The following is a 56,890-nucleotide window of genomic DNA, read 5'->3' on the forward strand; positions in this document are numbered from 1 at the left end:
CTGGAACCGGATCAAAACTCCGGCGTTAAGCCGGATCGATGAAGTTTTGAACACATCGGCACGCGCTTAATCAGGAAATGCTGCTTCGTAGGTTCATAATTGCGACATTGCCCTTATTTTGTGCAATTTGCGTAAACTATGTGCATTATGCTATTGTCGCGACCGTGAATGTTGATAGGCCGAGCAGAAGAAAGGCTATCTCATGGCAATCGGTTTCCATCGTGAATCCGCAACGATCTACAAGTTCCCCATCAAAGCTGCGCAAGGTCCGAACCGTTTCGAGCGCCTGCGCCTCATGGAGCGAGAGGCCGCCGATATGTGTGATGCTGCCTTCGACAGCTGCTGGTACCATGACGAAGCCGTACGCACAGAAGACAAGAAAACCAATTCCTGATCTCGCGATCTGACTTGAATGCCGCTGAGGCGGGGGCGGGCCTGCGCGTGTCCGCTCGACAAGCGACATGCGCAGGCTTCAACAAAAATGTCAGAGGCCGAGCTTTTCCTTCGGCACCAGTGCGCCATGCTCGCTGACCACGCGCGCGGCGATTTTAGCCCCGAAGCGGGCGGCTGCAGGAGCATCCCGATTTTCAAGATAATGAGCCAGGAAGGCGCCGTTGAAACTGTCGCCGGCGCTGGTGGTGTCAACGACGTTTTTGACCTTTTCCGCCGGCACATGCATTTGCTCGTTAGCAAAGCTCAGCGTTGCGCCTTCTGCGCCGTTCTTGACGACGACATGCGACGCCCCGAGCCCGCGATAGCGCGCGATGGTGGCTTCGATGGAAGCATCTCCGAAATGGGCGACCTCATCATCGAAGCTCGGCATGACGAGCGAAGAGGCACGCCCGCCTTCGCTGATCGTCGTGTGCATGATGTCGTAGCTCGACCAGAGGCGAGGACGGATATTCGGGTCGAAAACAACGAACTTGCCGACCGCCTTGGCACGGCGGATCTCTGCCAGCAGCGCATCCGCGTCATCATGGGAGAGGATGGCGAGCGTGATGCCGGAGAAATAGACGACGTCGGCACTTTCCACCGCCTCGCGCAGGCAGTCCGGGTCGGCAGCGAGGCTGCGGGCCGCCGAACTGTCGCGCCAGTAGCTGAAGGAGCGTTCGCCGTTTCGCAGATTGATCATATAGAGGCCAGGCGTCTTGCCCTTGATGCGCTGGATGAGGTCGGTGCCGATACCGGCATTGCCCATGAAGGCAACCATTTCGTCGGACATCGGATCATCCCCGAGCGCGGTGAAATAGTCGACCGACCAGGCGGGCGGCAGGCAGGCGCGGGCATACCATGCGGTGTTGAAAGTATCGCCGGCAAAGCCTTTGCGCAGCAGGCCTTCACCTGCCTGCGAGAGCTCCACCATGCATTCGCCGATCGACAGAAACCGTCCGCTCAAGCTTTCCTCCCGGAATTTTTCTGCTCTTGCGGATACGCGAAGAGGCGAGAGGAGACAAGTCAAGGAGAGTTGAAAGTCCATCGCCCCAGTTCCGGGGCGATGGGGAAATTCGGCTCAGGGCCTGTCCATATGATAGCAGGCGGCCGTCTGGCCGGGACGGACCAGTTCCGTCGGCGGCATTTCGGTGCGGCAGATATCCGTCGCCTTCCAGCAGCGCGGCGAGAAGACGCAGCCTTTCGGCGGATTCAGCGGCGAGGGCGGGTCGCCCTGCAGGCGAATTCGGGTGCGCAGGCGGGCGAGCTTCGGGTCCGGGATCGGAGCGGCCGAAAAGAGCGCCTGGGTGTACGGATGGGCCGGATGTTCGAAGACCGTGGCGCAATCGCCGGCCTCGACGACCTTGCCGAGATAAAGCACGAGCACGTCATCCGAGATCAGGCGCACGACGGAGAGGTCGTGGCTGATGAAGATCAGCGTCAGGCCGAACTCCTTGCGCAGCTTGCGAAGCAGCGTAATGACCTGGCCCTGGATCGACACGTCGAGCGCCGAGACCGGTTCGTCGCAGATAATAAGCTTCGGTCTCGTGACAACGGCGCGGGCAATACCGATACGCTGCGCCTGACCGCCCGAGAATTCGTGCGGATAGCGATTGATCATCTCCGGCACCAGGCCGACAGCGGCCATGATCTCACGTACGCGGTCGAGACGTTGGGCCTTAGTCAGCTTCGGTTCGAAGACGGTAAGCGGCTCGGCTATGATGTCGCCGACCGTCATGCGTGGATCGAGCGAGGCGATCGGATCCTGGAAGATGATCTGCATGTCGCGGCGTGCGGCACGCATTTCTTCATCCGACAGGTCGAGCAGATTGCGGCCCTGCCAGAGGATGCGCCCCTTTTGCGACTTCAGGAGGCGCAGGATGGAGCGGCCGAGCGTGGACTTGCCGCAGCCGGATTCGCCGACGATGCCGAGCGTGCGGCCTTCGGCAAGATCGAAGCTGACATTGTTGACGGCCGTCAGCATCACCGGCGGCTTGAAGAGAGATTTCGAAGGGATCTCGAACTGGGTTGTCAGGTTCTCGACCCTCAGAAGCGAGCGTTCAGCCATGGCTCAGCAACTCCTCGCGGCGGGGGAAGGGATGGAAGCAGGCGGCACAGTGGTTTGCCCCCTGCTGTTCGAGCTGCGGCGGGTGGTCGATGCAATCGTCCCGAACCTGCGAACAGCGCGGCGAGAAATTGCAGCCCTTCGGCAGGTGCTGCAGGTTCGGCGGGCGGCCGGGAATGACGACGAGATCATCGACGTCCTGATCCGGGCGCGGGATCGAAGCATGCAGCGCTGCCGTATAGGGGTGTGCCGGGTTTTCGAAGAGTTCGTCGACAGGGGCTTCTTCGACGATGCGGCCAGCATACATGACGGCCACTTTGTCAGCCAGGCCCGCCACAACCCCGAGGTCGTGGGTGATCATGATGAGCGCGGTGTTCATTTCCGCCGTCAGATCGTTGAAGAGATCAAGGATCTGCGCCTGGATCGTCACGTCGAGTGCGGTGGTCGGCTCGTCGGCGATCAGCAGCTTCGGCTTGGTGAGCAGCGCCATGGCGATCACGATGCGCTGGCGCATGCCGCCCGAAAGCTCATGCGGATAGAGGTTGAAACGGCGGGTCGGGTCAGGAATGCCGACACGTTTCAGCATGTCGAGTGCTTCGGCCGATGCCGCCTTGGCGGTAAAGCCACGGTGGATCTCGAGCTGTTCCGTCAGTTGCCGGGAAATCCGGAGCGACGGGTTGAGCGCCGTCATCGGATCTTGGAAGACCATGGCCATGTCCTTGCCGCGGACGTTGTCGAGCTCGCGCGGTTTCAGCGCCAGCACGTCCTTTCCTTCGAGCAAGGCCTGGCCGTTCGTTTTGCCGTTCTTGGCGAGCAGCCCCATGATACCGAGAAAGGTTTGGCTCTTACCGGAGCCGGATTCGCCGACGATGGCGATACGTTCGCCGCGGCGAACCGTCAGGTTCATGTTCGAGACGGCCTTCACCTGACCTTCGGGGGTCTCGAATGTGATCGAGTAGTCCTTCAGTTCGAGAAGGGTATCTTTTTGTTTTTCTTGGGACATCTATCGATCCTTCGGGTCGAACGCATCGCGCAGCCCGTCGCCGATGAACAGCAGGCTGAGGAGCAGGGCCACAAGGAAGCTTGCCGGGAAAATCAGCAGCCAGGGCATGCTTTCCATCGCGTCGGTGCCTTCAGCAATCAGAGTGCCGAGCGAGGTCAACGGCTCCTGCACGCCGAAGCCGAGGTAGGACAGGAAGCTCTCGGTGGCGATGATTTCCGGCACCGTCAGCGCTGCGAAAATGACGACGGGGCCGACGAGATTTGGGATAATGTGCTTGGTGATGATCTTGAAAGGCTTCTGACCCGAGGCGCGGGCGGCTTCCACGAATTCGCGGTGCTTCAGCGATAGGGTCTGGCCGCGGACGATGCGGGCCATGGTCAACCATTCAAGCGCGCCGATCGCTGCAAACAGAAGGTAGACGTTCCGGCCGAAGATCACCATCAGCAGGATGACGAAGAGGATGTAGGGAAGCGCATACATGATGTCGACGAAGCGCATCATGATCGCATCCAGCCGGCCACCGATATAGCCCGAGATCGCGCCGTAGAGCACACCGATGACGACGGACACGACCGTAGCCGTCAACGCCACGGCAAGCGAGACGCGCGTGCCGTAGAGAACACGGGCGAGAAGGTCACGACCGTTCGGATCGGTGCCGAAAAAATGTCCGGTGGCGAAAGAGGGCGGATCCTTGAAGGCGGCCCAGTCCGGATCTTCGTAGTTGAAGGGAATGAAGTTCGGGCCGAGGAAGGCGGCGAGGATCAGCAGCACCAGCACGCCGATCGATATGACCGCGGCCTTGTTGCGCGAGAGCCGGCGCAGTGCGTCTCTGGTCAACGAGCGGCCTTCCGGCGCAAGGCCCTCCGCTTCCAGCAGCTCGGCTGCGAGCAGCTCTCTTTTCGCGGGATTGAGGATCATCGGTTTCTCACTTTCGGGTCCAGCCAGGCATAGGCGATGTCGACCAGAAGGTTCAGGAACACGATCAGCACCATGTAGAAGATGACCGTGCCGAGAACCATGCCGTAATCGCGGTTCAGCGCCGCATTGACGAAATAGCGGCCGATGCCGGGCAATCCGAAGATGCTCTCGACAACCAGCGAGCCGGTGAGAAGGTAACTTGCCGCCGGTCCCAGATAAGAGACGACGGGCATCATCGCGGGCTTCAGCGCGTGGCGCATGACCGTCAGGCGCGGGCCGATGCCCTTGGCCTTGGCTGTGCGGATGAAGTTCTGGTTCATCACTTCGATCATCGAGCCGCGGGTGATGCGCGAAATGCGCCCGGCATGCGGCAGGGCCAGAACGACGATCGGCAGAACGAGATATTTGATTGAACCGTCACCCCAGCCGCCGACGGGGAACCACGCGAGGTGGATGCCGAAGATCAGTTGCATGATGGGTGCGATCAGGAAGTTCGGGAGAACGACGCCCACCAGAATGAGAGCGCCCAGAATATAGTCCGGCGCCTTGTTCTGATAGAGCGCCCCGAGACAGCCGACGGCGACGCCGACGATGATGGCGATCAGGAAGGCAGCCGTACCGATGGTGAAGGTGTAGGGCAGACCGATCGCGATCTGCTGAGCGACGGTGAAGTCCTCACTCGCGAAGGAGGGGCCGAGGTCGCCTCTCAGCAGGTCGCCGACATAGATCAGGTACTGCTGAATGAGCGGTTTATCCAGATTGTAGTGGATCGCGAGGTTTTTCAGGATCACCGGCGGCAATGGCCTTTCGCCATCGAAGGGGCCGCCGGGAGCAAGGCGCAAAACGAAAAAGCAAGCTGTGACGGCGATCCACAGGACGGGGATCGTCGACAGCAATCGACGGAGGGCGTATTTGATCATGGTCGTGGAGCGGCTCTTCCCGGACCGGCCGGGAAGAGCCTTTCATCCTTATTCCTTGATGGACAGCCAGCGCGTGCGATGGATGTCCTGAATATTGTCGACGAAGCCTTCGACCTTCGGCGAGACGACATTCTTTGAGACGTAGTAGTAAAGCGGAATGGCAGCGCTATCGTCGAGAGCCAACTGTTCGGCTTTCTTCAAAATTTCAGCGCGCTTGCCGATGTCTCTTTCGGCGTTTCCTTCTTTGACCAGCTTGTCGTAATCGGCATTGCTCCAGCGACCGTAATTCATCGATACGCCAGTTGTAAGCAGATTCAGGAAGTTATCCGGATCGTTGTAATCGGCGATCCAGCCGGCTCGACCGATTTCTACCTGACCGCGCTGCATTTCGTCGTAATGCACTTTAGTTTCGGCGTTATAGAGTTCAACTTCAACGCCGAGTGGCTTCCACATAGAGGCGATCGCAACCGCAACACGCTTGTGGTTATCGTTGGTGTTATAACGGAGCTGCGCCTTTAGCGGGTGGTCCGGGCCGAAACCGGCTTCCTTCAGCAGTTTCTTGGCTTCTTCGACTTTGTCCTTGTAAGAAAGATCCTTCCAGGAAACGTACGCTGGTTCGCCATAGTTTGCCGTGCCCGGCGGAACCCAAGAATAAGCTGGTGGTTCTTGCGTGCCGAGGATTTTCGGCCCGATTACTTCACGGTTGACCGCCATCGAAAGAGCCTGGCGCACGCGCTTGTCGTTGAAGGGCGGCTTCTGGGCGTTTACGACATAGTAATAGCTGGCAAGAAACGGAGACACGTGCGCCTGGCCCGGCAGGTTTTTCTTCATCCATTCATACTGGTCGGTTGGGAAGTCGGTCATGATGTCGAATTCGCCAGCGCGGTAGCGCTTGAGCGCGGCTTCCTGGTCTTCAAGCACGAAAAACTTCGCGCCGTCGATCTTCAGATCCTTGACGCCGTAATACTGATCGTTCTTGACGGTGGTGACGTGCGAGCCGGGAACCCACTCGACCGGCTTGTACGGACCGTTGGTGACGATGTTGCCAATCTTGACCCAGTCCTGACCCTTGGCCTCGACGACATGCTTCGGCAGCGGATATGCCGTGTAGTGCATCAGGGCGTTGATGAAATAGGGGGTCGGATTCTCGAGGGTGATCTCCAGCGTCTTGTCGTCGATCGCCTTGACGCCGAGCTCGTTCAGGTCGGTGATTTCGCCCTTGTTGATCTTCTCAGCGTTCTTGATGGTGAATTGCAGATAGGCGTAGTCGGCCGCATTCTTGGGGTCCACGAGGCGCTGGAAGGCGAAAACGAAGTCGCCTGCGGTTACCGGCTGGCCATCAGACCACTTGATGCCGTCGCGCAGCTTGAAAGTGTAGACCTTGCCGTCGGGGGAAATGGTCCAGCTTTCGGCCTGACCCGGAACCGGGTTGTCCTTTGCGTCTTCGGTGACGAGGCCTTCGAAGATGTCGCCGGCAATACGGTTTTCCCAGTCGCCGGAGAGTTTTTGCGGATCCAGCGAGGTGGGGTCGCCACCATTATGGATGTTTAGCGTGGCCGCTTGGGCCGAAAATGCGAGCAATGAGCCAACCATTGCGGACGCGAGAAATTTTTTCGTGAAAAAGGACATGGTGGGTCCACCTTTCTAGGCTTTTCGCCTTTTCTTAGTCATTTGTTCCCGGTTTGACCTGTTACGTGCAGGTCAACGGCACCTTAACGCAAAGGTTTGGCGTTGCAACCCCTAAACCAGTGGGTAGCATTCGGATGTGGACAAGCTTATAAACGGCTCCCTTTTGTCCGATCGCGACTGCGCGATCTTTGCTTGAGAATAGAGATTGCGCTGTTGTCTTTTGCTTCGTCGCCATTAGTCTGGCGTTCGAAATGAAGCGGGAGATGGCGGCAATGGCATTGCAGAGAGGTGGGAACGCGGATTGGTGGCGCGGTGCGGTGATCTATCAGGTTTATCCGCGCTCGTTTCAGGATACGAACGGCGATGGGCTCGGCGATCTCAGAGGTATAACCCGGCGTCTTTCCCATATTGCGAGCCTCGGCGTCGATGCGATCTGGCTTTCTCCCTTCTTCAAGTCGCCCATGGCCGACATGGGCTATGACGTCTCCGATTATTGCGACGTCGAGCCGATTTTCGGCACGCTCGACGATTTCGACGCGATGATGGCAGAGGCCCACAGGCTCGGCATCAAGGTCATCATCGATCAGGTGATTTCCCATACATCCGACCGGCATCCGTGGTTCGTGGAGAGCCGTTCCAGCCGTACGAACGAGAAGGCCGATTGGTATGTCTGGGCCGATCCGAAGCCGGACGGGACGGCGCCGAACAACTGGCTGTCGATCTTCGGCGGCCCCGGCTGGGAATGGGACGGCGTGCGCCGGCAATATTACCAGCACAACTTCCTGACCTCGCAGCCTGACCTGAACTTTCACAGCAAGGAGGTTCAGGACGCAGTTCTGCAGACCGTAAAATTCTGGCTCGACCGCGGCGTGGATGGATTCCGCCTGGACACGGTGAATTACTACTTTTGCGACAAGCTGCTTCGGGATAATCCGCCGCACGAGCCCGACCCGGATCAGGTCGGTCTCGATGCGCCCGACACCAATCCCTATGGCATGCAGAACCATCTTTATGACAAGACGCAGCCGGAGAACCTCGAATTCCTCAAGCGTTTCCGGGCTCTGCTCGATCAATACGAGGGGCGCACGACCGTCGGTGAAGTCGGTGATGGAGCGCGCTCACTGAAGACCGTTGCCGCCTATACGACCGGCGGCGACAAGCTGCATATGTGCTATACGTTCGATCTGCTCGGACCGGATTTCACCGCCGATCATATTCGCGGCTGTGTCGAGACCTTTCAGCGCATGGTGAAGGACGGCTGGGTCTGCTGGGCCTTCTCCAATCATGACGTCAATCGTCATGTCAGCCGCTTCGCCCTGACGGAAGAGGAACGTCCCGTGATCGCCAAGCTGGCGATTTCAGTGCTTGCGGCCTTGCGAGGATCGATCTGCCTCTATCAGGGCGAGGAATTGGGACTACCGGAGGCGGAACTCGCCTTCGAAGACCTGCGCGACCCCTATGGCATCCGCTTCTGGCCGGCCTTCAAGGGTCGTGACGGATGCCGCACGCCGATGCCGTGGGAGGCCGGCAAGGCGCATGCGGGGTTTACCAGCGCGGAGAAGAGCTGGCTGCCGGTGCCCTATGAACAGGCAGCGCTTGCCGTCGACACGCAGGAAAATAATGAGGGCTCGGTTCTGCACCATTATCGGCGCACACTTGAATTCCGGAAGAGCCAGCCCGTGCTGCTTGATGGCAGCATGGAGTTCGTCGGTGCGGACAAGAATCTCCTGTCTTTCGTCCGCGAAAAGGGTGACGAGAAGTTGCTTTTTGTCTTCAACCTGACCCGTGAGCCTGCGGAATTTGAGCTTCCTGCAGGCATGAAGTTGGGCGCTACGCTGGCGATGCCGGGGTTCCATGCTGTTGCCGGCGCTCATGCGGTGAAGCTCGGTGCGCTCGACGCTTTCTGTGCCCGCATCAGCTAAGCGGTCAGCCGATCAGCATAAAACGATCGACATCCACCATTCCCTTGTCCGAGATCTTCAAATGCGGGATCACGGGCAGGGGCAGGAAGGCGACCTGAAGGAAAGGTTCTTCCAATGTCGTGCCGAGGGCGTAGGCGGCCTTGCGCAGATGGTGCAGCGTGTCGCGTACCGTCTCGTAAGGTTCCAGGCTCATCAGGCCTGCGACGGGCAGGGCGATCTCGCCGGTGACCTTGCCGTCTTCGACCACCACGAAGCCTCCCTTGATCTCGCCGAGACGGTTGGCGGCGAGCGCCATGTCATCCTCGCTGACACCGACGACGCAGATATTGTGGCTGTCATGGCCGACTGTCGAGGCGATGGCGCCTTTCTTCAATCCAAAACCCTGAACGAAACCGTTGGCGTGATTGCCATTCTTGCCATGGCGCTCGATGACGGCGACCTTGATGATATCGTTGCCGAGGTCGACGGTCGTCTGGTTGCCGTTGGCTGGCAGGCGGTAGCGACGGTGCTCGGTGATGATCTTGCCGGGCATGACGCCGATGACCGAGGTTTCGCCCTCCGAGACGGGCACGCCGAAATGGGCCGCATTGACCGGCCGCGCTTTGACGCTGTCGAGGCCGACGGGCGACACGGGCTTTCGGGTGGCAAAAAGCGCATCGGTCACTTGGCGGCCGGCCGAGAAGACCATCTCTGCCCGGCAATTCTCCAGGCTGTCGATAATGACAAGATCGGCGCGCCAGCCGGGGGCAACGAGGCCGCGGTCACGCAGGCCGAAAGCGCGCGCGGCGGAGATCGAGGCAGCACGGTAGATCGCCACCGGTTCGACGCCTTTGGCGATTGCCGTGCGGATCATGTAGTCAAGATGGCCCTGCTCGGCGATATCAAGCGGATTGCGATCATCGGTGCACAGCGCGAGGTAGGGAGACAGACGCTCCGTGATGATGGGCATCAGGGCATGCAGGTCCTTCGAAACCGAGCCCTCGCGAACCAAGATATGCACGCCTTTGCGGATTTTCTCCAGTGCCTCAGCGGCGCTCGTGCATTCATGCTCAGTGCGGATGCCGGCAGAAAGATAGCCGTTGAGATCCTTGCCAGAGAGAAGCGGCGCGTGCCCGTCTATATGTCCGCCCTGGAAGGCGTCGAGTTTGGCCATGCAGACGGGATCCTTATGAATCACGCCGGGAAAATTCATGAATTCGGCAAGGCCGATAACTTTGGGGTGGTCGCGATAGGGCAGGAGGCTTTCGACCGGCAGGTCGGCGCCTGACGTTTCCAGATGCGTGGCCGGCACGCAGGAGGAAAGCTGGACGCGGATATCCATGACGGTTTCCAGCGCCGAAGCGAGGAAGAATTCGATGCCTTCCTTGCCGAGCACGTTGGCGATCTCATGGGGGTCGCAGATCGCGGTCGTCACGCCGTAAGGCAGGACACAGCGGTCGAATTCATGGGGCGTGACCAGCGAGGATTCGATGTGCAGGTGGGTATCGATGAAGCCTGGAACGACGATCTTCCCAGAAATATCGATCTCAGTCTCACCGTTGTAGGTGCCGTAGGTACCGACAACGCGGTCGCCGCCGATGGCGATGTCCGACTGAACGAGTTCGCCTGTCACCAGATCGAAGAACTGTCCGCCTTTCAACACGATATCGGCCGGAAGGCGACCCACGCCCTGATCGATGAGATGTTCGAGCTTGGCGGTCATAACTATCCTCGTGATGCAATCGATTCCGCGAGTTATAGCGCATCTGTTTCCGGATTCGATGCCCACAAACGAAACCGGGCGCCATGGCGCCCGATCCAGTGTTTCATTCGTTCCGCTTATTCGGCAGCGACGATCTTGCCGCCTTCCCACTTGTAGAGCGAGAAGCTCTGAGATGAGAGGTCGCCGGTTTCGCCGTAGGTGAGCTTGCCGATTGCGGTCGGGATCTCTTCGCCGCTCTTCAGGGCAGCCGCGACAGCTTCCGCGTCGTCGGCGCTGCCAGCCTTCTCGATTCCGGCCTTCAGCACTTCGACTGCGGCATAGGCGTTGAGCGTGAAAGCTTCGGCCGGGATCTTTTTGGCGGCGAGTGCGTCGGCAGCAACCTTGGAGTCCGGGCTCTTGGTAGCGTCGGAAGCGTTGGTGAACAGCGTGCCGGCTGCCGCATCCGTGCCGATCGTCCAGAATTCGGTGTTGGAGAGGCCGTCGCCGCCGATGATCTGAGCGTTGACCGAGAGGTCATGCAGCTGGCGGGCCAGCAGTCCACCTTCCGGGTGATAGCCGCCGAAATAGATGAGATCGACATTCTCGGCCTTGATGCGAGTCGTCAATGCGGAGAAATCCTTGTCGCCGGGCGTGATAGAGTCGTTGATGACTTCGGTGACGCCGCCGGCGTTCAGCGTTGCCTTGAAGGCATCGGCGAGGCCCTTACCATAAGCGCCCTTGTCGTTGATGATAGCGACGCGCTTATCCTTGAAATGTGCGAGAACGTATTTGGCGGCGACTTCAGCCTGCTGGTCGTCACGGCCGCAGGTGCGCAGAACGTTCGTCAGGCCGCGCTTGGTGAGGTCAGGCGCGGTGGCGGTCGGGGTGACCATCAGCACGCCGTTTTCCGCCAGAACGTCGGAAACCGGGATAGCAACGCCAGAGGTGACCGGACCGACGACGAAGTGAATACCTTCGCCGACAACCTTGTTTGCAGCGGAAACGCCCTGCTTCGGTTCGCCGGCGTCGTCGGCAAGTTCGAGGACGACCTTCTGACCGAGAATGCCGCCCTTCTTGTTGATTTCATCGACAGCGGTCTGCGCGCCGTTCTTTACCTGATGGCCATAGGCAGCCACCGGACCGGTCAGCGGAGCGATGAGGCCGATGGTTATATCCGCATGCGCAAGTGGCGCAAACACCAGAGAGGCGACAAGCGTCGCCGTCAGAGTCTTCAGGGTCATGTTCTGTCTCCTTGGGTGGGGTCGCCTTCGACCACCGGTTGCTTGCCACGCAGGCCGTTTCTTTGTCAGTGCTTCCTGCGGAAGCGTGCCAAGGACGAGGAAAAGCTGCGCGATCAATGAGCTTCGCGGCCATGTTTGGCTCGCGCAGCACATGGCAAGATTTCTAGAAATTTCGGTAAGGTTCCGCAAGATGATAACAAGATCGGTCATCTCTTTGCCAATTTTGAAAAGATTACGCCCGATTTTTTGATTTTTCAGTCCATTTGCCGCAATTTTCGGTCTGCGTGTGCGGCCACTCGCAGGCTTGCCATGGCCATATCAGGTAACCTCAGTCAACAGGTGACGTTTTTCCGATTGCGCGCTTTGAATCACGCTTCACTTGCAACCTTTGCAGAAAGCTGAAGCGAAACCTGCTTCGCCAAATCTATCGGCGGTGCATTTCGATCGCCGGCCTGGCCGATCGCAAGCCCGAATGCTCCCTCATCCCCAGTGGCCGAGGCGCCGAGATGAGGGAGATGCGCTATTGCTGAGAGAGGGCCTTTCGCAGGAAGTCAGTAATCAGGCCGGTAGCTTGGGCTGATTTGCCCCGTCTGCAGGAAATTTCTCACGACGGAGGCCGATAACGCCATCGAGGTCGCCGACATCAAAAGAAAGGGCGAGGCCGAAGCCTCGCCCTTGAATTCAGTCGGGATGATCGAGTTAGATATTGTTCTGCAGGATCGTGCGCAGCTTGCCGAAGAGCTCGTCGATGTGTTTCTTCTCGATGATCAGCGGTGGCGATAGCGCGATAATGTCGCCTGTTGTGCGGATCAGCAGGCCGCTTTCGTAAGCCTTAAGGAAGGCCGTAAAGGCGCGTTTGGTGGGTTCGCCGGCGATCGGGTCAAGCTCGATGGCGCCGATGAGACCTGTATTTCTGATGTCGATGACGTTGGGGCAATCCTTCAGCGAGTGCAGCGCATCGGCCCAGTAGTCGGAAAGCTCGCCTGCGCGGGTCAACAGGCCTTCTTCCTTGTAGGTGTCGAGCGTCGCAATCGCGGCAGCCGAAGCGATCGGGTTCCCGGAATAGGTATAGCCGTGGAAGAACTCGATCATATGCTCGGGGCCGTTCATGAAGGCATCATGGATTTCCGAGGTCACGAAGACGGCACCCATCGGGATGACGCCGTTGGTCAGGCCTTTGGCGGTGGTGATGATATCAGGCTTCACGTCGTAATATTGAGCAGCGAAAGGAGCGCCGAGGCGGCCGAAGCCGGTGATGACCTCGTCGAAGATCAGCAGGATGCCATGCTTGGTGCAGATCTCGCGCAGCTTCTGCAGATAGCCCTTCGGCGGAATGAGAACGCCGGTGGAGCCGGCGACTGGCTCGACGATGACGGCGGCGACCGTTGAGGCGTCATGCAGGGTGACGATGCGCTCGAGTTCGGTCGCGAGATCGCCGCCGTGCTCGGGTTCGCCGCGGGTGAAATTGTTCTTGCCGGGCAGGTGGGTGTGCGGCATGTGGTCGACGCCGGTCAGCAGCGTGCCGAACATCTTGCGGTTGGTGACGATGCCGCCGACGGAGATGCCGCCGAAATTGACGCCGTGATAGCCGCGCTCGCGGCCGATCAAGCGGAAGCGCGAGCCATTGCCTTTGACGCGGTGATAGGCAAGAGCGACCTTGAGAGCCGTCTCGACCGATTCAGAACCGGAATTGGTGTAGAGGACGTGGTTCATGCCCTCGGGTGCGATATCAACCAACCGGTTGGCAAGCTCGAAGGCCTTGGGGTGGCCGAGCTGGAAGGCTGGGGCGTAGTCGAGTTCGCCCGCCTGCTCACGGATCGCTTCGGTGATCTTCGGGCGGCAGTGTCCGGCATTGACGCACCAGAGGCCAGCCGTACCGTCCAGAACCTGACGCCCGTCATGGGTCTGGTAGTACATATCCTTCGCGCTCACGAAGAGGCGCGGTTCCTTCTTGAACTGGCGGTTCGCGGTAAAGGGCATCCAAAAGGCGCGAAGGTCGTTTGGCGTTGCATTCAGGCGGTTGGACATGCTGTTCTCCTGGCCGTTGGGGAGGCCGTTCCCGTTTTAGGCTTGGCGCCGATTATTTTTTACTGCCCGGTCAAATTATCAGCGCCCGGAAAAGCGTCAAGCCGCAGAAGCGTCGCCATCTGACGTTCCCGAATGCTTGATGCGTCATCAATCCTTCGCCCGACATGGCTACAAAGACCGATGGCCGCAATGGCCGAGGGGCATTTTTTCATTTCATTGAAATTCAACCGTTTTTACCGGAGGTAGTCATGACGGACCGCCAGAAGACCAGACCGCGTCCCAATCCGCGGCGTGCATTTGCGCCGAGCTACGGCACCATTCTCGAAGAAGGCGTTCGTCGCCGCACCGTTCTCAAGGGCTTCATCGCAGCCGTGGGGGCGGCTGCTTTTGCGCCAGCGCTCAAAGCAACGAAAGCAGAGGCTGCCGAGTCGACGCTCACTTTCCCCGAGCTAAAGCGCGTGCGCGACACCACCGATCACTGGCCCGAAGGTTACGAGCGCCAGATCCTTGTTCGCTGGGGTGACGCTCTCTTTGCCGACAGCCCGGAATTCGACGTCACCAAGCTCAACGGCAAGGCGGCCGAGCGCCAGTTCGGCTACAATAACGACTTCACGCAGTTCCTGCCGTTGCCCTGGGGCGAGAAGAGCTCTGATCACGGGCTGATGGTCGTCAGCCATGAATATGCGACGCCCTTCCTGATGTTCCCGGGTCTGACAGCGGAGGATTACCGCGAGAAGATGACGGAGGACCAGATCCGCGCGGTCATGGCCGCTGTCGGCGTGTCCGTCTTCGAGGTGCGCAAGGATGGCAACCAGTGGCAGGTGGTCAAGGACGGCAAATATAACCGCCGCATTCATATGAGCACGGAAATCGGCATTTCCGGCCCGGCTGCCGGTGACGATCGTCTCAAGACCAAGGCCGATCCGACCGGCACGGTCGTGTTCGGCACGATCTCGAACTGCAATGGCGGCATTACGCCCTGGGGCACGATGCTCTCGGGCGAAGAAGGCGCGATGGACGTTTTTGCCGGCGACTATACCAAACCGAACCAGGAACTGGTCGAACGCCAGGGCTGGGATGAAGATGAAAACGATATCTATTCCGTCAGCCGCGTCGAGCCGCGTTTCAAGTTCGAGGAGGAGCCGAATGAGTGGATGCGTTTCGACTGGGTGGTCGAAATCGATCCGTTCGATCCGACGGCAAAGCCGGTCAAGCGTACGTCGCTCGGCCGCATGACCCATGAAGGCGCGCAATGTTGCGTCGCTCCCGACGGGCGCGTCGTGGTCTTCATGGGCGATGATGACGATTTCGAATATATCTACCGCTTCGTCACCCGCGATCCGTGGAAACCCAATGATCGGGCGGCCAACAAGGATCTGCTCGACCACGGCACGCTATCGGTCGCCAAGTTCGAGAGCGATGGCACGATGCGCTGGATTCCCCTCGTTGCCGGCGAAGGCCCGCTGACGGCGGAGGCCGGTTTCAAGACGCAGGCCGATGTGGTTCTGGCGACCCGCGCTGCCGCGGACCTCGTCGGTGCTACACCGATGGATGGGCCGGAAGGCTTCATCCCGCATCTCGGCACCGGCAAGCTTTACGTCGCCATGACAGAGAATGAGGACCGCTTGCCGAAGGGCGAGGGTGACAAGGAGCGCGAACAGGTCAACGTCGCCAATCCGCGCGGTCCGAACCCCTACGGCCATCTGCTGGAGCTCGTGGCGCCCGGCAGTCCTGACAAGCCGGATTATGCGGCCGAAAGCTTCAAGTGGGATGTCTTCGTCCTCTGCGGCGATCCGGCAAAACCCGAAGACCAGGCGATGTTCCACCCGGCGACCACCTCGTCAGGCTGGTTCACTGATCCTGACAACCTCGCTGTGGATCCGGCAGGCCGTCTTTGGATAACGACCGACGGTCCGCCGCCGGAAGGCATCGCCGATTCCGTCTATGTCATGGATACGGAAGGTCCGGGCCGAGCCCTGCCGAAGCTCATCTATATCGCGCCAGTCGGTTCGGAGACCTGCTCTCCGACCTTTACCTCTGATGGTTCCAGCGTATTCCTCTCGGTTCAGCATCCGGGTGAATTGCGCATGGCCGACAATGAGGATGCGACCTCGATGGAAGATGCCGGCACCAGCTGGCCGGACTTCAAACCAGGCGTACCGGCCCGTCCGTCGCTCGTCGTGCTGACGCGCGGCAACAACGGCGTGGTGGGCAGCTAGGCCCGTCTTTCCTTGAACGTGTCGCGATCCTTCGGTTCGCTGTCACGCTTTAGGTCCTTGGTTCCGCATGTCGTGATCGAAACCACTGCGCCGTTTTTCGCGACATGCTTGAAGCAACAAGACCGGCAAATCTTGCGAATTGCCGGTCTGTCAGACTTCAGGTGCTGATTAGCGCAAGCGGCGTCCGCGGAGACGTCTCCTTCGGAACGCTGCTCAGGCTGACATCATATCAGCGCGAACATCAGGCAGCGGACCTGCTGCGGTTCTGGGTCACATAGATATCCTCGAGTGTTGCGAGGATTTTCATGACCGGTTCGGAGTTGCTGGAGTAGTAGATCGTCTGTGCATCACGACGGGTCTTGACCAACTTCTGAGCGCGCAATTTCGACAGATGCTGGGAGAGGGCCGACTGGCTCAAGCCGACCTGAGTGGCGAGAACGCCGACAGGCACTTCTCCCTTTACCAGGCTGGTGAGGATCAGCAAACGCTTGGGGTTGGCCATGGCCGATAATAAAGCTGCCGCCACATTGGTGTGCTCGGCCAAATCAGAGGTTTCCATATTTTTCTTCCTAATGCGAAACGTACATCATCCGTACAGGCACAGGCCGTCAGACGGTTCTTTGACTGACGGCGAAAACTAGCAATTGGGCTCGAAGATTGTATATACCTAAATTTAAGGTACCAGGTATGCTATTTTAGATATGTTTGAACAAATGTGATCTAAATCCTCAGCGGGTATGTCGAACTCGTAACGCAACAATAAGTCACCTGAAATCATATCAAAACCTTCAGAATCGACCCCACATATGCGCCAAGGGCCTGGTTCAGAGACCTTTAGCCTGGATATCAGCGCCGACATCAGATTTGGATGGCGCGCTACTAAATCTTGCACTGCTGCGTCAGCTTTTTCAGCGATGTCGTCGTTTGATTGGGAGTGAATCACCAGATCGCTGCCTTCCAAAATGTAGGCACGACCGAAGCCGCCATTAAGGCTGGCCGATTGCGGGATGAGGCGAAAGAAGCGGAAATCCGGAAAATCGATATAGAGTTTCGCCTTGGCGTGGCGGCCGAGAAAACGGGTGCGAATGCGTGTATGGAGGGGCGTGTCGCGGTCCACCAGTTCCGCACGGCATTGGGTCGTCAGGCGGGCATAGGCGAGCGGATCGCCCTTGCCTGGCTCGCCGGTCAGCAGCGACGCCCTGGCATCGGCGGCGATCGCTTTTGTGTGGGCCGAGAGCGCGGAAACCAGAATGACCGGCACGCCGTCAATGTCGGTGCCGAGAAGAACCCGGCTTGCGAAGGGAAAGCCGGTTTCAGGATCGAGAACGGCAAGGGCCGCGAAGCGGGCGGAGCGCAGGAGGGTGCGTGCCAGCTTGCGGGCTTCGTCGTCGGTTTCGCGCAAAGTGGATGACGGTTCTTTCATATCCGCTATGTTGCAAAGCGGAGTGAATGGATCAAGTCTAAAGCGCGCCGTCATCTCCAGGATGCAGGTGCCACGCTTCAGGTTCTTGTTCCGGCTGCCGTCACTGCAAAACCGCTGCACAGTTTTGCGGTGACGCGCCTTATTCCTTGCGCCTGTGCCGCGTCAGGCCGGTGACGACATCCTGCGCCGAGATGGTGCCGATGACCTGGCCATTGTCGACCACGCCGATGCTGCCGGGCTGCCGGGAGAGGGCATCGAGAATATCGACAAGCGATGTCGTGGGGCGTGCGGTGGCGCTAACCGACATGCCGATTGCCGCATCGCCGAGCCCGGGCTGCATGACGTCGCAGGCCGTCAGCATATTAATCGGGTTCATGTTCTGCACGAAATCGGCGACATACTGGTCGGCCGGGTTCTTGACGATTTCCTGCGGCGTTCCGCACTGAATGATCCGTCCGCCCTCCATGATAGCAATGCGATTTCCGATGCGGAATGCCTCGTCGAGATCGTGGCTGACGAAGAGGATGGTCTTCTTCAGCCGCCGCTGGAATTCCAGCAACTCGTCCTGCAGTCGCGTGCGGATCAACGGATCGAGCGCTGAGAACGGCTCATCCATCAGCAGGATCGGAGCACCGGTGGCGAATGCCCGGGCAAGGCCAACGCGCTGCTGCATGCCGCCGGAAAGTTCATTGACCTTGCGGTCCGCCCATTTGGTGAGGTTGACGAGTTCGAGCTGCTCTCCGACGCGGTTCTTGCGTTCCGCATCCTTCATGCCGGCGAGTTCGAGGCCGAAGCCGACATTTTCGGCGACGGTCCGCCATGGCAGGAGAGCGAACTGTTGGAACACCATGGAGACGGTATGCGTGCGCAGATCGCGCAGCGCCTTGGCATTGCATTTGTATGGGTTCACCGGCCCTGTTGCCGTCGAAACGGCGACGTCGCCGCGCACGACGGGTGCAAGTCCATTGACGGCGCGCAGAAGTGTCGACTTGCCGGAGCCAGAAAGCCCCATCAGCACGAGGATTTCGCCTTCCTGTATCGTCAGCGACGCGTTGGCCACACCGAGAACGAGGCCCGTTTCGGCGCTGATCTCATCGCGCGTGCGTCCCTTATCGACCATGGCGAGTCCGATTTCCGGCCGGTCGCCGAAGATGATGCTGACGTCGTTGAAACTGACCGCGGTCATGCGCCATCTCCTTCGCCTGCGGTGCGGAACATGCGGTCCAGAATGATTGCCAGGATGACGATACAGAAACCGGCCTCAAAACCCTTGGCGATGTTGACCGTGTTCAAGGCACGCACGACGGGTACGCCGAGACCGGGAGCGCCAACGAGCGCGGCGATGACAACCATCGAGAGGGAGAGCATGATGGTCTGTGTCAGGCCGGCCATGATCTGCGGCGTTGCAAAGGGCAGCTCGACCTTGCGAAGAACCTGCATCGGCGTCGCGCCAAAGGCGACGGCGGCCTCGACTAGGGAAGGGGGCGTCGAGATGATGCCGAGACGGGTGAGGCGGATAGGGGCAGGGATCGCGAAGATGACGGTTGCGATCAGGCCTGGCACCATGCCGAGGCCGAAAAGGATAAGGGCTGGAATCAGATAGACAAAGGTCGGGATGGTCTGCATGAGGTCAAGCACGGGTCGCATGGCCGCATAGATCCAGGCGCGACGGGCAGCTGCAATGCCGAGTGGAATGCCGATCACCATGCTGACGAAAGTTGCGGCGAGCACGAGCGCCAGCGTTTCTGTCGTCTCTTTCCAGTAGCCCTGGTTCATGATGAGCAGCAGCCCAAGACAGGTGAAGACCGCTACCGTTATCGATCGGCGCAGCCACCAGGCGACGAGGCTGATGATAAGGATGGCAATCAGCGGATTGGGCGTCTGCAATAGGAAAAGCAGGCCGTCGATGACGTGCGATAGCAGAGCGGAGAGTTGCTTGAAGAACCATTCGCCGTTCGTCGTCAGCCAATCAACTGATGATTTGGCCCAGGGGCCAATGGGAATTTTAGCGTCAGTGATCCAATTCACGAGGCGCGCCTGTCTTTTGAGAACGAAGATCGGGATGAAAATGAAAACGGGGCGGCAGGTCCGCCCCGTTCATCTCATCAGAGGCCGAGGCCGGACTTGATAGCCGCAAGGCCATCACCGCTGCCATCGCGCGTCTTGACGCCGGCAAGCCAGGGCTCGACCGCTGACGGATTAGCCTTCAGCCACTCACCCGCTGCCTTTTCCGGATCTTCACCGTCGTTCAGGATCTTGTTCATGATCTCATTCTCCATCTTCAGGGAGAACTTCAGGTTCTTGACCAGCGTCCCGACATTCGGGCATTCGCCGAGGTAACCGGCACGCACGTTGGTATAGACTTCAGCGCCGCCGAAGTTCGGTCCGAAGGTATCATCGCCGCCCGACAAATAGGTGATCTTGAAGTTGGTATTCATCGGATGCGGTTCCCAGCCGAGGAAGACGATAGGCTTGCCTTCCTTTTCGGCGCGGGCGACCTGCGCCAGCATGCCCTGCTCGGAGGATTCGACAAGTTCCATGTCCTTCATGCCGAAGGTGTTCTTGTCGATCATGTCGATGACGTGGCGGTTGCCGTCATTACCGGGCTCGATGCCGTAGATCTTGCCGTCGAGATCGCTCTTGTGAGCGGCGATATCCTTGAAGTCCTTGATGCCGAGTTCGGCGCCCTTGGCATTGGTCGCCAGGGTGTACTTGGCGCCGACGAGGTTCGGACCGTAGGACTCGACAGACTTGTCGTCGAGATAGGGCTGGATATCCCCCTTCTGGGACTGCATCCAATTGCCAAGGAAGACGTCGATGTCCTTGTTCTTCATCGACGTATAGGTGACCGGCAATGAGAGAACCTTGACGTCGGTTTCATAGCCGAGCTTCTTGAGGAGCAGGGAAGCGGTTGCAGTGGTGGAGGTGACGTCCGTCCAGCCGATGTCGGAAAGATGGACAGTGGAGCAGCTTTCGGGATCAGCGGAGAAGGCGACGGTCGCAACGGAGAGGGCAGCGACAGCAGTTGCGGTAACGAGTTTGAATGCGCTTGTTGTTTTCATTTTAGACTCCCAGTCTTACGTTCCCAAGCCAACCATCATTAGCCCAGTTTTACAAGCAATCTCGGCGCGTTTGCGGCGTTCCGGCCTATGTGATTGCGACGCACTCGCGTTTTTTGGGAATGCCTCGTTTTCAAGGCTTTTGGCGATTTTAACATCGGGATTTCCTGTGATTATCGATTCGCCGGGGCTTTTCTTTGCGTTCTCCAGCTTCCAAGAAGCCAGACAAGGAGAATCCGATGGCAAAACTCTATTTCAACTACTCGACGATGAATGCCGGCAAGTCGACGATGCTGCTGCAGGCCTCCTACAATTACCAGGAGCGCGGCATGCGCACGGTTCTCTTGATTGCGGCCTTCGACGACCGGGTCAGGAGCGGCGTTATCGGATCGCGTATCGGGCTTGAAGCGGAGGCCATCCCTTTCGAAAGCGACAGCGATCTCTATGGGCTGATCCGGCAACTCGGCGCTGAGGGGCAGCCGATCTCCTGCATTTTCGTCGACGAGGCGCATTTCATGACGCGCGATCACATCTGGCAACTGGCGCGTGTGGTCGACAGGCTCGGCATCCCCGTTATGGTCTACGGCTTGAGGACGGATTTCCAGGGAAAACTCTTCCCGGCCTCGCAGGAACTGCTCGCGATTGCCGATGAGATGCGCGAGGTGCGCACTATCTGCCATTGCGGACGCAAGGCGACGATGGTTGTCCGGCTCGATGCCGATGGCAAGGTGCTGCACGAGGGCGCGCAGATCGATGTCGGCGGGAATGAGAAATATGTTTCGCTGTGCCGTCGCCACTGGGACGATGCAATGAACGGCGAATGGATTGCCGAGCCGGTCTGAGCAGGTTGACGCCTGTTTTCTTTGCCGTGGCAAATGACTAATCTTGAAAACGGAGATTCCCTGGGAGTGCCCCGTGCGCAAGAGCCCACCCTTCGATAGCCAGTATACTGCTGCCCGAGACCTTGCAGAGGCGATGGGCGGCGAGGCCGCTTATTGCGCCTCCTGTATCTCGAGCTTCGACGGCGATGGGACGCGCTCATCCGACGAGACGTTCCTCGAGCAGAATACACGCTTCCAGGCCTTCCTCAACGACAGCGCTACGCTCGATGCGCTGCTTGCGGAACTCGTCTTTTCGCTCGACCGGTTGACATCGAAGGTTTCGGCCGATCTCGACAGTTTTCGCGGACTAACGCGACGCGAAAAGATAGCCGGGTGGTTCTCTCGACAGCGCATGTGGCGCATGCACAGCGCGCGGGTGCGCGAGGCGCCGGTCGTGGAGCAGCTGCTCGATCTGCTGACAAAATCCGATCTTCTGGCAATGCTGCTCGAAGGCCAGAGGCGGTCCCTTGTCGAGCGTCACAGGGGCGCGGAACTCAGCCTCGTCGACATTGTCGAGCATCGGCGGCGGCTGGTCGACAAGATCGACATTGCGCGAATGCGTATGAAGGAGCTCAACGCCAAGGCATTGAACGCACAGGGCCGTATCGGCGTCTATGGCAACAAGGCTCATTGGGAGCAGATGGAGACGGAGCGTCAGGCGCTGATCGCCGAAGCCGAGCGAATTTCCGTCGAGGAACATGCAATGCGCGACGAGAGCCAGCGGCGCGAACGCTTCATCGGCATGTTCCAGGCTTTCGTCGACAGGCTGAACAGCCGCATCGCCGGCTGCAACGTGCTCATCCGAAAGCTCTCGGTCGATACGGAGGAGCGGCTCATCATCTATCAGGCGCAGGTCGATACCGAGCGGCCGGGCACAAAGATGAGGATCAGACCGGAGCTTTTTCCGAACATCGCTCCCTCCATCGCTCTTTTCGAGAAGGGCATGCTGGTGCCCCAGGATCTGGTTCAGCGCAAAAGTCGTGCCGACCAGGAATTTGCCCGCAAATTCCCCGTTTATGCCGAGGAACGGTCCGATGCACCACTAATCGACGTGGTGCGCAAATCCCCCATGCTGGGGCTCGGATTCCTGCGTTCGCTGCGTTCCTGACAGGCGACGAGGGAGGCACTCCTGTATCGTCGTGTCTGGCTCACGCATCGTTTGGCCGAAATATCCTTGTCCGTTGTTGTACTTGGACGATCGAGCGCATATGTGGATGGAAAGAGATATCCCCGTTTCGCCGCCTGACAGGAGACGACGATGCTCGACCGGATTGCCGGTTTTTTCAAACTGATCGGCCGGACGATCAGCCGATGGGTTCGCCTTTTTGCCGCCTGGGCCTTTTGGCCGTTCCTGGCCGCGCACGGATGGTACACTCGGCGGACGTGGCTCATCCGGCTGCCGATCCTGGCGTTTTTCGCGCTCCTCGTCGTTCTCTACGGCTATTTCATATGGCAGACGCAGATCTGGTCAAATTTCAACACTAGTTTCGTCGATCAGTATCGTCTTTCTGATCGTAAGGTGCCGGCTGGGCAAGAAATTCCCGCGGCAGACGGGAGTGCTGCCAAGACCTGCCAGCGCTCGGCAATCGTCGATGTCGCGGCGGACCTGACGGATTTCAACGTCAACCAGAATGCCTGGATATCATCGATGGTGCTCTATAAGATGGGCTTCTTCGGGGTCGACTGGGATCACACGCCCTTCCTTGACAACAAGGCATCTTTCCAGCGCGGCATCAACCAGGCCGTCCGCCGCACATCGGTGGAGCTTGTCGATACGCTGGGGCGTGTGCGCGGCACGTCCGGCATCAACAACGATCTGCAGAATGCGCGGGGCAATCTGCAGTTCGACGAATATAGCTGGTATTTCGGCCTCAGTCCTTTCGGACCGAAGACGCCGACGCCAGCCTATTATCGTGCAGCGATCAACAGCCTGCGCAAGTTCAATACCGATCTGGCCGCCTGCAATGCGGTCTTCGACGGTCGCGCCGACAACCTTATCCAGTTTATCGACCGTATCGCCAACGATCTAGGCAGCACGTCCGACATGCTGGCTGAGCGCTCGGAAAACCACAATCGCGGCTGGTTCGACACGCGTGCCGACGATCGCTTCTGGTTCGCCTATGGCCAGCTCTACGCGTATTACGCGATTCTTTCGGCGGCCCAGTCGGACTTCTCTCAGGTTGTGTCGGAGCGAAACCTCGGAGCAATTTTTGCTAGTACGACACGGCAATTCCAGGCGGCACTTCGCGTCCAGCCGGCGATCATTTCCAACGGACGCGAGGATGGCTGGATCATGCCGAGCCATCTTGCGACGATGGGCTTCTATATATTGAGGGTACGTTCGAACCTCGTGGAAATCCGTGCCGTGCTCGACCGCTAGGTCCATGCGGCTTAAGCCGGAGAGCCGCCGTCCTCGAAGCCGACGATGCGCATCTTCTCGACGAATTCATAGGTGATGCCGACAATGCCGCCGCCGCTGAGATCGTCGCGGAACTGGCCGACGGTACGCACCATCTTGTAGCCGCCGAGCCTGTTGTCGACGCGATAGACGTAGTGGAAGCCGACCCTGTAAAGGCTTGCCTGCTCGAAAGTTTCGACGATCAGCAACCGGTCTTCTTCATGAATGCGCGACATGAGTTCGGTCAGATTGACCGGGCCTTCGCTGTAGGGAAGATCGAAAATCTGGTGGACGTCTTCGCTGGCGAAGAAATGCCCCGTCTCGAGGTTCATACGCCAGAAGCCGAAGAGGCGATAGGCGGCGAACATCGTCAGCGCTTCGGCATCGGTAATATCGATATGGGCTCGGGATTGCGGCCGATGCTCGGTGGCCGGCTGTTCGAAACGAAGAGGCACGGTTTCCCCCTAATTCGGGATGACGCGCTGATTCTCTTCTGATTCCTCAGCTGATCAGCTTCAATCGGATGGCTTTTGCTACCAACTGGGTGCGGTTGACGCAATCGAGTTTTTTAATTGCGTTGGTCATATAGGCATTTACCGTATGGTCCGAAAGCGCCAGGATCTGGCCGATCTCGATCGAGGTCTTGCCCTGCGCGGTCCAGCGCACAACCTCCAACTCACGCGCCGAAAGCGCATTATGTGCGCTTTCCTCGTTGCGCTTGACAGCGTTGTAGGTATCAAGGGCGTAGAGAACGATCATCGCGAGTTCGTTGATTTCGCTCTGGCCGAGGGGTGCGCGCTCGCCAGCGAACCAAAAGACGAGGCGTTGCCCATCGGCGGAATTGATCGGCATCGCGAGGCCGGCCATCATGCGGCGCTGGAGCATCAAATTTCTGATGTCGCCAGGAAAGGCTTGGGCATGGCCCGGATCGCTGAGGTGCCAGACCTGCGGTACGGCCGATTCCCTCATGCGGGCGGCAAAGGGACAGGCGCGCAACATGTGTCCGCGGTCGAAATCCCTGATGTAAGAAGCTGGAAGCAAGCTCTCTATGATCAGCGGCTTGAGCAGCAGATCTTCCGGAGAGGGCGCGTTCAGCAGAGTGACATATTCAAAACCGAAAGCCGCCGCCAGCCTGCCAAGCGCTTGCGCAAACAGGCCGCGCGTACGCGCCACCGCCAATTCGTTTGACAGCAAGGACTGCCTTTCAGAGGTAGTCATGTAAGACATTATATGCCCCCGCAAGTCTTCATGTTACCGCTATCAAATACATAAATCCGTATGCATGCTAGTGGTAATTGACTTAGCACACACTGATTAATTCATTTCGTGAAAAATTAACCAGGCGAAAAACGCGTTTAAGTTGGTCTTTGCTCTATACAGGTAGAAGGGCGGTGCCCTTTACCTCTTCCATGACTGCATAGGTGTGCGTTTCGCGTACGCCGGGGAGAGAAAGAATCACTTCAGAGAGGAATTGACGATAAGCTTCCATCCCCGCCATGCGCGCCTTCACCAGATAGTCGAAGCCTCCTGCGACCATGTGACATTCCATGACGTCGTCGCTGCGTTTTACTGCGGCAGCAAAGGCATCAAAAACGTCAGGTGTGGTGCGATCAAGTTTAACCTGTACGAAGACGAGAAGATTTCGACCGAGCTTTTCCGGTGAAAGAATTGCCATGTAGCCGGTGATATAACCATCCCGGGTCAGCCGTTTGACGCGTTCCGCCGTTGCCGTCGGCGACAGGTTGACGCGCTCGGCGAGCTCTATGTTCGAAAGCCGACCCTCCTTCTGCAATGCGCGGAGAATCTTGCGGTCGAGACGGTCAAGCTCTTTCATTTTTCGCGGCCTTTCACGCGGTCGGTAGGCAAAGATCATGCTGGCTGGCTTCAGTTTAGTGAAAAACGCCACGAATGAACAGCTATGTTGCCGAAATCACGGAGAACCCTTCATGTCGACCCAGATTTCCACGCCTTTTACTCCATTCAACGCTCCATTTGCCGGTGACGACGATCGTCTGCTGCATGGTTTTGCCGAGGGCCTTCGCTTTTCAGCCGCGCAGGATATGGCGATCGACAACCGTGCGAGTGGCATGATCGAGGCGATCCGAAACAATTCCGGATCGATCGGCGGCGTGGAAGATTTCCTGCGGGAATATGGCCTTTCGACCAAGGAAGGTTTGGCACTGATGGTGCTTGCCGAGGCGCTGTTGCGCGTGCCCGACGCGCTGACGCAGGACAAGCTGATTGAGGACAAGCTCAAGGAGGGCGGCTGGAGCGAGCATGAGGGAAAGGCCGACAGCTGGTTCGTTTCGGCCTCGGCCTGGGCGCTCGGCCTTTCGGCTCGTATCATCCGCCCCGGCGAAACGCCTGAAGGCGTGGTGCGCGGCCTGGTCAAACGCATGGGTCTGCCGACAGTGCGCAATGCAACCAAGCAGGCCATGCGTTTCCTCGGCCATCATTTCGTGCTCGGCGAGACGATCAAGGATGCGCTGAACCGCGCGGCCAAAAGCGAAGAGAAGGGCTATCGCCACTCCTTCGACATGCTGGGCGAGGGAGCGCGCACGGCTGAGGACGCCAAGCGTTATTGGCAGTCCTACGCGATGGCGATCGAAGCAATCGGCGGCTGGATGGCGAAGAACGGCAAGGCCAAGGAGCTGCCCGACCGCATGGGCATCTCGGTCAAGCTCTCGGCGCTGCATCCGCGCTATCTCGCCACCCATCGCGACCGGGTGATAAAGGAGCTCGTGCCCGATCTCCTGAAGCTTGCGCAGATGGCTAAGGCCCACCAGCTCAACTTTACCATCGATGCCGAAGAGGCGGATCGGCTGGAACTGTCGCTCGACGTGATCGCGGCCGTGTTTTCCGATCCGTCGCTCGCCGGCTGGGATGGTTTCGGTCTCGCGATCCAGGCCTATCAGAAACGCGCTGTCGCCGTGATTGACTATATCGACGGGCTATGTGCAAAGCACGGCCGCCGCATGATGGTGCGCCTTGTCAAGGGCGCCTACTGGGATACCGAGGTCAAGCGGGCGCAGGAGCGCGGGCTCGACGATTATCCGGTCTGGACACGCAAGCAGGCGACGGACCTTTCCTATCTCGCCTGTGCGCAGCACATGCTCGCCAAGCGGGCGCGTATCTTCCCGCAATTTGCCACCCATAATGCTCTGACGGTTTCCACCATCCTGGAACTTGCCGGCAATGACCGTTCCGGCTTCGAGTTCCAGCGCCTGCATGGCATGGGCGAGAGCCTCTACAATCACCTGCTGAATTCAAACGATCGCATCGCTTGCCGCATCTATGCGCCAGTTGGCGGCTATCGCGATCTGCTCGCCTATCTCGTGCGCCGGCTTCTCGAAAACGGTGCCAATTCTTCTTTCGTCGCCATGGCCGGCGACAAGAACGTGCCGATCAAGGCACTGCTGGAGCGTCCGGCAGACAAGCTGGAATTCGATGTCGGCGCCTGCGCGCGTAACAGTAAGATTCCGATGCCGCTGCATCTCTATGGTAAGCGCAAGAACAGCGCCGGGCTGGAATTCGGCCACCGCGCAACGCTTGAGAAGCTGATGGGCAATATCAGCAAGGGCCTCGCCGCCATTTCGGCCACACCGCTCATCCCCGGCGTCGCAGCCAGTGGTGCGGATGTGCCCGTCATCTCGCCCTCCGATCATTCAAAGACCGTCGGCTCTGTCCGCAACGCCACTACGGCGGATATCGACAAGGCCTTCGCTGTCGCAGGCAAGGGCTTCAAGAGCTGGTCGCGCCGCTCCGTCGAGGAGCGCGCATCGGCGCTGGAGCGCATGGCCGATCTTATGGAGGAAAACCGCGACAGGCTGCTGGTGCTTCTGGCCGCAGAAGCCGGCAAGACGCTCGATGATGGCGTTGCCGAAGTACGCGAAGCCGTGGATTTCTGCCGCTATTATGCCGGCGAGGCGCGACGTCTATTCGGCACGGTGACCAAGATGCCGGGGCCGACCGGCGAGGACAATCGCTACCTCTGGCGCGGGCGCGGCGTCTTTGCCTGCATCTCGCCCTGGAATTTCCCGCTGGCGATCTTCCTCGGACAGATTTCGGCAGCCCTTGTTTCCGGCAATGCGGTGTTGGCAAAGCCTGCGCCGCAGACGCCGCTGATCGCCTATGAGGCGGTCAAGCTGTTCCACAAGGCCGGCGTGCCGGAAGAGGCACTGCTTTTTGTCCCCGGCGGTCCGGATGTCGGCGCTGCGATCACGGCGCATGCAGCCCTTGCTGGCGTAGCCTTCACCGGTTCGACGAAGACGGCCTGGGCGATCAACCGGGCGCTTGCCGCCAAGGACGGGCCGATCGTGCCGCTGATTGCCGAAACCGGTGGCCTCAACGCCATGGTGGTCGATGCAACCGCGCTCGGCGAGCAGGTGGCCGACGACGTCGTCCTCTCGGCTTTCCGTTCCGCCGGCCAGCGCTGCTCGGCCCTCCGCCTGCTCTTCCTGCAGGAGGACGTCGCCGAACATATGACGCAGATGATCGAGGGCGCTGCGCGTGAGCTGCAGCTCGGCGATCCCGCACTCGAAACCACCGATGTCGGCCCGATCATCGACGAGAAGCAGAAGGCGATGCTGGAAGCCCATATCGCCGATATGCAGAAAACACAGAAGGTGCGCTATGCCGGCAAGGCGCCTGATGGCGGCAGCTTCTTCGCACCGCATATTATCGAACTCGACAAGCCCGCGGCTTTGACCAAGGAAGTCTTCGGGCCTGTCCTGCATATCGTCAAATGGAAGGCGAAGGAGCTGCCGAAGGTCCTGCAGGATATCCAAGCCTCCGGCTACGGCTTGACGCTCGGCGTCCACAGCCGCATCGAATCCACGATCCGCACCGTCACCGATGCGCTCGATACCGGCAATGTCTATGTGAACCGCAACATGATCGGCGCCGTCGTCGGCACCCAGCCTTTTGGTGGCTCGGGCCTGTCCGGAACCGGCTTCAAGGCTGGCGGCCCGGCCTATCTGCAGCGATTTGCACTTGAACAAGTGATCTCGGTAAACACCGCTGCCGCAGGCGGCAATGCCAGCCTGATCGCAATGGGGGAGTAAAGTAGGGTACGGCAGCAAGCGTCGATATCTCGCTTGCTGCCGCTTAATACAGTTGCTAAGCGTATCAATAGATACAACTGAGGCGATCTAATCGTGCGTTTTGCAATTTTCTCTTCGATCAAGTATCTGTTTTCTCGAATAATACTTGTCTTACTTCTTTCCAGCCTCCCAATCGGTGCTGCGCTTTCGCAGGCTGCGGAGAAAAAGCAGTCAGAACATCCAGCCATGAGCTTCATCATTGTGCGCAGTTCTGTTTGCAAGGAAGACTGTCCGGAATGGATCTCGGCCGAGGGACGCATTACTTCCGATACACCCGCCCAAATGAGAAAGATTCTCAAGAAGATCGGAAACAGGAAAATGCCGGTCGTATTCCGTTCGGAAGGCGGGGATGTGAACGCTGCCTATTCCATCGGACGAATGATCCGCAAGGCTGGGCTGGACACCGCTGTCGGTGGTACGAGGCTTGAGGGCTGCCCACCCGAGGATCTCCGTTGCATTGCTGGCATGGCGCGGAATGGCGCTTCAGCAGGATCTACGTATTCGTATGGAGCGTATTGCGTTTCTGCATGCCCGCTGGCTTTGGCGGGTGGTGCGACGCGGGTTTCGTCCCAATGGGCCTACATCGGCGTTCATCAGATAACCACCGTCTACAGCAAGATGCGCGTGTCCTATCGCATTGAATATAAGATGGTGAATGGGAAGAGGCAGGAAGTCTCTCGCAAGGAGATTGGCCGCAAGGTTACCGGGCAAAGCAGCTCCACCAAGCTAGGCAAAAAAGCTACCGCGACTCTGAAGGCCTATCTGAAAGAAATGGGAGTCAGCGACGACATCGTTGAGTTGATGATGAGTGCTGCACCCGACAGCATGGCGATGGTCGCGCCGACTGAAGCACTTCGGACGGGTCTGATCACGGATATGCTGGCTTACAACGAATGGCCGGGCATGCCGCTCTGCGCGCAGGACGCAGCGGCGGATGCCGTATGCTACCGCCATCCGGGGCCCAAAGCGGTTGTCGCTGAGGCGCCGATTAAGCCTGCGACCGTATTCTCAAGCTATCCTGCGCCTAAAACCCATCCGATGGACTTTCTCCTGATGTACAATGGCAATTGCCAGGAAGAGTGCACACAGTGGATCTCGGCGGATGGCGACATCATGCCAGATACACCGAGCCAGCTGGAAACGATCTTGAAGACGCTCGGCGACAGAAAATTGCCGATCGTCTTTCAGTCCTTTGGTGGCGACAAGGATGCAGCCTTCGCAATGGGGCGTATGATCCGAGCTGCAGGCCTCGATACGTCGATTGGTAGAACGCGCTTGCCGAATTGTCCGATGGAGGATCCGCGTTGCACGGCGAGCATGGCCAAAAGCGGGCCGACCGAGGGGGAAGTCTTTGCTGGTGGTGCGTACTGTTTTTCAAGCTGCACCCTTGCCTTCATGGGCGGAACGTCGCGGCTCGTGGGAAGGACATCCGCTCTTGGTCTCAGTCAGCCGGCGAGCAGGCTTACGGAGGCTGACCGCGAAAAATTCATCGCCTATTTCAGCGAGATGGGCGTTAGTCCAGAGGCCTTCGACACGATGATGATAACGCCGTCTTTCGGGAGAGGCGATATATATCCGCCTCAAGCGCTCAAGCTTGACATCATCGATGGCGTGATCCCCTACGATGAGGAGCCTGGCCTTCACTTCTGCGGACCGAACGCGAAGGAAAGCGTTCGGTGCCCCAGAGAATCCGAGGCGGTAATCGTTCCGGGTTCTGCTTCGGTTAACTGATACCGGATCTCCGAAAAGAGGCGCCGTCGCGACACGGCGCTTTGTTGCAACCCGTCCTTGCTAAATATTTCCGGCTTTATGCCGCTTTACTCCTTGTCCTTCAGGTCATTCTTTGAGGTCACGCTCATCAGCTTCTCAAGGAAGCCGAGCATGACCGCAGACACGACGAAGGCCAGATGCATGAAGGTCAGCCACATGATCTTGCCATCCTCATACTGATTGACGTTGAGGAAGACCTGCAGCAGGTGGATAGAGGAAATGGCGACGATGGAGGAGGCGACCTTGATTTTCAGGCTGCCGGAATCGAGCTTGCCGAGGAAAGAGACTTCGCCTTCCTTTTCAGCCTCGTCGAAGCGGCTGACGAAATTCTCATAGCCAGAGATCATCACCATGACGATGAGGCTTGCGACGAGTGCCGCATCGATGAGACCGAGCATGGCGAGGATCATTTCGGCCTCGCCGAGCTCAAACACGCTTCCTGCGACCTTCAGGAACTTGAAAGCGAAGGACACGGCGTAGACGGCGAGCGCCAGCACGAGGCCAACGTAGAAAACCACCAGCAACCAGCGGCTGGAAAGAATGATGCGCTCGACGAGGAGCTCGAGTGATTTCATGGTTGGCTCCGTAAAGCCCAGAATCGCTTGTTCCTAATAAGCAGCCGAACAAGCGGGCCGCAAGCGCAGCTCTATTCACAGTTTGGGCATATTTCGCTATCTCGTTGAATAAACGCCCGAGTCCGTCACGCGCTCAGAAAGCGGGGAACCTGATCCATGGCTGCCATTAAGTCCGATATCGAAATCGCGCGTGCGGCAACGAAGAAGCCGATCTTCGAGATCGGCGCCAAGCTCGGCATCCCGCCGGAGCAACTGGTTCCCTACGGTCACGACAAGGCCAAGGTCAGCGCCGAGTTCATTGCCGCACAGGAAGACAGGAAGGACGGCAAGCTGATCCTCGTCACCGCCATCAATCCGACGCCGGCGGGCGAGGGCAAGACGACGACCACGGTCGGCCTCGGCGACGGGCTGAACCGCATCGGCAAGAAGGCGATCGTCTGCATACGCGAAGCTTCGCTCGGTCCCTGCTTCGGGGTGAAAGGCGGGGCGGCGGGCGGCGGTTATGCGCAGGTCGTGCCGATGGAAGACATCAACCTGCATTTTACGGGCGATTTCCACGCGATCACCTCGGCACACAATTTGCTCGCGGCGATGATCGATAACCACATCTATTGGGGTAACGAACAGAATATCGATCTGCGCCGGATCACCTGGCGGCGGGTGATGGACATGAACGACCGGGCGTTGCGCAGCATGGTCTCCTCGCTCGGTGGCGTGTCCAACGGCTTTCCGCGGCAAAACGGCTTCGACATCACTGTGGCGTCCGAAGTCATGGCAATTCTCTGTCTGGCGAGCGATCTCAAGGATTTGGAGCGCCGGCTCGGTGACATTATTATCGGCTACCGCTTCGACAAGACGCCGGTCTATGCCCGCGACCTCAAGGCGGACGGCGCCATGGCCGTGCTCCTGAAGGATGCCATGCAGCCCAACCTCGTGCAGACGCTCGAAAACAATCCGGCCTTCGTACATGGCGGGCCTTTCGCCAACATCGCCCATGGCTGCAACTCGGTGATCGCGACGAAGACGGCGCTGAAGCTCGGCGAATATGTCGTGACGGAAGCGGGCTTCGGGGCCGATCTCGGGGCTGAGAAATTCTTCGACATCAAGTGCCGCAAGGCGGGATTGAAGCCGAGCGCTGCCGTGATTGTCGCGACAGTCCGGGCGCTGAAGATGAATGGCGGCGTGAAGAAGGACGATCTCGGCACGGAAAATGTGGGGGCGCTGCTTCGTGGCTGCTCCAACCTTGGCCGCCACATCGCCAATGTGCGCCGGTTCGGTGTGCCTGTTGTGGTTGCGATCAACCACTTCCTTTCGGATACGGATGCGGAAATCGCCGCTGTGAAGGAATTTGTCGCGCGCCACGGCGCAGAAGCCATTCTCTGCCGCCACTGGTCGGAGGGTTCGGCCGGCATCGAGGACCTCGCCTATAAAGTGGTGGAACTTGCCGAGTCCGGGCAGGCGAAGTTCGAGCCGCTCTATGGTGATGACCTGCCGCTTATCGAAAAGATCGAGATCGTCGCATCGAAGATCTATCACGCGGGCGAAGTGACGGCCGACAAGGCCGTGCGCGATCAGCTCGCGGCTTGGGAGGAGCAGGGCTACGGCAAACTGCCAGTCTGCATGGCGAAGACTCAATATTCGTTCTCGACAGATCCGAACCTGCGCGGCGCACCTGAGGGGCACGTGGTATCCGTGCGCGAAGTGCGCTTGTCGGCAGGTGCGGGCTTCGTCGTCGTTATCACCGGCGAGATCATGACCATGCCCGGTCTGCCGAAATCACCGTCGGCGGAACGAATTTTCCTGAATGACCAGGGCTACATTGAGGGGCTGTTCTGATCCTCAGTGGCGTTCGCGCTGTTGATGGCGAGATGACGCCGGCGTTTCCCGAAAACAACAAGCCCACGGCAGCCCAAAGCAGGCAGAAGATGATACAGGCTGCGATAGCCTTCATACGCTTTCGATCCTCGACCTCATCGTCCTGAGACTTTGATTTGGGGATCTGAGGAACCGATTCAAGCTGTTATCTCAAGTGCCTGAAATATTTAGTGGCAGTAGCGATAGCTGCCTTGCCTTTCGATCACGTCCATATGGAAATGAGTCTCATGGGCTGCGTCGCTCTCCGGATCGAGTACCGTCGTAAAATAAAGGCAGGCTGCCGCGCTCACAGTGCGCTGGAATGCGCCGGTCAGTGTGGAATCCTCACGGCGTGAGCGGATGGCGACATCCTCGCCCTTTTCGAAGCTGAAGCTTGCAATGTCAATCGCGTTGCCGCGGGCATGTTCGGAAATCTTGCCTGTTTCGGCGCTGTTGCGCAGGCGGCAGATGTAAGCGGAGGCCTGATTGATCGTGGTGATACCGCCGCTTTCCGGCAGGGCGACCGAGACTGCGGGAATGACGCTTCCCTTCATCCATCGCGCCAGCGCCAGTGCCGTCGGGCAGCGCAATGTTGCTTCAGGTTTCAGTTTGATGCCGGGCAGGGCCTCAGAGACAACGATCGGCTTGTCGATGCCGCAGCCGTTGCCACCATCGATACGGGATGTCTCTCTGAAGACGACGCCGAGGCCCTGCAATTCTCTAGTACATTCTGCATGGTCCGCATCGCTTTCGGGCTCGATGGTTAGGTGCTGTTCCTCAAGGGTCTGTTCGCCTGGTGTTGGTGGCTTCTGTTCTTCCGACGGAGCAGGAGGTAACTCGTCCTTTCCGCTTGGTGGGGCGGGAGGGATTTCGGCAGGTTTGGGCTGAGGCGCTGGAACTTCCGAAGCTGGCAGTGGTGTCTCCGGCTTCTGCTCGGGCGCTGCTTCCTGCGGAGACTTGGGAGCTTCTTTCGCTTGCGGCTTCTTTTCCGGTTCGGGGGCCGCGGGGGCCTCAACTGCTGTTTCTGGCTTTGCTTGCGGCACCGGGCCGTTTCGCGGCAGTCTTGCTCCGGGGAGCAGGGCGAGTGCGGCAAGAAGGACCGCCATCTTCCGAAATTCTCTCACATGTCTTTCCCGTCGTCGATCGCGCGGAGAGGAAACGCAAGAGCGGCGAATTCGTTGCAATTGCGCAACGTTTGCTGACTTCGTTAAAACTTGATGATCTTATTCAAGATAAATCGGCGCTATATATTGACAATAAAAGTCATGTTTTTTATGCGGCAAAAAGAAGGCGGCCGTTGGGGCCGTTCTACGTGCCTAGCCAGCCCCTCGTGCATCTGATGCCGACCAGCCAGCCCGGTTATTCATCACTCAAGGGTTGGTTTCATGGTTCTTGGACGTTGGCGTTCCGCGCTTTTGGTCTGCACAGCAGCCGCAATTACTTTTCCGCTTTCACATGCCTTCGCGCAGAGCGTCACACCCGCCGCGACCACGACGGATGAAAAGTCCACCGTGTTGGCGCCGATCGTCGTGAAAGGTTCTCGTGCTGTAAAGGATGCCGGCAGCGCAGCGGACAGCCCGATGGTCTCGGAGACGACTGCCGAACAGATCGATCAGAAGCAGATCACCAGTATCGAAGATCTCGGTCGCACTACCGAACCTGGCGTTTTCTTCAACGTCAACAATGAGAGCGTCAATATCCGTGGTCTCGAACAGAGCCGCGTGCTGACGACAATTGACGGTATTCCGATTCCTTATCTCGACGACGGCGCGCGCGGTGCCGAAGGCGGAAGCAACACCTTCAACTTTGATTCCCTTTCGACAGTTGACGTTTTGCGGGGAGGGGACTCCAGCCGAGCCGGTTCCGGTGCTCTCGGCGGCGCACTGCTTCTGCGGACGCTGGAGCCGGAAGATCTTATCGATCCGAATGCGACATGGGGCGGTATTTTCAAGTTTGGCTACGACAGTAAGGATCGCAGCTTCGGAGGTTCCGCCGCCGTCGCGAAACGCATCGACAATACTGCCATGTTGTTCCAGGGCGATTATCGGAAGGGCCACGAGTCTGAGAACAACGGTGACGTTGGCGGATACGGCGCGACGCGCACCGAGGAAAATCCGGAAGACTACCGTTCGAAAAATTTCCTCTTCAAGCTTCGTCAATATACGGATAGTGGCCATACTTTCGGGCTGACCGGCGAACATTATGACAAGGATCGCGACATCGATCTTATGACGGGGCAGGGGCTTACCGGCACCTATCGTCCAGGCAACCGCAATACGTTCAATGATGCCAAGCGCGACCGTGTATCGCTGGATTACAAATATGAAGCCACGGACGCGGATAGCCTGATCGATCGGGCAAATGCGGTGTTCTACTGGCAGGATGTTGTAAAAAACGCCGGCGATGACAGCATTCGCAGCACCTCGCCGATCGGTATCTTTAAACGTGACAACGAATTCGAGCAGCGGGCGATCGGCTTTGCCGGAAATGCCGAGAAGAGTTTCGAAGAAGGCGGTTTCAATCACAAAGTAACCGCCGGGCTGGATATTTCGTTCTCGACGGCAAGCCAGTATTCCTCTGGTGAGGACAATTGCGGGCCAGGACCGTTCGCGCCGTTCGCTGCGTGTAACTTCCTGCATACAAATCAATCCGATATGCCCGACGTCGACGGCAAGAGGGTTGGTTTCTTTATCGATGACAAGATCTCGGTCGATGACAGCCCCTTCTCGCTGACACCGGGTGTCCGTTTCGATTGGTATGATTACAGCCCGAAGCAGACGGCTGCTTATGAAGAGAACCCTGCCTATGATGGTCTGCCAGCTGGGCAGAGCGATAGCCAGCTCTCGCCGAAGCTGCGAGCATCCTTCGAGCCTCGCGAGGATGTCGAAATCTACGCGCAGTGGTCGATGGGCTTCCGTGCGCCTGATGTTCAGGAGCTCTATCTCGATTATGGCGCGCCGGGCAGTTACCTCAACCTTGGAAATCCGGATCTGAAGCCGGAAACCAGCCAAGGCATCGAAATCGGCGCGAATTTCGGTGATGACGACCTCGGTGGTCACCTCGGTCTGTTCTACAACAAGTATCGCGACTTCATCGATACCGAGTCTATCACGGACACGACCGGCACATATCCCCTCGGCATTACTTCGTACTTCAACCGTAACCATGTCCGTATTTACGGTATTGAAGCCAACGCGCATAAGACCTTCGACAATGGCTTCCATGTCTCGGCCGGTATCAGCTATATGAACGGCATCGATACAGACACCAACGAAGTCATTCGATCGGTTACACCCTTCAAGGCGATTGCCAGTGCCGGTTATGCCGCCGAAACCTGGGGTACCGATGTCACTTTCAACGCTTCGACCGGAGCGAAGGATGACGGCAACCCAAAGACGTTCGATGCGCCGGGATATGGCGTCGTTGATCTGACTGCATGGTGGGAGCCCGAACAGATCAAGGGCATGACGCTTCGAGCTGGTGTCTATAACGTCTTTGACAAAACTTACTACGAGGCGGTCAATACGCAGACGCTTGCAGTGCCGGCTGCACAGCCGACGGAATATTATTCCGATGCCGGGCGCACTTTTAAGGTCACATTGACCCAGCGTTTCTAATATTCCCAGGGCGGCGTTGGGCCGCCCTTTTTGCTGCGCGAATGGCCCCCTTGCGCTTGGCCTCATCTCAGGCTAACAATTTTGCCCATGAAGAAGTCCTTGAACATTGCAGTTTGGTGGTGGGCTCGCTGAGGCGGCCTCGACCAATCGTGTCCAAAGACGACGAACGAGCCGCCCGAAACTTCGAGGCGGCTTTTTTGTTTCAAAGGCCGCCTTCGTCCGGGCCCGATAACGGAGTGGAACTATGGTAACGATCCTGCGGGATGATGGTGCGGAAATCTACGAGACCAGGGGCGGCATCACCGTCACGAGGCAAAGGCGAGCCATTCCCTATGCCGATGCGGTTTCGTCCTATGTCGACAAGCTCGACGAGCGGCGGGGCGCCGTCTTTTCCTCGAATTACGAATATCCGGGTCGTTATACGCGTTGGGATACGGCCGTCGTTGATCCGCCGCTCGGTGTTTCCTCCTTCGGCCGCAATGTCTGGATCGAGGCCCATAACGAGCGCGGCGAGGTTATCCTCGGCTTTATCGCCGAGCGGCTGAAGACGGTTCGTGAGCTAGAGCTTGGCGCATCGAGCGCACGCCGGCTCGACCTTACGGTGAAGATGCCGGATCGCGTCTTTACCGAAGAAGAGCGCTCGAAAATGCCGACGGTCTTTACCGTCCTTCGCGCCATCACCGATCTTTTCCACTCGCAGGCCGATGCCAGCCTCGGTTTTTATGGCGCCTTCGGCTACGATCTCGCCTTCCAGTTCGATGCGATCAATTTGAAGCTGGAACGGCCTTCCGATCAGCGCGACATGGTTCTCTACCTGCCGGATGAAATCCTCGTCGTCGATAACTACGCCGCCAAAGCATGGATCGATCGGTACGATTTCGCCAAGGATGGCAAGACGACCGAAGGCAAGGCCGAGGATATTGCGGCAGAGCCCTTCGTGCGCACCAATGCCATCCCGCCCAAGAGCGATCATCGTCCGGGCGAATATGCTGAACTTGTCGTCAAGGCGAAGGAGAGCTTCCGCAAAGGCGATCTTTTCGAAGTCGTGCCCGGCCAGAAATTCATGGAGCGTTGCGAAAGCAAGCCATCCGACATTTCCAAGCGGCTGAAGGCGATCAATCCGTCTCCCTACTCCTTCTTCATTAACCTCGGAAACCAGGAATATCTGGTCGGTGCCTCGCCGGAAATGTTCGTGCGCGTGTCCGGCCGCCGCATCGAGACCTGCCCGATCTCGGGCACGATCAAGCGCGGCGACGATCCGATCGCCGACAGCGAGCAGATCCTGAAGCTCTTGAATTCCAAGAAAGACGAGTCCGAACTCACCATGTGCTCGGACGTCGATCGCAACGACAAGAGCCGCGTCTGTGAGCCGGGCTCGGTAAAGGTCATCGGCCGCAGGCAGATCGAGATGTACTCGCGCCTCATTCACACGGTCGATCATATCGAGGGCCGCCTGCGCGACGATATGGATGCGTTCGACGGCTTCCTCAGCCACGCCTGGGCCGTGACTGTAACGGGTGCGCCGAAGCTCTGGGCCATGCGTTTCATCGAATCGCATGAGAAGAGCCCGCGCGCATGGTATGGTGGTGCGATCGGCATGGTCGGCTTCAATGGCGATATGAATACCGGCCTGACGCTGCGCACCGTACGCATCAAGGATGGTATTGCGGAAGTGCGCGCCGGCGCGACGCTGCTCAATGATTCGATTCCCGAGGAAGAAGAAGCAGAAACCGAACTGAAGGCCTCCGCCATGCTTTCCGCAATTCGTGATGCCAGGACGGGCAATTCCGGCAAGACCCAGCGCGATGTTGCATCTGTTGGCAAGGGCGTCAACATCCTGCTGATCGACCACGAAGACAGCTTCGTGCATACGCTGGCGAATTACTTCCGCCAGACGGGCGCTACGGTTTCGACCGTGCGCACGCCGGTGCCGGAGGAGATTTTCGACCGGCTGAACCCGGATCTCGTCGTCCTCTCGCCTGGTCCCGGCAATCCCAAGGATTTCGACTGCAAGGCGACGATCAAGAAGGCCCGCGCCCGCAACCTGCCGATCTTCGGCGTCTGCCTTGGCCTGCAGGCTCTCGCCGAAGCCTATGGCGGCGAGCTTCGTCATCTGGCGCTGCCGATGCATGGCAAGCCATCGCGGATACGCGTGCTGGAGCCGGGTATCGTTTTCTCGGGGCTAGCCAAGGAAGTCACTGTCGGCCGCTATCACTCGATCTTTGCCGATCCTTCGACACTGCCTCGGGAGTTCATCATCACTGCGGAGAGCGAGGATGGCACCATCATGGGCATCGAGCATGCCAAGGAACCGATCGCGGCGGTACAGTTCCATCCGGAATCGATCATGACGCTTGGCGGCGATGCCGGCATGCGGATGATCGAGAATGTGGTTGCGCATCTTGCCCGCCGGGCAAAGACCAAGGCGGCCTGACACCAAAGGCATAGCCAATAAAAAACCCGCCGGAGACGGCGGGTTTTTTAGGTGCGTTAGGTTGTCGGCCTAGACCCGCCGCATGAGCCGGACAACGATGGACACGACGAACAGCACCAGGAAGATGAAGAACAGAACCTGGGCTATCGAAGCGGATGCGCCGGCAATGCCGCCAAATCCAAGTACGCCTGCAATCAGGGCTACGACGAGAAATACCAGAGCATAATACAGCATCGCGATCTCCTTCAGCGGTTGCTGGCAAGGATAACGGAAGCGTGAGCGCTTCGTTCCATTGTGGCTGCAACAATTGGATTTGCGTGCTGACGAACTCTCTTCAGCCGAACTGCAAATCGGTCTTGAAAGACCAGTCCCCATCGCGCGGCATGGGCGGTTCTGCTGCCGCCAGATAGGACCTCGCCGGTCCCGTCAGCACGAACCAGAGGCAGGCGCCGATCATGAAATAGGTAACGGGCGGATCGTCCGAACGGGTAATGAAGGGAAGGCAGATGGCGGTGAAGAGGATGGCGAGCCGGACGGCCCATTCGGCCTCGCGCTTCAGGAAAGCCTTGGTCCTGAGCCTTTTGTAGGCAACGACGTCGTAACTATCCGCGTCGCGGCCGTTAAACAGCGACCAGGCCGAGGGGAGGGCAAGCATGACGATACCGCCGTAGCACAGAAGGAGCGCCGAGCCAGCGAGGAAATGGCTGGCTGCGACGACCAGCAGACCGGTCACGACAATGTTCCAGATCGGCTCAAGACGCTCGGGCGACAGGCCGGTCCGGATATGCCAGGCCCGCAAGAAGCTGGCCGCACCGTCGAGCAACGGTTGGTCGATATAGCGATTGATCCAATGCATGTCTCACGCGGTCCCCAATTGACTGCCGAGCCGTCAACATCATGCAATTTCGTCGCTATCATGGCACAAAGCGAACCTGCGGCGTTTTAGCGGGTCTATGCGCGGCGCTTGACGACGCGCAGATTCATTTCCGATCGCAGCTTGAAGCCGAGATCCTCGTAAAGCGTGATGGCGGGCGTATTGGTGTAATAGGCGTGCAGGAAGACGGTGTCGCCTCTGGCGGAAATTTCTCCGGCAACGAAGCGGAAAAGAAGAGTGCCAAGGCCGCGCCCCTGAAAATCGGGGTGCGTGCAAAGGCCGCTGAGCTCTCCAAATCCGGGATGTCGCAGGCGCTGGCCGGCCATGGCGACGAGACGGCCGTCGATCTTCACGCCCCAGAAGGTTCCGAGCCTTTGGGCGCCAAGCGTAAAGGGGCCTGGCTTGGTCAGCGTCGCCAAAGCGAGCATCTCTTCCGCATCATCAGCGGTAAGTCGTTGTAGCCTGCTGTCGGAAATGCGCTCATAGGGCCGCTCGGCGATCATCTGCACCAGTTTGCCTTCGGACACGACCGTCAGGCCATCCGGAATGGTCACCGGGCCGGCTTCGACAATTGCCATGACCTCGTCATCTGCCGGCAGGTTTTCGAGTGCTTCGAGGCTTTCTCGGCCGTCGTCGGCTGCTGCGGCGAAAGGAACGATGGAGGGCGGATAGCGCATCGCGCGTTTACCCCCCTCGGCAAGATCTGCGTGTGTCGTCTGAAGTGCGTTCCAGACCGGTCGATCGAGAACATGGTTCATGGTGTTTTCTCCGGTACGGCGCCGGCGCGGCGCATCAGCGGTGCTTCGGCCAGCCCGTCTTCGATTGCGGCAAGCTGCTCAAGCAGTGGGCCGTCGAGATCCCGGCAGAGATCGGCGACGGCGGCTGCGATGCGTGGCCAGACCTTTTGTCTCGAATACTCAACCAGTTCCTGCCCTTTCGGTGTCAGCGAAACGACCCTGCGCCGCTGATCCTCGGGCGACGACTGCATGTCGAGAAAGCCGAGTTCCATGAGCTGGGAAGCAGTTCGAGTCGCGCCGGGCTGGGTGATACCCACGGCCTGCGCCAGCTCCCCGATAGTGAGAGGGCCGAGCCTGTAGATGGCACCCAGGAAGGGATATTGCGCGGCCTGAATGGAGACGCCCAGTTCCTCGATCACCTGTTGTGTGTCGGCTTGCAGGCGTTCGCCGATCCGGCGGAAGCGGCTACCAAGGCATAGGTAGCCAAGCGATTTCACGACATCCTCAACCAAAGCAGGCTCCTCCATATTTTCATAACATGTTATATAAATAGTTATGTAACTGACGTCAATCACGCGAGTCGATTTAGAAGGCACGCCATTACTTGGGAAGAACGTCCTTTGTTTTATTCCGCCAAGGCCTTTGACATTTTGAGGCTGATTGCCCATATCACCCGCATTGGCCGCCTGCGCGATTCCCGCGTGGGCGGTTTTGCGTTTCAATGGCTTAGATGCTGCAATTCATTCGCATCCGCAGGGGGATGACATGAGCGACGAGGGCAATCTCACGGTTCGGAAACTGGCGTTCTGGGGCATTCCCGTGTCACTCGGTGTGATGGGGCTGAAGATGGTCGCCTGGTGGGTGACGGGCTCCGTCGCGCTGCTTTCGGACGGGCTGGAATCCTTCGTCAATGTGGTGGCGGCTTTCATCGCCTTTTTCGTCATCCGCTATGCACAGAAGCCGGCCGACCACGACCATCCCTTCGGCCATCACAAGGCGGAATATCTGTCGGCCGTCACCGAAGGCGTGATGATCGTCGTCGCAGCCTTGCTCATCGTCGAGGCGGCAGTCGGCCAACTTGCCGATCCGCGTATGCTCGAAGCGCCGGTACTCGGTCTTGCGATCAACTTCGCTGCCGGTGTCGTCAATGCCGTCTGGGCGCAGCTTTTGATCCGTGCTGGGCGAAAGCATCGCTCTGCGGCATTGACGGCGGATGGACAGCACATCATGTCGGACGTGGTCACTTCCGTTGGCGTTCTCGTTGGCCTGCTCCTGGCGCTTGCGACGGGCTATGCAATCTTCGACCCTATTCTCGCCATTCTCGTTGCGCTCAACATCCTCTATCAGGGCTGGAAGGTCATCTCCCATTCGATCGGCGGGCTTATGGACCAGGCTGTCGAGCCGCAGGAGGAAGAGGCGATCAAGCAGGCGATCGCCACCCATGCGTCCGGCTCGATCGGCGTGCATGATCTGAAAACGCGGCGTGCCGGTTCAGTGACTTTCGTGGATTTCCATCTTGTCGTGCCGGCAAAGATGACGGTTCGCGAAGCGCATGATATTTGCGACCGCCTTGAAGATGCCATTCGAGCAGCGCATGCGGGCGCGACCATTGCCATTCATGTGGAGCCGGAGGGCGAAAAGGCCCATGGCATCCGCGTCAAAGTGATCAAGGAGACCTAATGCCGAAGACAGACGTTTCCAGCCTTTCGATGCTGGGCCAACACACCGAAACCGCCAAGAGTCCGGAAGAGGCGGTCCTGGAAAAGGTGCCTGCCAATCATGCGGGCACCGACTATGTCGTGCGCTTCACCGCACCGGAATTCACCTCGCTCTGCCCGATGACCGGGCAGCCGGATTTCGCCCATATCGTTATCGACTATATTCCGAACGAATGGCTGGTGGAATCGAAATCGCTGAAGCTCTTCCTGCATTCCTTCCGCAATCATGGCGCCTTCCACGAGGATTGCTCGATCTACATCGCCAAGCGCATCGTCGAGCTTCTCGAGCCGAAATGGCTGCGTATCGGCGCCTACTGGTATCCGCGCGGTGGCATTCCGATCGACGTCTTCTGGCAGACCGGCAAACCGCCGGAAGGTGTCTGGCTGCCGGACCAGGGTGTTGCCACCTATCGTGGACGTGGGTGAGCCGCGGTTGGGGTGAGCCGCGGTCGGGCCCAGCCCGAGCAATCGATCCAGTGAATCGATTGCAGCGGCGAACGGCCTGAGCCTAAAGCGAAGGGCCGGGCAAGGCCGCGGCGGTCTAAAACCTACAGTCGCCCACCTTCAAACATCCGTCGTATCGTTACCGGAATCGTCGAAAAAGTCGTCATTGTCGTCGGTGTAATCGGCCTGCTGGATATTGTCGTCATTATTGGTCCGGTCGTCGTCAGCCTGGCTGTTGTCGCCGTAGTAGTTGTTGATGACGGTTTCCTCGACAGGGCTGCCGGCATTGCCGAAGGGGTTGGCGCCGGCAAAGGGCGAGCCCCAGCCGAGCGACGACATGTGGTTGCCGAAAATGCCGGAAAGCGAGTTGGCGAGCAGCATGCCCCCCGCGACACCGGCTGCCGTGCCGAGGGCGCCGCGCAGGAAGCTGCCGCCGGCAGATGGCGCATAGGCCTGTTGCGTCCAGGGGCCGGTAGGCTGTTGCGGCATCTGGCGAGTGTTGTCGTATCCGCGCGGCTGTTCGTAGCTATCTCTCGGTGCGCTACCCCATGGGCCAGGTGCAGGGGCCGGCTGTTGTGTCTGCGTATTGCCGAAGATGGAGCTCAGGAAGCCGCCTTGTTCAGCCTGGCGGCGGTCGCCTCCGCCCGCTTCAAGCTGATGGACGCGCTCTTCAAGCTCCTTGATGTGGTTGGCGGCGGCTTCCAGACCCTTTTCCTGAACGATGACGGCCTGCGCCAGGTAGTAGGCGGCAGACGGCTGCGCACGGGTCGCTTCTGTTATCAGCGCCTCGGCTTCCGGATCGCGCGGTGTTGCGCCCGCAGTGCGGACGCGATCGAAGAGGGCAGTCAACAATTGGCGTTCTTCCGGTGACATGTCCTGTCTCCTTTAAAGTTCTGCGGCAAGACCGTGTAAGGGTGAGTTAGGAAGCAATTTGGGCATTTCAAAGCCTTGGCAGCTTACATTTCGTTTAGCTTAGGCCTCCTTCAGCCAGACACGCAGCGGGCCTAAAAGCTCGAAGCCCGTGCGCAGCGCCTCATCCAGGTCGTCGCCGCGTTCGTACCCGACGAGCGGTTCTCCCGGATAGAGTTCGGCCGCCTGGGCGATCATCCCGCGACGTATGGCTTCGACTCGCCCGCCCCCGGCGAACAGATTGGAATGGCCGACGACGCCGCCGTGGTGATTGAGGATGCCGCCGCCGACTGGCTGGTCATGTTCGAAGCCAAGCAGGAAAGCGATTTCCGGATTATGCAACAGCGGCTCGGTAAAGATCGTCTGCGTTACCGGCCCGTTCGCCTTTGCCCATTCCGCCTCCCATCGCGCAAGATCTGCGGCGTTCTCCATGCGCTTCCATGTAAACGGGGATGGCGTCAGGGTCGGCCTCCACATGCCGATCCATTCGGCTTCGAACAGCATTGTGAAACCGAGGGGCGCGAGATCGAGAGCCGAGTAGCTGTCCTTGACCGCCCAGTCGCGTTTCTCGCTGTTGATCACCGTGACGATCGCTTCCACAGCTTCGCCGTCCGTCTCCGTCAGCGTTATGACATCCGGATAGAAGGGCGGGGTGTCCCGGCGATGGAACCAGAGTGTTGACGTAAACTCCCCGGGCGAGCCCTGCGCCTTGCAGACGGCGTCGCACCAGAATGCATTGTTGCGGATGGCTGCGCGCAGCAGGAAGGAGGTCATTTTATGTGTCTCCCGGTCTTTTCAGAGGATGTTACGATATCGTGCGTTTGTCATAAGAATATCTTCACGGGTTCCGGCCTTCCTCTTTTTCTCGCATTGTTTTACGCATTGAGTCGCACTATGTGCGAGGAACCGCATTGGTCGTGAGAGAGGTTCGAATGAACGAAGAAGAAGAACAGGACGAAAAGACGAAGGAACTGCCGCTCGGCAAGGAAACGGAGGCGAACCTTTTCAAGTCGCGTTCGATCTTCATCTACGGGCCGATCACGCAGGAACTGGCGCAGAAGGTTTGCACCCAGCTTGTGGCGCTTGCTGCCGCCAATGATGAAGACATTCGCATTTATGTGAATTCGCCCGGCGGCCATGTCGAATCCGGCGATTCAATCCATGACATGATCAAGTTCATCAAGCCGAAGGTGTGGATGATCGGTACGGGCTGGGTCGCCTCGGCCGGCGCGCTCATCTATGCCGCAGCTCCGAAGGAGCGCCGTATCTGCCTGCCGAATACCCGCTTCCTGCTTCACCAACCGTCCGGTGGCACCCGCGGTATGGCTTCTGATATCGAGATCCAGGCGCGTGAGATCATCAAGATGAACGAGCGCCTCATCAAGATCTTCTCGAAGGCAACCGGCCAGGCGGAGGAAAAGATCGCCAAGGATATCGACCGCGATTACTGGCTCTCGGCAGAGGATGCCGTCGCCTACGGTCTCGTTTCCCGTATCGTGACCTCGCAGAGCGAAGTCTGATTCTTCGCCAAGGCTGCTGAATTCACGCCCCGTCTGCCGATTGCAGGCGGGGCGTTTCATGTCTTCTTGCGCGGCACATGAAATCTGTTGGCAATCTCTGCGGAAATTGTCACTCGGGAGAACATTTCCCACAGCAATTCGGCTTGCGCGCAATTCTCCTATGTTGCTCCATGCGCAGTCTTAGCAGCCGGGAGTCGCTCCATTGATCAAAGATTTTTCCGTGCAGAGTCTGTTCATGGGTCTGCTGACGGCTTTCGTGGGGTTCACCAGTTCCTTTGCTGTCGTGCTGCACGGACTGCAGGCGGTTGGTGCGACCGATGCGCAGGCTGCGTCGGGGCTGATGGCGCTGTCGATTTCCATGGGGCTTTGCGCCGTCGTACTCAGCGCCGTCACGCGCCTGCCGGTCAGCATCGCATGGTCGACTCCGGGAGCCGCCCTGCTTGCCAGCATCGGTGCGATCGACGGTGGTTTCAATGCGGCTGTCGGGGCCTTCATCCTTTGCGGTGTGCTGATCGTCATTGCCGGGCTGTTCAAGCCGCTTGGACGGGCCGTCGCCGCCATTCCTGCACCGCTCGCCAATGCCATGCTCTCGGGCGTGCTGCTCGGTCTTTGCTTTGCCCCGGTCAAGGCCGTGGCCTTCAATCCGCTGCTCGGCCTGCCGATCATTCTGACCTGGATCGTGGTCGGCGCCTTCAAGCGGCTGTGGGCGGTGCCGGCTGCGCTGGCGGCCTTCGCACTGGTCCTCGCCTTCGGCGTCGATATTCCCGCGGGCGCCTCGGCCTCGATCGGACAATCGCTGGTCCCTGTTATCGGCATCGTCCATCCGGTTTTCAATCTCGCTGGTTTTGTGTCCATCGCCCTGCCGCTCTTCATCGTGACGATGGCCTCGCAGAATATTCCCGGCATCGCTGTGCTGAAGGTCAACCACTATGATCCGAAGCCGGGGCCGCTCTTTGCCGTTACAGGCGTTTTCTCGCTGCTCGCCGCGCCGTTTGGCGGACATGCAGTCAATCTGGCGGCAATCACGGCGGCAATGTGCGCCGGGCAGGACGCGCATCCAGATCCCTCACGGCGCTATTGGGCGGCCCTGATCTCGGGTATCGGTTATGTCGTTCTCGGTCTGCTGGCTGGGGCAGTGACTGCCTTTGTGGCATTGGCGCCGCCGATCCTGATTGAGGCCGTGGCCGGTCTGGCGCTTGTCGGCGCTTTCTCGGGTTCCGCCATGGCTGCCTTTCAGGCGCCGGAGTCGCGCGAAGCAGCGGCGATCACCTTCCTCGTCACAGCATCTGGCGTTTCCTTCGGCGGTATTTCGGGTGCCTTCTGGGGGTTGATCGCCGGCGGTCTGATGCTCGTTCTGTCGCGAATTGTGCAGGCGAGGAAAAAGTAGGCGAGGGGTTGCCGGAATTTCCGGCGGAGGCTATAAGCGCGGTCATGAAGAGCACAAGCGCACGGATTTCCGAGACGATTGCACGCGGCCGCACGGCCCTGCGTGACAATACGCGTGCCCTGACCTCGCTTCTTCTCCTCGGCCTTACGCGCGGTTGCCGGGTCCTTTGAGGAGCGCCCGGCGGCCGAAAGCCCGCCCGGCCATCGCTCCTCGCGACTCACATTCAAAATTGACCAAACGACCGATCAAAGGTCCGCATTTGCTGTCGCCAAGCCAGATATGATCGGCTAAGACGCGGGGCAAATGCCGGGACGAGGAGACAAGACAATGGACACGACCAACAGCCGATCCTCCGCAGGCGCCAAGGGCATGCCCGACGCCGCCGTCAAATACCGGCCCTATCCGCAGGTCAACATTCCCGACCGCACCTGGCCGACCAAGACCATCACCAAGGCGCCGATCTGGTGCTCCGTCGATCTGCGCGACGGCAATCAGGCGCTCGTCGATCCGATGGGCCATGATCGTAAGGCGCGCATGTTCCACTTGCTGCTGGAAATGGGCTTCAAGGAAATCGAGATCGGTTTCCCGTCTGCCTCGCAGACCGACTTCGATTTTGCCCGCTGGTGCGTGGAAGAGGGCAATGTGCCTGACGACGTCTCGCTGCAGGTGCTGGTACAGTGCCGGCCCGAGCTGATCACGCGTACCTTCGAGGCGCTGGAAGGCGCCAACCGGCCGATCGTACACTTCTACAATTCCACCAGCGAGCTGCAGCGTCGCGTGGTGTTCGCCAAGGATGTGCAGGGCATCAAGCAGATCGCTGTCGATGCGGCCAAGATGATCACGGATATGGCGGCCAAGGCGGGCGGTGGTTATCGGTTCGAATATTCGCCCGAGAGCTTCACCGGCACCGAACTCGACGTGGCGCTGGAAATCTGCAACGCGGTCATTGAGGTCGTGAAGCCGACGCCCGATAACAAGCTCATCATCAATCTGCCCTCGACCGTCGAAATGGCGACACCAAACGTCTATGCCGACCAGATCGAATGGATGTGCCGCAATCTCGACAACCGCGAGAACCTGATCATCTCGCTGCATCCGCATAATGACCGCGGCACCGGCATTGCCGCTGCCGAACTGGCCTTGCTGGCGGGCGCCGACCGCGTCGAAGGCACGCTGTTCGGCAATGGCGAGCGCACCGGCAATGTCGATGTCGTCACCATGGCGCTCAACATGTTCACCCAGGGCGTCGATCCGGAAATCGACTGCTCGAACATCGAACGCATCAAGGAAGTCTTCGAATATTCGAACCAGATGGCAATTGCCGAGCGTCATCCTTATGTCGGCGAGCTGGTCTACACGGCCTTCTCCGGCTCGCATCAGGATGCGATCAACAAGGGCATGAAAGCCGCTCAGGTTGCCAACCATCCGGTCTGGGAGGTGCCCTACTTGCCGATTGACCCGCGCGATGTCGGCCGCTCCTACGAAGCGATCATCCGCATCAATTCGCAGTCCGGCAAGGGCGGCATCGCCTACATCCTGCAGCAGGATTACGGGCTCAACCTGCCGCGCAACCTGCAGGTCGAATTCCGCGAAGACATCCAACGCATCACCGATGAAGAAGGCAAGGAGCTTCCCTCAAAGCGCATCCACGACCGCTTCATCGAGCGTTACGTGACCCAGCCGGGCGCCCGCCTCAAGTTCGTCGACCACCACACCTATCCCGATACAGAGCACAAGGGACAGCGGATCGTGGCGGCCGAGATCACCGACAATGGTGAGATCAAGCGTATCGAGGGCCGCGGCAACGGGCCGATCGACGGCTTCATCAATGCCCTGTCGCATTATCTCGGCATCGAGATGTCGGTCGAGGATTATTCGGAGCATTCGCTGCAGCATGGCTCGAATGCCGCCGCTATCTCCTATGTCGAGACGTCCTATCCGGGCGGAAAGGTCTTCGGTGCGGGCATCAACACCAATATCGTCGCCGCATCGCTCGAAGCGATCGTGTCGGCTGCCAACCGCGTGCTCGACGTGAAGGCCGGCAAGGCCTGAGTGTTGTGATCAGGCCGCGATCGCTCCGGCGTGACGCGGCCTGACGATGCAATCGGCGAGCTCATCGAGCTCGCCCTGCGCCTCAGCATGGTCCTGTCCCCATTGGCATAGCGCAAAGAGGATCGGCTCCAGTCCGAGGCCAAGTTCGGTCACCGTATATTCCACCCGCGCCGGCACCTCGCCAAAGACCTCGCGGCGCACGAGGCCGTGTTCCTCCATTTCCCGCAATTGCTGGATCAGCACCTTCTGGGTGATGTCAGGCATCATGCGCTTCAGTTCCGAAAGCCGTTTGGGGCCGGAAAAGATATAGTAGAGAATGACGGGCTTCCATCGCCCGGAGATCACTTTCAGAGCCCGCTCTACGGGCAGTTTCGGCAGCCTCTTGATTGGCTCGGCCATGGACACCTCCTGGTGGGTAGGGCACTGATATGTGTGTATTTTGAGCTGGAAATCGAGTGCTAAGACGACCCCACGCCATCAAAACGCGAGGTCGCCATGAAAGCCATTCAGTTTAGCCGATTCGGTCCACCAGAGGTTCTCAAGCTTGTCGAAGTACCGACGCCCGAGCCGAAAGAGAGGGAGGTGCTGGTGCGCGTCCATGCCGCCGGCGTCAATTTTTTTGAGGTTCTAATGCGCGGCGGTCGCTACGCCATGACGCCGTCGCTGCCGATGTTTCCCGGCGTGGAAGCGGCAGGCGTTGTCGAAGTGTCCGGACCGGGTGCTGATACCTCGCTCGTTGGAGGACGTGTCGCCGTGCCGCTTTTTGCCATCAGACACGGCTATGGCGGCTATGCGGAATATGTGGTCGTGGATTCGGATTCGTTGGTGCGACTGCCGGACAGCGTATCTTTTGCGGATGCCACGGCGCTGATGGTGCAGGGGCTGACAGCTCTCCATATGGTGCGCCGCAGCCCGCCCAAGGGAAAGGCCGTAATTGTCAACGCTGCCGGCGGTGGTGTGGGTTCCCTACTGGTGCAGTTAGCCAGGTCTGAAGGCGCGTCCATGGTCATTGCCGGTGCGGGCAGCGAGGCAAAGAGGAAGCTTGCATTGTCGCTCGGTGCCGATCTGGCGGTCGATTATACCAGGGAGGGTTGGGTGGCCTCGGTGAAGGCGGCGACTGCAGGACAAGGCGCCGACGTTATTTATGAGACCGTCGGCGGCGATCTCGCCAAGGCTTCACTCGCAGCGCTTGCTCCCGCCGGGGAGATGCTGCTGGCGGCGATGGGACGGTTTTCATTCGATCTCGCCGAAATCCGTTCCATGCTCGATCTGAACCAGTCATTGAAGGGTTTCTCGCTTCTGCCGCTGATTGCAGACGATTGGAGAAGGGATCTCGCCGCGCTCTTCGAACTTGTTGTCTCAAGAGCCTTGAGCGTTGTGCAAGGGGGAAGCTTTCCGCTCCATGAGGCTGCAGAGGCGCATCGCGCGCTGGAGGAGCGCCGGGTCAGCGGAAAGGTCGTGCTGGTGCCGTAGCCGTCAGATAGCGGCGGCGATTTCCATGGCAAGCTGGCTAAGCGTGGCTTCGGCGGAGGGGCCTGCCAGGACATAGGAAGTGCCGGCATTGTGCCAGGTTACCAAGCCGATCTCGTCGCGTATCGTTTCCTTGAAGTCTTCCGTTGCCGGCGGCTGGGCATCCTTGCGGAAGCAGATCGAGACAATATCGCCATCGGCATTGGAATAGACGAGCTGACCCACGGGACGGCTATCGCCGAGGATCACGCGCGCACCCTGGAAGGTCCAGGATTTAGCCGAGAGATCCGGCACGCGGAATGGCACGCCGATTGCGGTGGTCAGCCATGACGAGATTTCTTCGGCCTGTGAGGCCGGGACTTCGACGAGATGACGCGGCTGGCGCATCAGAAGTCGCTGGAAGGCGGTGACGTCACCCAGCCAGTCATTTGTATTGATCTGGGGCGTTGCGACCGGTGCGGCATCATCCGTATCCGGCGCATTGCCGATGAAATAGCCGATGCCGCCGCCTATGACGAAAAGGATGAGAGCAGCTGCAAGCGCCTGACGGCCGCTTGGCGCGAGCTTGAGCTGCGGGCGTGCGTTGCGCTGGGCGATCGGTGTCTTCGGTGGCTGCGTGCTCTTGATGGAACGGACAAGCGACAAGGGAACCGGTTCCTTCAGCATGTCATCCAGCTTGCGGCGGCCAAAATCGACACCGTGGCGGAGCTTGTCGTAGAGCTTGCGGGCGTTTTCATCGATTGCGAGCCGGTTTTCCAGCTCCAGCTTCTGTTCCGGTGTCGTTTCACCGTCGAGGAGGGCGGCAAGCTGGGCTTCAAGCGGCTGTTTTTTGAAATCGAGCAAATCAGTCAGTACCTGTGGACGGGTGGATTGTGACCGGACAATGCGGCGAAATGGAGTCGTGCTGTGGCAAGTTGACCAGCGATGCTGCCGATCGCGATGCCCATGATCTCAGCCGCCTGCTGGTAGCTATGGCCCTCTACGTCGATCAGCAGGAAAATACTGGCGACGCCTTCGGGCATTTCCGCGAGCAGGCGGTGCAGCGCATCGGTATCGACGACGGCGCTACGGTCGCGAATGGCGTCGCGGATATCAGTGACGTTGCCCCGTGCGGCTGGCCGCGGCTTACGCTTGCGGCTGTCTTCGGCCCATTGCTGACGGGCCACCGTATAGATCCAGCTTTCCAGCCGGCCTTCGCCGTTCCACTGGTTTCCCTTGGAAATTGCACGCAGACAGACCGCCTGGACCAGTTCATCGGCCGTCGCCGTCTCTCCCGCGAGCGTAATAGCAAAGCGGCGGAGGCGGGGCAGGAGGCCGACGAGGTCACGCCGGATATCGGTGGTGGTGGCGGGTTGGCGCATTGTCGTTCCAAGAAGCATTCACATCGGCAGGCGTCTTTGCATTCGAGCCGGCTCCGCGTACGGGCATTGCCCGGCGGGCACGAAGCCTTGTATTTACCCCGGCCATGCAGGCGGCTTTATGGAACAAGTCGCCTGCATTTCGCAAGCGCGGGGATCTGAATTCATCCATCCCTTCCCAAGGGATTTCGTACCATACCCCGTGGAGCTTGCCTCAATATGTCCTGTAACCGTTCAGGCTCTGGAGAAGGGCACGATAGGCCCAGGTATTCTCGCCACCGCGATCGCGGATCTCGACGAGCTGGACGCGTGCGCCCTGGAGGTCGCCTTGCTCGACGAGCGCCATGCCCATGTAGGAGCGGGCGAGGATATAATTCTCATCCTGCTGCAGCGCCTTCCTATAATAGGACATGCCGAGTTCCACACGGCCGGCCTTGCGGTTGGCATAGCCGAGATAGTTCAGGATGCGCGGATCGTTCTGGTTCTTGGCGAGGTTGAGCACCGTGATCGCGTTCTCATACTGGCCGGCATAAGCGAATTCGCGGGCAAAGTTGAAGAGCTCGTCATCGTTGAAGCTCTGCTTTTTGGCATCGACGCATTCCTTCTTCTTGGCGTCCCAGACCTTGCCCTTGGTGCAGGTTTTGGTCGTTTCGGTCTTTGGGGGCGGTGAGGTGTCATCATTGCTGCCACCGACCGCAAAAGCGGATGTGGCTAGCCCGACAGCGAAGATGGAAACAAGCGAAAGTCTGCACAGGCGATGAAGGGAAGCAGTCATCAGGCATACTCCGTTTTGAGGCGACGCATTGGTCGAATTGTACGCCGACGCTTAAAAATACCAATAGGCCTGGCGGCCTTTATTGCTTCCGTTGCGACGTCGGCGACCGCTCTTCACAAGTTAATTGAACTGGCGCCGAGATTGATTCCACAACCGCTTCTAAAGTGCGAAAATATCAACGCTTTTCGGCATCATGCCGTCGGCTGCGTCGTTTATGCTGAAGCGTTCGCCCTTCAAGTCCCAGGCGCCCGGGGAGCCGGAAATCGAGAAGAGGTTATAGGCGGCTCGGGGCTTGATGCCGCCCGGCCCCTGCGAGGCCGAAGCGATACCGACGACCGGCACCGGACCGGTCTGTCCGCGCAGCCAGTAAAGGGTGTTGAGATGTGTGTGACCATGCAGCACGAGTTCTGCTCCACCCGTCGACACGACGGCCGCGAAACGGCGGATGCCGATCATGCGCTTGTAGAAAGAGGTCGCACCGCGGATCGGCGGATGATGGATCATGACGACGCGAAAAAGGCCGGCCTCGCCGGCAGCGCGCAGCATGTTGACCGTATCGCGTGCCTGACGCGCGCCGAAGAATCCCGACGCGGCGAACGGTGGGGTTGCGACCGCGGTGGAACAGCCGACGATTGCGACCTTGTCGCGGATGCGTAGGTAAGGGAAGATGTGGCGGTCTTCTTCCCATTCCGGTGGGGCGAGGTCGCCGCGCACGTAATCATACCAGGCGCGCATCGATTTCTCGTAGGCACCCGGCACATAGGCGTCATGATTGCCGGGTACGACCGAGGTGGCGGCGGGATCGCCGAGTTCGCGCAGCCAGGCTGCCGCGCTGCGGATCTCAATGCCGCTTGCAAGATTGACGAGGTCGCCGGTGACCGCCAGATGGTCGGCCTTATGAGTGCGAATGTCGTCCAGCAGCAGATCGAGCGTGCTACCGAAAAGATGCTTGCGCCGGTTGCGGTGCCAGTTCACAAAGCCCGTAATGCGTTTCGAGAAAAGCTCGTGAATGGAAAGGCGTGGCAGGGGTCCAAGATGGACGTCGGAGATATGCGCGAGCTTGAACATGCAACGACACATAGACCAGCTTATTTACAATTCAAACACATCTTGGCGATGAGAGTCTGAAAGAACCCATGGCAGATAAACAAACATGGCCCCTTCACATGAAAGTGTCATTGAGGCTGCTGCACGTATATTTTTCCTTTGTGCGCGGCATGACGATGGGGGTGCGCGCAGCCTGTTTTGACGACAAGGGTCGGCTCTTTCTCGTTCGTCACAGCTATACCGGAGGATGGCATATGCCGGGCGGCGGGCTTGAGCGAAACGAGACGGCAGAAGAGGCGCTGATCAAGGAATTGCGCGAGGAAGGCAATCTCAAGATCGTCGGCAAACCTCAGCTCTTTCACGTCTATTTCAACACCAACATCACTCGGCGCGACCATGTGGTGTTCTACCGCGCCACCGTAGAGCAGACCGCGCCGCGGCCGCCGGACTGGGAGATTGCCGAAAGCGGCTTCTTCGAGATCGACAATCTGCCCGAAGAGACGACTGAAGCGACGCTGCGAAGGCTCGCCGAGCTCCGCGGTGAGGCAGAGCCGGCGCATTACTGGTGAGGCTCAGGCGGCGGCTGCAAACTTGTCACGGCCGTGTGGCCGGTCGAGATCGAGCGCCGGACCTGATGGCACGATGCCGGTCGGGTTGATTGTCTTATGGCTGCGGTAATAGTGCTGCTTGATGTGGCTGAAATTGACCGTGTCTGCCACATCAGGCGTCTGGTAGAGATCGCGCAGGTAGCCCTGCAGGTTGGGGTAATCTTCGATGCGGCGGATGTTGCATTTGAAGTGGCCAACATAAACAGAATCGAAACGTATCAGCGTCGTGAAGAGGCGCCAGTCGGCTTCGGTCTGCCGATCGCCGAAAAGGTAACGCCCCTTGCCGAGGCGTGCGTCGAGTCTGTCGAGCGTTTCGAAGAGCTTGACGACATTCTCCTCGTAGGCAGCCTGCGTGGTCGCAAAACCTGCCTTGTAGACGCCGTTGTTGACGGTATCGTAGACAACATCGTTGAGTGCATCGATCTCCGCCCGCAGGTCTTCCGGATAATAGTCCGCCGTCGATCCGGTCAGGTGATTGAAGGCGCTGTTGAACATGCGGATGATTTCGGCCGACTCGTTGTTGACGATCGTGCCCGTATGCTTGTCCCAGAGCACCGGGACCGTGACGCGGCCGGAATAATGCGGATCCGCTTTCACATAGACTTCCCATAGGGTCTTTGAACCAAAGAGCTGATCGCCCGTTGCGCTATTGCCGACCTTGAACTCCCAGCCGTTTTCCACCATCAGCGGGTCGACGATCGAAACGGAAATCAGATCTTCGAGCTTCTTCAGCTTGCGGAAAATCAGCGTGCGATGCGCCCAGGGGCAGGCGAGGGAGACATAAAGGTGATAGCGGCCAGCCTCGGCTTTGAAGCTGCCTTTCCCACTCGGGCCGGCTTCTCCATTTGCCGTAATCCAGTTGCGGAATTGCGAGGGCTGGCGCTTGAAATGGCCCTTCGTTTCCTTCGTATCGTACCAGACGTCATGCCAGACGCCGTCCACCAGCATGCCCATGAGCTTCACCTCTGAAAGTGATCGTTGCAGCGATAGATATCGCATCGCGCCGCGTTTTGCAGGGCAACAAAGATTGAACACTGCGTCTTAGTCGCCCTGATGCCGACGGAATTTTTGCAATAGACGGCGGAAATTTTTCCTGCTATCCGCCTTCCTCACAAATTTCTGGAATCCTGCTTGATGTCTAATCTCAGAGGCCTGCGACGACGCTGATGCTCCCGAACGCCTGAGGGCGTGTTCGCGAACCATATATCTGCGTTTATCCGGTCTCTGTTTCCATGCTCATGTACAAGCACGATCTCGTCTACCTCACCGAGGAGGCGTCTCACGACGCCGCTATCGAACTCATCAATGAAGAAGCCTTCGGCCCTGGCCGGCACACGCGCGCCGCGGCCCGTATCCGCGAGCAGGGGCCGCATGATCTGTCGCTCTCCTTCATCTGCGCCGACGACGGCGAAACGATCGCTTCAGTACGGATGACGCCGGTTTTGGCCGGAACGGTCAGGGGCCATCTGCTCGGACCGCTTGCGGTGCGGCCGTCACACAAGAACAGAGGTATCGGCCGTGAACTGGTGCGCATCGCGGTTGAGGCTGCCAGGCGCAAGGGTTCGGAGGCCGTCATTCTCGTCGGCGATCCGCCCTATTATTGTCCGCTCGGCTTCGAGAAGGTCGCTTATGGCGCCCTGATTTTTCCCGGCCCCGTCGATCCGGGCCGCGTGCTCGTCGTACCGATCGCAGAGGACACGCATGCACGGCTGAAGGGCAAGATCGCCTGGCGGCGATAAAGCATTTCCATTCGTCTTCGAATCGCGGACACACTCTATCTCTTACGCACTTCCGGACGCAAAACCGCTGCGCAGTTTTGCTGGAATTGCTGTCGTCAGAGCATCTTCTTGAGAAACGTCCGCGTGCGGCCCTCGGGAAAATCCGGCAACTCGCCGAAGACTTCGTAGCCCTGACGCTGGTAGGCACTGAGCGCATGCGGGTTGAACGTGTCGATCCAGGCACCGCGACAGCCACGGGCGGCCGCTTCTTCCTCCGCTTTCGCAAGGATCTTGCCGGCTATGCCACTGCCGCGCAGCATGTCGGGAATGTACAGCATCTGCACGAAGAGCCAGCCCCAGGCGGTGAAGCCGGACAGGCCGCCGGAGACCTTTCCATCGGTATCGCGGATCAGGACGGCTAGCAGCTGTCGTTCCGACGGGCCGACATCGGCTGTGTTGAAAGCCGTCAGCCCATCGGCGATGACCGCAAGCTCTTCCGGTGAAGGGGAGGCGGTGAGCTCGAACTCTGCCACGGCTAGCGTCCTTCGCGCCACCACATGGCGCCAAAGGCCAGAAGCAGAATTCCGACACCCGCAAATCCCGCGAAGAGCGGCAGGGTATTGATGCCCTTCAGCACGGTCTCATTGGTCATGCGGATCTGCATGCGGTCATTATCTGTCACGCGCACCTGGCCGCGCACCGGCAGGATCGGCGGAACGTTGATCGTACCGGCATTGTTGACGACGCGAGCCACTAGGCCGCGGCTCTTGTCGGTGATCGGCTTCAGCGCCGACGTCGTTGAGATCATCGCCTTGAATTCCGGCGCGTCGACCGCGCCAACATGGGCGAGCGTCGTCAGGTCCCCGTTGCGAATCTCGAAAAGCCCGATCTCGTCCATGCGCTTTTCCGCCTTGTAGAGACCGGGCTCGGTCTGCGTCAGCGGCAGGTTTTCGGTCCTGCCGGAGGGGTAGCGCACGATTGCGTCGCCCGGCGCATCGCCGATCGTCTGGCGCGTGATTTCCAGTGTGCGGCCGGACGCACGAGCCGTCAGCGCCTCTTCTTCCAGCGCCGGTTCCTTCATCAGCCAGTGGGCGATGCGGCGATA

Annotated in this window: 54 protein-coding genes (1 of these 54 cut by a window edge); 21 read left to right on the forward strand and 33 right to left on the reverse strand. The window is 59.1% G+C overall.

What is annotated here, in order from left to right; all coding sequences use genetic code 11:
* The first annotated feature begins 202 nt into the window (after positions 1–202).
* Complete coding sequence (locus FHX08_RS01660; RefSeq protein WP_184326814.1) at positions 203–394, forward strand: DUF2735 domain-containing protein; 192 nt, start codon at positions 203–205, stop codon at positions 392–394.
* A 90-nt stretch (positions 395–484) separates the two neighbouring features.
* Here FHX08_RS01660 and FHX08_RS01665 read toward each other — a convergent pair whose 3' ends face one another.
* The 6 genes from FHX08_RS01665 to FHX08_RS01690 form a co-directional block, all read right to left on the reverse strand.
* A complete protein-coding gene (locus FHX08_RS01665) occupies positions 485–1,396 on the reverse strand; it encodes a sugar kinase (RefSeq protein ID WP_184326815.1) in 912 nt (303 codons plus the stop codon).
* Positions 1,397–1,510: 114 nt separating this feature from the next.
* The gene (locus FHX08_RS01670) at positions 1,511–2,497 is read right to left on the reverse strand and encodes an ABC transporter ATP-binding protein (RefSeq protein WP_184326816.1); all 987 of its coding nucleotides are present in this window, start codon (positions 2,495–2,497) and stop codon (positions 1,511–1,513) included.
* On the reverse strand, positions 2,490–3,497 hold the full coding sequence (locus FHX08_RS01675) for an ABC transporter ATP-binding protein (RefSeq protein ID WP_184326817.1): 1,008 nt from the start codon (positions 3,495–3,497) through the stop codon (positions 2,490–2,492). The genes FHX08_RS01670 and FHX08_RS01675 overlap by 8 nt, the downstream gene beginning before the upstream one ends.
* Complete coding sequence (locus FHX08_RS01680) at positions 3,498–4,415, reverse strand: ABC transporter permease (protein WP_132653581.1); 918 nt, start codon at positions 4,413–4,415, stop codon at positions 3,498–3,500.
* Positions 4,412–5,335 (reverse strand): ABC transporter permease subunit, encoded by a 924-nt coding sequence (locus FHX08_RS01685; RefSeq protein WP_132653582.1) that lies wholly within the window; start codon positions 5,333–5,335, stop codon positions 4,412–4,414. The genes FHX08_RS01680 and FHX08_RS01685 overlap by 4 nt, the downstream gene beginning before the upstream one ends.
* 48 nt (positions 5,336–5,383) lie before the next feature.
* Positions 5,384–6,964 (reverse strand): peptide ABC transporter substrate-binding protein, encoded by a 1,581-nt coding sequence (locus FHX08_RS01690; RefSeq protein ID WP_184326818.1) that lies wholly within the window; start codon positions 6,962–6,964, stop codon positions 5,384–5,386.
* Positions 6,965–7,236: 272 nt separating this feature from the next.
* On the opposite strand from FHX08_RS01690, the gene FHX08_RS01695 reads away from it, so the two are divergent.
* Positions 7,237–8,886 carry an alpha-glucosidase family protein gene (locus tag FHX08_RS01695; RefSeq protein WP_184326819.1) on the forward strand — a complete coding sequence of 550 codons (1,650 nt, stop codon included), beginning with the start codon at positions 7,237–7,239 and terminating at the stop codon, positions 8,884–8,886.
* A gap of 4 nt (positions 8,887–8,890) precedes the next feature.
* Here the strand turns inward: FHX08_RS01695 and ade are convergent, their stop codons facing one another.
* The 3 genes from ade to FHX08_RS01710 form a co-directional block, all read right to left on the reverse strand.
* A complete protein-coding gene (gene ade, locus FHX08_RS01700; RefSeq protein ID WP_184326820.1) occupies positions 8,891–10,588 on the reverse strand; it encodes an adenine deaminase in 1,698 nt (565 codons plus the stop codon).
* Positions 10,589–10,704: 116 nt separating this feature from the next.
* On the reverse strand, positions 10,705–11,808 hold the full coding sequence (locus FHX08_RS01705) for a branched-chain amino acid ABC transporter substrate-binding protein (RefSeq protein WP_184326821.1): 1,104 nt from the start codon (positions 11,806–11,808) through the stop codon (positions 10,705–10,707).
* Positions 11,809–12,507: 699 nt separating this feature from the next.
* Positions 12,508–13,836, reverse strand: coding sequence for an aspartate aminotransferase family protein (locus tag FHX08_RS01710; protein ID WP_184326822.1), 1,329 nt, complete (start codon positions 13,834–13,836; stop codon positions 12,508–12,510).
* 248 nt (positions 13,837–14,084) lie between these two features.
* Between FHX08_RS01710 and FHX08_RS01715 the strand changes: the two genes are divergently transcribed.
* Positions 14,085–16,055: a PhoX family phosphatase gene (locus FHX08_RS01715; protein ID WP_132653588.1), complete on the forward strand. Its 1,971-nt coding sequence runs from the start codon at positions 14,085–14,087 to the stop codon at positions 16,053–16,055.
* Positions 16,056–16,296: 241 nt separating this feature from the next.
* Here FHX08_RS01715 and FHX08_RS01720 read toward each other — a convergent pair whose 3' ends face one another.
* The 5 genes from FHX08_RS01720 to FHX08_RS01740 all read right to left on the reverse strand — a co-directional run bounded on the left by FHX08_RS01720 (position 16,297) and on the right by FHX08_RS01740 (position 20,540).
* Entirely contained in the window at positions 16,297–16,614 is a 318-nt protein-coding gene (locus FHX08_RS01720) for an ArsR/SmtB family transcription factor (protein ID WP_113208129.1), read from the reverse strand.
* A gap of 114 nt (positions 16,615–16,728) precedes the next feature.
* Positions 16,729–17,478, reverse strand: coding sequence for a HugZ family protein (locus FHX08_RS01725; RefSeq protein ID WP_132653589.1), 750 nt, complete (start codon positions 17,476–17,478; stop codon positions 16,729–16,731).
* Between the two features lie 139 nt (positions 17,479–17,617).
* Entirely contained in the window at positions 17,618–18,664 is a 1,047-nt protein-coding gene (gene choV / locus FHX08_RS01730; RefSeq protein WP_132653590.1) for a choline ABC transporter ATP-binding protein, read from the reverse strand.
* Positions 18,661–19,506, reverse strand: coding sequence for a choline ABC transporter permease subunit (choW, locus tag FHX08_RS01735; protein ID WP_132653591.1), 846 nt, complete (start codon positions 19,504–19,506; stop codon positions 18,661–18,663). The genes choV and choW overlap by 4 nt, the downstream gene beginning before the upstream one ends.
* Positions 19,507–19,583: 77 nt before the next feature.
* Positions 19,584–20,540, reverse strand: a complete 957-nt coding sequence (locus FHX08_RS01740; protein ID WP_132653592.1) for a choline ABC transporter substrate-binding protein — start codon at positions 20,538–20,540, stop codon at positions 19,584–19,586.
* 236 nt (positions 20,541–20,776) lie between these two features.
* Here FHX08_RS01740 and FHX08_RS01745 point away from each other — a divergent pair, with 236 nt between their 5' ends.
* The 3 genes from FHX08_RS01745 (at position 20,777) to FHX08_RS01755 (ending at position 23,798) form a co-directional block, all read left to right on the forward strand.
* Entirely contained in the window at positions 20,777–21,379 is a 603-nt protein-coding gene (locus FHX08_RS01745; protein ID WP_132653593.1) for a thymidine kinase, read from the forward strand.
* Positions 21,380–21,452: 73 nt separating this feature from the next.
* A complete protein-coding gene (locus FHX08_RS01750) occupies positions 21,453–22,526 on the forward strand; it encodes a hypothetical protein (RefSeq protein ID WP_132653594.1) in 1,074 nt (357 codons plus the stop codon).
* A 150-nt stretch (positions 22,527–22,676) separates the two neighbouring features.
* A complete protein-coding gene (locus FHX08_RS01755; protein WP_132653595.1) occupies positions 22,677–23,798 on the forward strand; it encodes a DUF2333 family protein in 1,122 nt (373 codons plus the stop codon).
* Between the two features lie 11 nt (positions 23,799–23,809).
* On the opposite strand, the gene FHX08_RS01760 is transcribed toward FHX08_RS01755, so the two are convergent.
* The 3 genes from FHX08_RS01760 to FHX08_RS01770 all read right to left on the reverse strand — a co-directional run bounded on the left by FHX08_RS01760 (position 23,810) and on the right by FHX08_RS01770 (position 25,650).
* Positions 23,810–24,271, reverse strand: a complete 462-nt coding sequence (locus FHX08_RS01760; protein WP_132653596.1) for a diguanylate cyclase — start codon at positions 24,269–24,271, stop codon at positions 23,810–23,812.
* Positions 24,272–24,317: 46 nt separating this feature from the next.
* The gene (locus tag FHX08_RS01765; protein WP_132653597.1) at positions 24,318–25,043 is read right to left on the reverse strand and encodes a LuxR family transcriptional regulator; all 726 of its coding nucleotides are present in this window, start codon (positions 25,041–25,043) and stop codon (positions 24,318–24,320) included.
* Positions 25,044–25,188: 145 nt separating this feature from the next.
* On the reverse strand, positions 25,189–25,650 hold the full coding sequence (locus FHX08_RS01770; RefSeq protein ID WP_007824522.1) for an Lrp/AsnC ligand binding domain-containing protein: 462 nt from the start codon (positions 25,648–25,650) through the stop codon (positions 25,189–25,191).
* Between the two features lie 112 nt (positions 25,651–25,762).
* Between FHX08_RS01770 and putA the strand changes: the two genes are divergently transcribed.
* Together putA and FHX08_RS01780 are read left to right on the forward strand one after the other, a co-directional pair.
* Positions 25,763–28,879 carry a bifunctional proline dehydrogenase/L-glutamate gamma-semialdehyde dehydrogenase PutA gene (gene putA, locus FHX08_RS01775; protein ID WP_132653598.1) on the forward strand — a complete coding sequence of 1,039 codons (3,117 nt, stop codon included), beginning with the start codon at positions 25,763–25,765 and terminating at the stop codon, positions 28,877–28,879.
* A gap of 93 nt (positions 28,880–28,972) precedes the next feature.
* On the forward strand, positions 28,973–30,649 hold the full coding sequence (locus FHX08_RS01780) for a hypothetical protein (RefSeq protein ID WP_132653599.1): 1,677 nt from the start codon (positions 28,973–28,975) through the stop codon (positions 30,647–30,649).
* Positions 30,650–30,735: 86 nt separating this feature from the next.
* Here FHX08_RS01780 and FHX08_RS01785 read toward each other — a convergent pair whose 3' ends face one another.
* Positions 30,736–31,263 carry a TIGR00645 family protein gene (locus FHX08_RS01785; RefSeq protein WP_132653600.1) on the reverse strand — a complete coding sequence of 176 codons (528 nt, stop codon included), beginning with the start codon at positions 31,261–31,263 and terminating at the stop codon, positions 30,736–30,738.
* A gap of 156 nt (positions 31,264–31,419) precedes the next feature.
* Here FHX08_RS01785 and FHX08_RS01790 point away from each other — a divergent pair, with 156 nt between their 5' ends.
* Complete coding sequence (locus FHX08_RS01790; protein WP_132653601.1) at positions 31,420–33,099, forward strand: formate--tetrahydrofolate ligase; 1,680 nt, start codon at positions 31,420–31,422, stop codon at positions 33,097–33,099.
* Between the two features lie 206 nt (positions 33,100–33,305).
* Here FHX08_RS01790 and FHX08_RS01795 read toward each other — a convergent pair whose 3' ends face one another.
* On the reverse strand, positions 33,306–34,301 hold the full coding sequence (locus FHX08_RS01795) for an extensin family protein (RefSeq protein WP_409527386.1): 996 nt from the start codon (positions 34,299–34,301) through the stop codon (positions 33,306–33,308).
* On the opposite strand from FHX08_RS01795, the gene FHX08_RS01800 reads away from it, so the two are divergent.
* From FHX08_RS01800 to FHX08_RS01810, 3 genes are all read left to right on the forward strand, one after another.
* Entirely contained in the window at positions 34,202–34,618 is a 417-nt protein-coding gene (locus tag FHX08_RS01800) for a hypothetical protein (RefSeq protein ID WP_165911877.1), read from the forward strand. The genes FHX08_RS01795 and FHX08_RS01800 overlap by 100 nt on opposite strands.
* Positions 34,503–36,734, forward strand: coding sequence for a TonB-dependent hemoglobin/transferrin/lactoferrin family receptor (locus tag FHX08_RS01805; protein WP_132653602.1), 2,232 nt, complete (start codon positions 34,503–34,505; stop codon positions 36,732–36,734). The genes FHX08_RS01800 and FHX08_RS01805 overlap by 116 nt, the downstream gene beginning before the upstream one ends.
* 244 nt (positions 36,735–36,978) lie before the next feature.
* Positions 36,979–39,168 carry an anthranilate synthase gene (locus FHX08_RS01810; RefSeq protein ID WP_132653603.1) on the forward strand — a complete coding sequence of 730 codons (2,190 nt, stop codon included), beginning with the start codon at positions 36,979–36,981 and terminating at the stop codon, positions 39,166–39,168.
* Positions 39,169–39,237: 69 nt separating this feature from the next.
* Here the strand turns inward: FHX08_RS01810 and FHX08_RS01815 are convergent, their stop codons facing one another.
* From FHX08_RS01815 to FHX08_RS01830, 4 genes are all read right to left on the reverse strand, one after another.
* Positions 39,238–39,402: a DUF1328 domain-containing protein gene (locus FHX08_RS01815; RefSeq protein WP_132653604.1), complete on the reverse strand. Its 165-nt coding sequence runs from the start codon at positions 39,400–39,402 to the stop codon at positions 39,238–39,240.
* A gap of 100 nt (positions 39,403–39,502) precedes the next feature.
* Positions 39,503–40,024: a hypothetical protein gene (locus FHX08_RS01820; protein ID WP_132653605.1), complete on the reverse strand. Its 522-nt coding sequence runs from the start codon at positions 40,022–40,024 to the stop codon at positions 39,503–39,505.
* 95 nt (positions 40,025–40,119) lie between these two features.
* Positions 40,120–40,800, reverse strand: coding sequence for a GNAT family N-acetyltransferase (locus FHX08_RS01825; protein ID WP_132653606.1), 681 nt, complete (start codon positions 40,798–40,800; stop codon positions 40,120–40,122).
* The gene (locus FHX08_RS01830) at positions 40,797–41,291 is read right to left on the reverse strand and encodes a MarR family winged helix-turn-helix transcriptional regulator (protein WP_132654296.1); all 495 of its coding nucleotides are present in this window, start codon (positions 41,289–41,291) and stop codon (positions 40,797–40,799) included. Before FHX08_RS01830 ends, FHX08_RS01825 begins: the two co-directional genes overlap by 4 nt.
* A gap of 253 nt (positions 41,292–41,544) precedes the next feature.
* Here FHX08_RS01830 and emfA point away from each other — a divergent pair, with 253 nt between their 5' ends.
* Both emfA and queF read left to right on the forward strand, forming a co-directional pair.
* Positions 41,545–42,459 carry a CDF family cation efflux transporter EmfA gene (gene emfA, locus FHX08_RS01835; RefSeq protein WP_132653607.1) on the forward strand — a complete coding sequence of 305 codons (915 nt, stop codon included), beginning with the start codon at positions 41,545–41,547 and terminating at the stop codon, positions 42,457–42,459.
* The gene (queF, locus tag FHX08_RS01840; RefSeq protein ID WP_132653608.1) at positions 42,459–42,923 is read left to right on the forward strand and encodes a preQ(1) synthase; all 465 of its coding nucleotides are present in this window, start codon (positions 42,459–42,461) and stop codon (positions 42,921–42,923) included. The genes emfA and queF overlap by 1 nt, the downstream gene beginning before the upstream one ends.
* Before the next feature lie 138 nt (positions 42,924–43,061).
* Here queF and FHX08_RS01845 read toward each other — a convergent pair whose 3' ends face one another.
* On the reverse strand, positions 43,062–43,814 hold the full coding sequence (locus FHX08_RS01845) for a DUF2076 domain-containing protein (RefSeq protein WP_132653609.1): 753 nt from the start codon (positions 43,812–43,814) through the stop codon (positions 43,062–43,064).
* 99 nt (positions 43,815–43,913) lie between these two features.
* Positions 43,914–44,624 carry a hypothetical protein gene (locus FHX08_RS01850; protein WP_132653610.1) on the reverse strand — a complete coding sequence of 237 codons (711 nt, stop codon included), beginning with the start codon at positions 44,622–44,624 and terminating at the stop codon, positions 43,914–43,916.
* A 158-nt stretch (positions 44,625–44,782) separates the two neighbouring features.
* On the opposite strand from FHX08_RS01850, the gene FHX08_RS01855 reads away from it, so the two are divergent.
* The 4 genes from FHX08_RS01855 to leuA all read left to right on the forward strand — a co-directional run bounded on the left by FHX08_RS01855 (position 44,783) and on the right by leuA (position 48,809).
* Positions 44,783–45,370 (forward strand): ATP-dependent Clp protease proteolytic subunit, encoded by a 588-nt coding sequence (locus FHX08_RS01855; RefSeq protein WP_132653611.1) that lies wholly within the window; start codon positions 44,783–44,785, stop codon positions 45,368–45,370.
* A gap of 202 nt (positions 45,371–45,572) precedes the next feature.
* Positions 45,573–46,757 (forward strand): benzoate/H(+) symporter BenE family transporter, encoded by a 1,185-nt coding sequence (locus tag FHX08_RS01860; RefSeq protein WP_184326823.1) that lies wholly within the window; start codon positions 45,573–45,575, stop codon positions 46,755–46,757.
* Positions 46,758–46,801: 44 nt separating this feature from the next.
* Entirely contained in the window at positions 46,802–46,927 is a 126-nt protein-coding gene (locus tag FHX08_RS31815) for a hypothetical protein (RefSeq protein ID WP_281026354.1), read from the forward strand.
* Between the two features lie 157 nt (positions 46,928–47,084).
* The gene (gene leuA, locus FHX08_RS01865) at positions 47,085–48,809 is read left to right on the forward strand and encodes a 2-isopropylmalate synthase (RefSeq protein WP_184326824.1); all 1,725 of its coding nucleotides are present in this window, start codon (positions 47,085–47,087) and stop codon (positions 48,807–48,809) included.
* A gap of 9 nt (positions 48,810–48,818) precedes the next feature.
* Here leuA and FHX08_RS01870 read toward each other — a convergent pair whose 3' ends face one another.
* Positions 48,819–49,208, reverse strand: coding sequence for a winged helix-turn-helix transcriptional regulator (locus FHX08_RS01870; protein ID WP_132653614.1), 390 nt, complete (start codon positions 49,206–49,208; stop codon positions 48,819–48,821).
* A gap of 96 nt (positions 49,209–49,304) precedes the next feature.
* On the opposite strand from FHX08_RS01870, the gene FHX08_RS01875 reads away from it, so the two are divergent.
* Entirely contained in the window at positions 49,305–50,282 is a 978-nt protein-coding gene (locus tag FHX08_RS01875) for a zinc-binding alcohol dehydrogenase family protein (RefSeq protein ID WP_132653615.1), read from the forward strand.
* Positions 50,283–50,285: 3 nt separating this feature from the next.
* On the opposite strand, the gene FHX08_RS01880 is transcribed toward FHX08_RS01875, so the two are convergent.
* The 4 genes from FHX08_RS01880 to FHX08_RS01895 all read right to left on the reverse strand — a co-directional run bounded on the left by FHX08_RS01880 (position 50,286) and on the right by FHX08_RS01895 (position 53,480).
* Positions 50,286–51,122 carry an anti-sigma factor gene (locus FHX08_RS01880; RefSeq protein ID WP_132653616.1) on the reverse strand — a complete coding sequence of 279 codons (837 nt, stop codon included), beginning with the start codon at positions 51,120–51,122 and terminating at the stop codon, positions 50,286–50,288.
* 5 nt (positions 51,123–51,127) lie between these two features.
* On the reverse strand, positions 51,128–51,640 hold the full coding sequence (locus FHX08_RS01885; RefSeq protein ID WP_132653617.1) for an RNA polymerase sigma factor: 513 nt from the start codon (positions 51,638–51,640) through the stop codon (positions 51,128–51,130).
* Between the two features lie 211 nt (positions 51,641–51,851).
* Entirely contained in the window at positions 51,852–52,412 is a 561-nt protein-coding gene (locus FHX08_RS01890) for a hypothetical protein (protein ID WP_132653618.1), read from the reverse strand.
* 159 nt (positions 52,413–52,571) lie between these two features.
* Positions 52,572–53,480, reverse strand: coding sequence for a metallophosphoesterase family protein (locus FHX08_RS01895; RefSeq protein ID WP_132653619.1), 909 nt, complete (start codon positions 53,478–53,480; stop codon positions 52,572–52,574).
* A 68-nt stretch (positions 53,481–53,548) separates the two neighbouring features.
* Here FHX08_RS01895 and FHX08_RS01900 point away from each other — a divergent pair, with 68 nt between their 5' ends.
* On the forward strand, positions 53,549–54,028 hold the full coding sequence (locus tag FHX08_RS01900) for an NUDIX domain-containing protein (protein ID WP_132653620.1): 480 nt from the start codon (positions 53,549–53,551) through the stop codon (positions 54,026–54,028).
* 3 nt (positions 54,029–54,031) lie between these two features.
* Here FHX08_RS01900 and FHX08_RS01905 read toward each other — a convergent pair whose 3' ends face one another.
* The gene (locus FHX08_RS01905; RefSeq protein ID WP_132653621.1) at positions 54,032–55,021 is read right to left on the reverse strand and encodes a glutathione S-transferase family protein; all 990 of its coding nucleotides are present in this window, start codon (positions 55,019–55,021) and stop codon (positions 54,032–54,034) included.
* 278 nt (positions 55,022–55,299) lie between these two features.
* On the opposite strand from FHX08_RS01905, the gene FHX08_RS01910 reads away from it, so the two are divergent.
* A complete protein-coding gene (locus FHX08_RS01910) occupies positions 55,300–55,806 on the forward strand; it encodes a GNAT family N-acetyltransferase (RefSeq protein ID WP_132653622.1) in 507 nt (168 codons plus the stop codon).
* A 95-nt stretch (positions 55,807–55,901) separates the two neighbouring features.
* Here the strand turns inward: FHX08_RS01910 and FHX08_RS01915 are convergent, their stop codons facing one another.
* Together FHX08_RS01915 and FHX08_RS01920 are read right to left on the reverse strand one after the other, a co-directional pair.
* Positions 55,902–56,318 (reverse strand): N-acetyltransferase, encoded by a 417-nt coding sequence (locus tag FHX08_RS01915; protein ID WP_132653623.1) that lies wholly within the window; start codon positions 56,316–56,318, stop codon positions 55,902–55,904.
* 2 nt (positions 56,319–56,320) lie between these two features.
* On the reverse strand, positions 56,321–56,890 hold the end of the coding sequence (locus tag FHX08_RS01920; protein ID WP_132653624.1) for a hypothetical protein. It continues 1,503 nt past the right edge of the window; only the last 570 of its 2,073 coding nucleotides appear in the window; its start codon lies off the right edge, out of view; its stop codon occupies positions 56,321–56,323.

Source organism: Rhizobium sp. BK529, assembly GCF_014194105.1.
Taxonomy (GTDB): Bacteria; Pseudomonadota; Alphaproteobacteria; order Rhizobiales; family Rhizobiaceae; genus Rhizobium.

Excerpts from the sequence above, each read along its gene's own strand:
- FHX08_RS01660 (WP_184326814.1), top strand. The coding sequence starts at position 203 with ATGGCAATCGGTTTCCATCGTGAATCCGCAACGATCTACAAGTTCCCC.
- FHX08_RS01670 (WP_184326816.1), bottom strand. The coding sequence starts at position 2,497 with ATGGCTGAACGCTCGCTTCTGAGGGTCGAGAACCTGACAACCCAGTTC.
- FHX08_RS01675 (WP_184326817.1), bottom strand. The coding sequence starts at position 3,497 with ATGTCCCAAGAAAAACAAAAAGATACCCTTCTCGAACTGAAGGACTAC.
- FHX08_RS01680 (WP_132653581.1), bottom strand. The coding sequence starts at position 4,415 with ATGATCCTCAATCCCGCGAAAAGAGAGCTGCTCGCAGCCGAGCTGCTG.
- FHX08_RS01685 (WP_132653582.1), bottom strand. The coding sequence starts at position 5,335 with ATGATCAAATACGCCCTCCGTCGATTGCTGTCGACGATCCCCGTCCTG.
- FHX08_RS01690 (WP_184326818.1), bottom strand. The coding sequence starts at position 6,964 with ATGTCCTTTTTCACGAAAAAATTTCTCGCGTCCGCAATGGTTGGCTCA.
- FHX08_RS01695 (WP_184326819.1), top strand. The coding sequence starts at position 7,237 with ATGGCATTGCAGAGAGGTGGGAACGCGGATTGGTGGCGCGGTGCGGTG.
- ade (WP_184326820.1), bottom strand. The coding sequence starts at position 10,588 with ATGACCGCCAAGCTCGAACATCTCATCGATCAGGGCGTGGGTCGCCTT.
- FHX08_RS01705 (WP_184326821.1), bottom strand. The coding sequence starts at position 11,808 with ATGACCCTGAAGACTCTGACGGCGACGCTTGTCGCCTCTCTGGTGTTT.
- FHX08_RS01710 (WP_184326822.1), bottom strand. The coding sequence starts at position 13,836 with ATGTCCAACCGCCTGAATGCAACGCCAAACGACCTTCGCGCCTTTTGG.
- FHX08_RS01715 (WP_132653588.1), top strand. The coding sequence starts at position 14,085 with ATGACGGACCGCCAGAAGACCAGACCGCGTCCCAATCCGCGGCGTGCA.
- FHX08_RS01720 (WP_113208129.1), bottom strand. The coding sequence starts at position 16,614 with ATGGAAACCTCTGATTTGGCCGAGCACACCAATGTGGCGGCAGCTTTA.
- FHX08_RS01725 (WP_132653589.1), bottom strand. The coding sequence starts at position 17,478 with ATGAAAGAACCGTCATCCACTTTGCGCGAAACCGACGACGAAGCCCGC.
- choV (WP_132653590.1), bottom strand. The coding sequence starts at position 18,664 with ATGACCGCGGTCAGTTTCAACGACGTCAGCATCATCTTCGGCGACCGG.
- FHX08_RS01740 (WP_132653592.1), bottom strand. The coding sequence starts at position 20,540 with ATGAAAACAACAAGCGCATTCAAACTCGTTACCGCAACTGCTGTCGCT.
- FHX08_RS01745 (WP_132653593.1), top strand. The coding sequence starts at position 20,777 with ATGGCAAAACTCTATTTCAACTACTCGACGATGAATGCCGGCAAGTCG.
- FHX08_RS01755 (WP_132653595.1), top strand. The coding sequence starts at position 22,677 with ATGCTCGACCGGATTGCCGGTTTTTTCAAACTGATCGGCCGGACGATC.
- FHX08_RS01765 (WP_132653597.1), bottom strand. The coding sequence starts at position 25,043 with ATGTCTTACATGACTACCTCTGAAAGGCAGTCCTTGCTGTCAAACGAA.
- FHX08_RS01770 (WP_007824522.1), bottom strand. The coding sequence starts at position 25,650 with ATGAAAGAGCTTGACCGTCTCGACCGCAAGATTCTCCGCGCATTGCAG.
- putA (WP_132653598.1), top strand. The coding sequence starts at position 25,763 with ATGTCGACCCAGATTTCCACGCCTTTTACTCCATTCAACGCTCCATTT.
- FHX08_RS01785 (WP_132653600.1), bottom strand. The coding sequence starts at position 31,263 with ATGAAATCACTCGAGCTCCTCGTCGAGCGCATCATTCTTTCCAGCCGC.
- FHX08_RS01790 (WP_132653601.1), top strand. The coding sequence starts at position 31,420 with ATGGCTGCCATTAAGTCCGATATCGAAATCGCGCGTGCGGCAACGAAG.
- FHX08_RS01805 (WP_132653602.1), top strand. The coding sequence starts at position 34,503 with ATGGTTCTTGGACGTTGGCGTTCCGCGCTTTTGGTCTGCACAGCAGCC.
- FHX08_RS01810 (WP_132653603.1), top strand. The coding sequence starts at position 36,979 with ATGGTAACGATCCTGCGGGATGATGGTGCGGAAATCTACGAGACCAGG.
- FHX08_RS01815 (WP_132653604.1), bottom strand. The coding sequence starts at position 39,402 with ATGCTGTATTATGCTCTGGTATTTCTCGTCGTAGCCCTGATTGCAGGC.
- FHX08_RS01820 (WP_132653605.1), bottom strand. The coding sequence starts at position 40,024 with ATGCATTGGATCAATCGCTATATCGACCAACCGTTGCTCGACGGTGCG.
- FHX08_RS01825 (WP_132653606.1), bottom strand. The coding sequence starts at position 40,800 with ATGAACCATGTTCTCGATCGACCGGTCTGGAACGCACTTCAGACGACA.
- emfA (WP_132653607.1), top strand. The coding sequence starts at position 41,545 with ATGAGCGACGAGGGCAATCTCACGGTTCGGAAACTGGCGTTCTGGGGC.
- queF (WP_132653608.1), top strand. The coding sequence starts at position 42,459 with ATGCCGAAGACAGACGTTTCCAGCCTTTCGATGCTGGGCCAACACACC.
- FHX08_RS01845 (WP_132653609.1), bottom strand. The coding sequence starts at position 43,814 with ATGTCACCGGAAGAACGCCAATTGTTGACTGCCCTCTTCGATCGCGTC.
- FHX08_RS01850 (WP_132653610.1), bottom strand. The coding sequence starts at position 44,624 with ATGACCTCCTTCCTGCTGCGCGCAGCCATCCGCAACAATGCATTCTGG.
- FHX08_RS01855 (WP_132653611.1), top strand. The coding sequence starts at position 44,783 with ATGAACGAAGAAGAAGAACAGGACGAAAAGACGAAGGAACTGCCGCTC.
- FHX08_RS31815 (WP_281026354.1), top strand. The coding sequence starts at position 46,802 with ATGAAGAGCACAAGCGCACGGATTTCCGAGACGATTGCACGCGGCCGC.
- leuA (WP_184326824.1), top strand. The coding sequence starts at position 47,085 with ATGGACACGACCAACAGCCGATCCTCCGCAGGCGCCAAGGGCATGCCC.
- FHX08_RS01870 (WP_132653614.1), bottom strand. The coding sequence starts at position 49,208 with ATGGCCGAGCCAATCAAGAGGCTGCCGAAACTGCCCGTAGAGCGGGCT.
- FHX08_RS01875 (WP_132653615.1), top strand. The coding sequence starts at position 49,305 with ATGAAAGCCATTCAGTTTAGCCGATTCGGTCCACCAGAGGTTCTCAAG.
- FHX08_RS01885 (WP_132653617.1), bottom strand. The coding sequence starts at position 51,640 with ATGCGCCAACCCGCCACCACCACCGATATCCGGCGTGACCTCGTCGGC.
- FHX08_RS01890 (WP_132653618.1), bottom strand. The coding sequence starts at position 52,412 with ATGACTGCTTCCCTTCATCGCCTGTGCAGACTTTCGCTTGTTTCCATC.
- FHX08_RS01895 (WP_132653619.1), bottom strand. The coding sequence starts at position 53,480 with ATGTTCAAGCTCGCGCATATCTCCGACGTCCATCTTGGACCCCTGCCA.
- FHX08_RS01900 (WP_132653620.1), top strand. The coding sequence starts at position 53,549 with ATGGCAGATAAACAAACATGGCCCCTTCACATGAAAGTGTCATTGAGG.
- FHX08_RS01905 (WP_132653621.1), bottom strand. The coding sequence starts at position 55,021 with ATGGGCATGCTGGTGGACGGCGTCTGGCATGACGTCTGGTACGATACG.
- FHX08_RS01910 (WP_132653622.1), top strand. The coding sequence starts at position 55,300 with ATGCTCATGTACAAGCACGATCTCGTCTACCTCACCGAGGAGGCGTCT.